We start from the raw sequence: 57,671 nt of genomic DNA, 5'->3' as shown, positions 1-57,671 counted from the left end.
AATGCCTTCCTGAGCACGCTGCTGACCCGCAGCGGGGTGCAGGTTGCGCAGTATGAGGGGCAGACGCCTGACGCAGACGATACGCTGATTACCGATGGCGAACTGCAGCAGGTCTGGCAGGGTCGTGCGGCGATAGTTTTCTGTCCGCGGCATATCGGTATTCCGCTGGAGCGTTCGCCGGGCGAGTGGGTGCACAGCATCGCGTCGCCGCATGAGCTCATTACGCTGCTGGGCAGGATCTACCGTATCAGGATGGATAACGCGAACAGCGGGCCGGTACTGTCAGCGGCGGATGAAGACGACGTGCGCAATGACGATATGATGATTCTGGTGGTCGACGATCATCCGATTAACCGTCGCCTGCTGGCGGATCAGCTGGCCTCACTTGGCTATCAGTGCAAAACGGCCGTTGACGGCGTTGATGCGCTGAATGTTCTGAGTAAGAACCATATCGATATTATTTTAAGCGACGTTAATATGCCGAATATGGACGGCTATCGTCTGACCCAGCGTATTCGCCAGCTTGGGCTGACGCTGCCGGTGGTTGGCGTTACGGCAAATGCGCTGGCCGAGGAGCGGCAGCGCTGCCTGGAGTCCGGTATGGATAGCTGCCTGTCGAAACCGATGACCCTGGATCTGCTGAAGCAAACCCTGGCGCTGTATGCCAGCCGGGTGCGAAACGCCCGCTGACCGCTTTATTGACGGCAATAAAAAACCCCGGGCAGCTTCGGCTGGCCGGGGTTTTTATTTGGGGAGGACTTACTCTTTGTCCGCAGGCGTCAGCGACACGGAGGAGAGGTAGTTCAGCAGAGCGATATCGTTTTCCACGCCCAGTTTCATCATCGCCGATTTCTTCTGGCTGCTGATGGTTTTAATGCTGCGGTTCAGTTTCTTGGCAATCTCGGTTACCAGGAAGCCTTCAGCAAACAGGCGCAGAACTTCACTCTCTTTCGGCGACAGGCGCTTATCACCGTAGCCACCGGCGCTGATTTTTTCCAGCAGGCGGGACACGCTTTCCGGGGTAAATTTCTTACCTTTCTGCAGCGCGGCCAGCGCTTTCGGCAGATCCGTTGGCGCACCCTGTTTCAGAACGATCCCTTCGATATCGAGATCCAGCACGGCGCTGAGGATCGCCGGGTTATTGTTCATGGTCAGAACAATGATCGAGATGCTCGGGAAATGGCGCTTGATGTATTTAATCAGGGTAATGCCGTCGCCGTACTTATCACCAGGCATAGAGAGGTCGGTGATCAGGACGTGAGCGTCCAGTTTCGGCAGGTTATTGATCAGGGCTGTGGAATCTTCAAATTCGCCAACAACATTAACCCATTCGATCTGTTCAAGTGATTTACGAATACCGAACAGTACAATCGGATGGTCATCGGCAATAATTACGTTCATATTGTTCATGTATTAGGCTACCTTGCTACAGCAGGCTCTTGACGTAAGCGTCAATGTCGCTGATATATTTTTCTGTTCCTGGAACGTCCTTCTCGCGAATGAGCTGTTCCAGCGTTTCACATAACTGTTTGCCGGGTACCAGGTTGAGCATGGCAAACACCCCTTTAAGGCGGTGTGCTGTCTGTGCCAGCGCGGCGAGATCGCGCGTTGCCGACTCAGTATACAACCTCATAACATCATCCGGAACCGTATCGACAAACAACGCGTAATAGCCGCTGGCATGGAGTTCGGCGTTTTCATCGCCTCCGGTCGGCGGCTCTACAACCTCTTCCTGAGCCAGCTGCTCCTCAATCAGTTGTAGCACGGCTTCCTGCATGGCATTGCTGAGATTAAAGTTGACGCGCAGCTGGCCAGGGCCAATTTTACGCACGCCAGCCTCATCATCGCTTAAAAGCAAGCCGGAGGCAGTAAGATTAGACGGATTATCCGTTAAAAACAGGTCATATTCTTGACTTGCCAGTCTTTCGTCGGGGCTGATGCAGCTTGCACCCCAGTTTTCCAGCTGGCGAACGACAATACTGCGTATCTCATTGGAGGTGATATCCACCATCGCCACCACGTCGTCAAGCAGACGCTCTTCCGAATCGCCCTGCTGGGCGCGTGCCGCCATTTTAACGTGCAGCGTATAGCGCGTCCCCAGCGATTCACGGGCTTTAATATTCAGATGGCCGCCCAGCTTACGCGCCAGCCGATCGCACAGCCAGAAGGTGAGCGGGTTGGCACTGCCGTAGTCGTCGGCCTGGGTGCTATTAAGGAACGGGAAGTGCAGGTTATCAATTTCGCTGGCCGTGACGCCTTCACCGGTATCAAGCACGCGGAAGGTCAGGCGATCCTCATCGGATTCATCACCGCCGACTTCAAGGGTGATCTTGCCGATATGCGTGGTGGTGACCGCATACTGAACGAGCAGCAGCAGAATACGGCGCAGCGCCTCGCGATCGCCATGACGCTCTTCATTCGCCGGCAGCGGATTATTAATCAGCAGCTGCAGCCCTTTACGCTTAATGATCGGCAGAACGTCAGGCACCACTTCATCAATCAGCTCCTGGATGGAAAATAGCGACGGGGCGCTTTTCCAGCTATCGTTCTCGAGGATATTCGCGAGCTGAATTTCGTCCACCAGCCGTGCCAGCACATCCGCATGCTGCGCCAGCTTTTTGCTCTGTTCCGTATCCAGCGTCGTCGCTTCTTCAACCAGCGCATTGACCGGCTGCCTGAGCGCATTGCCGATATTCTGCATAAAGGCGGTCCGACCCTGCTGGTTCTTTTCGTACAGCCGCTGCGCCTGCTTGAGCTTTTTCGTCACCAGCACTTCCCTGTCCTGGTCACGGATAATGAAAATTTGCGTGCGCGGGGCGACCTGGCTGCGGAACTGGCGGATTTCATACAGCTCATTGTTAATCGTCGCCTGGATCACGCCCTGGTGCTGTTCCGCCATGCTGGTGATGTTCTGTAAATTCAGATGTGGCAGCAGGTGGTCGGCAATTTTATTGCTGATGACCGTTCGGTTGGACTCCTGGTCATGTACCAGCAGACCCAGCGGCAGCAGGGCGACAATCTCCTCATTCAGTGCGCGGAGCACGCGCAGCTCATTGTTGGCGCCGACGTGAGAAGAGGGGGCATCATTCTGACGCCCGGGCTGGTGGCGGAAGGTCACATAGCCAAACACCGCCAGCGCCAGCAGGCCGATATTCAGCAGCAGCGGCAGTAAAATATTCTGCAGGGTATCGAGCATCAGCGTGCCAAAAGGCACCTGCCAGACAAGACGCGAGTTGGTGGTGTCGACGGAGGCGACGATCTCAATCCGCGAACTGTTGAAATTAATCGAGACGCTATCGGACGGATCTTTATCCGCGCTGCGCAGGCTGCTCTGCGTCGGATCGGCTTCCAGCCGGAAACTGTCCAGCGGCATACCCGGCGGGATCAGATCGTTAATCGGCAGATCGAATGCCACCACCGTGGCCAGATGCCCCGGCTGATTAAAGGTGGTGCGCAGGGTAAAGTAGTGGCCGTTTTGCCAGGCGAGACGGCGCAGAGGCGAGAAGCTCTCCCTTTCGTCCAGGGCGTTGGCCTGCTGCAGCATTTCTGCACGGCGAGAATCGACGAGGCCGCTGATGGTTGACTCTTTAAAGCCGGAGGATAAATCCTTCAGCGGCAGGGTAGAGATCAGGATCAGGCTGTTATCCTGGCCGTTCAGATAGTACATCGACCAGGGAATGGTTTCTGCGCCCCACAGGGTATCCAGATAGGTCGACATCCGCTGGGTCATCTCCAGGGTCGAGCCGTCGTGGGAACCAAAGATCAGCGCTTCCGTTTTACGCCGTGGTTTTTCCAGATAGTAGACATCCTGTTTAAGACGCGTTTCCTGTAGCCCTTCACCGGATGATGAGCTGCTGGTGGCCGCAATGGTGTCGTAAATCTGCCATGTCGCATAGCGCCAGGTATCGATGCGTTTATGCAGCGCATGCGTGGTATCGACGATCTGGTAGCTCTTATCTTTTAGCCATGCATTGACGGCACTCTGCACCATCACGCCCAGCGTGACCAGCAGGACGACAATCATCAGCAGGAAAAATCGCGTGATGCTCGCCGGCATCAGAGAAAACTTGTTTGGCATCATTGTGTCGGGATGACTCATCAGTGTATAGCCCACGGTACTGCACGCAGTATATACATAAAAGCCGCCTGGTTGCAGTCTGCCGTCAGTGAATGCGGGTGTCGGGGAGCGATGAAACCTGTTCGTCGGATGCGGTGGGCTAAGAACATGCTTCAGTGCGGTAAAAAAGACCGATCTCAGTCTGTTTGTATAAAGAATGACACAGGTCGCCAGGTGAATAGCACGAAATAACAAGAAATTACTTAACGACTATAAAGTAAAGAGAGTGTTTGATGTTATTTCAATTAGTTAATAGTTGTTATAATTTCATACTGAAAGCAGGGGGGACGTATTTTTACGTAAAAAAAGGTAAAAAAAAACCGGATGCAGAGCACCCGGTGGAAATGATTTGAAACGGACATTCATTGCTGAATGAAGGTAATAAATAAAGTTAATGATGATAGCGGGTCTATTTTAGTTGCGAGTGAAGATTTTGTTTTATCATTCAGTGCTGTGTTAATTTGTGGTTGTAAATTGCTGTTTTAGCTGTGTTTAATATTTATTTTGATTAATGGTGCGCTATTTTTTGATTATTCGTGCCGCTTAAAAGTTCCCCGTTATTTACAAAGTGAAACATCCTTGTGGATGAATGAAACATCTTCGAAATTTTCGTATCATAATCTTATTGGATTATTCTGTATTTTCCCGCACAATAAATCGGCCAACTGATTGAGGGTTAATCAGTAAAGCAGTGGCAATAAAAAAATGCATATAACGAGGGTTAATAACATGAAAGTTAAAGTACTGTCCCTACTGGTACCGGCTCTGCTGGTAGCAGGTGCAGCAAATGCAGCTGAAATTTACAACAAAGATGGCAACAAATTAGACCTGTACGGCAAAGTCGACGGTCTTCACTATTTCTCTAACAATGCTGGCGACGATGGTGACAAAACCTACATTCGTCTCGGCTTTAAAGGCGAAACCCAGGTTAACGACCAGCTGACCGGTTACGGCCAGTGGGAATACGAAGTTAAAGGCAACACGTCTGAAAGCGAAAACAATGCATCCACCCGTCTGGCCTTTGCGGGTCTGCGCGTGAGTGATGCGGGTTCTTTCGACTACGGTCGTAACTACGGCGTTATCTACGACGTAACTTCCTGGACCGACGTTCTGCCGGAGTTCGGCGGCGACACCTACGGCGCTGACAACTTTATGCAGTCCCGCGCTAACGGCGTTGCAACCTACCGTAACACCGACTTCTTCGGTCTGGTTGACGGTCTGAACTTTGCCCTGCAGTACCAGGGTAAAAACGGCAGCGTTAGCGGTGAAAACACCAGCGGTCGCAGCACTCTGCGCCAGAACGGTGACGGCTACGGCGCGTCAGTAACTTACGATCTGGGCGCAGGCTTTGGTATCGGTGCTGCGGCATCCAGCTCCAAACGTACCGCAGACCAGAACGGCGCTGTCGTGTTTGGTAACGGCGATCGCGCAGACGTTTACACCGGCGGCCTGAAATATGACGCTAATAACGTTTACCTGGCAGCAGAGTACTCCCAGACCTATAACGCGACCCGTTTCGGTGACTCTAAAGGTGATACCGCGATCTACGGTTACGCTGACAAAGCGCAGAACTTCGAAGTGGTTGCTCAGTACCAGTTCGACTTCGGCCTGCGTCCGTCCATCGCTTACCTGCAGTCTAAAGGTAAGAAAGTCAGCAACGCTACCGTTAACGCCGGCGACCAGGATCTGCTGAAATATATTGATGTGGGTGCGACTTACTACTTCAACAAAAACATGTCTACCTACGTTGATTACAAAATCAACCTGCTGGATGCGAACGACTTCACTCGCGCAGCCGGTATCACTACCGATGACGTTGTTGCCCTGGGCCTGGTTTACCAGTTCTAAGCGATACGTTGTGACGAAAGGGACCACGAGGTCCCTTTTTTTATGGCAGAATCTCCCCGCATCAGCTCCTCTTCTTTACTGGCCCGGAACGGGTAAAAGGAACCGCACCGATGGTATCCCTGTTTTTGCGTCTCTCACTGCTGACGCTCTTTTTGTCGATCGCCGGGTGTGATAAGGCCGATCCTTCCCCGAAATCCGCAGGCGCCACGGTGCTGGAAGGGAAAACGATGGGTACCTCCTGGCGGGTTAGCGTGGTGGGGCTGGACGAGAGCCGTCGCCTGCCGCTACAGCAGAAAATTCAGGCGCAGCTCAATGCCGACGACCAGCTGCTATCGACCTGGAAACCGGATTCGGCCCTGATGCGCTTTAACCAGGCCCGGACGACCGCACCCTGGCCGGTCAGCGAGGCGATGGCGGATATCGTGACTCAGGCGCTACGGATCGGCGACAAAACCGCCGGTGCGATGGACATCACCGTCGGGCCACTGGTCAATCTCTGGGGATTCGGCCCTGATAAACAGCCGGTCAAAACGCCTTCAGCTGCGCAGATTGAGGAGGCCCGCGCCCGCACTGGCCTGCAGCATCTGACGGTGATCAACACCGCTTCCCGCCAGTATCTGCAAAAAGATCTACCCGATCTGTTTGTCGATCTTTCGACGGTGGGCGAGGGCTATGCTGCCGATCATCTGGCGCGGCTGATGGAGCAGGAAGGGCTGTCGCGCTACCTGGTCTCGGTGGGGGGCGCGCTGGTCAGCCGGGGAATGAACGCCAGCGGCCAGCCCTGGCGCGTGGCGATCCAGAAGCCGACGGATCGCGAGAATGCCGTGGAGGCCATTGTCGATATCAACGGCCACGGGATCAGCACCTCCGGCAGCTACCGTAACTACTATGAACTTGACGGCAAGCGCATTTCCCACGTGATTGATCCGCAAAGCGGACGGCCGATTACCCATACGCTGGTGTCGGTCACGGTCATTGCCCCGACGGCGCTGGAAGCCGACGGCTGGGATACCGGCCTGATGGTGCTGGGACGGGAAAAAGCGCAGCAGGTCGCCCGTGAGCAGGGGCTGGCGGTATATATGATTAGCAAAGAGGGGGACGGTTTTAGCCACTGGATGTCGCCGCAGTTTGCCGGTTTCCTGCAGGGTGAGCCGAATTAAAGCGCAAGATTGCGGTTTTTTATCCAGGGCGCGGGCGGCAGAGTAGGGCTAGCCTTAAAGAAGGAGCCTGTAATGAACACTTCTGCACTTATTGATGACGATGCGCGCTGGCAGGCGGTCCTTGACCGCGATGCGCAAGCCGATGGTCAGTTTATCTTCGCCGTCGTGACGACCGGTATCTTTTGTCGTCCTTCCTGCCGCGCCCGACACGCGCTGCGCCAGAACGTCCGTTTTTATCCGGATACCGGGGCCGCGGCGGCGGCAGGGTTTCGTCCCTGTAAACGCTGTCAGCCTGATAAGGCCCATCCTCAACAGCAGCGCCTCGATAAAATCACCCGCGCCTGCCGCCTGCTTGAGCAGGAATCACCGGTTACCCTTGACCAGCTGGCGCAGGACGTGGCGATGAGCCCATACCATCTGCATCGTCTGTTTAAATCCGTTACCGGTATGACGCCAAAAGCCTGGCAGCAGGGCTGGCGGGCGCAGCGCCTGCGCGCCTCGCTGGCCCAGGGCGAGGCGGTCACAGAGGCGTTGCTGGCCGCCGGTTTTCCCGATGCCAGCAGTTACTACCGACAGGCCGATGCAACGCTGGGTATGACTGCCCGTCAGTACCGCCGCGGCGAGACGGCGGTGCGCTATACCCTGGACAAATGCGCGCTGGGCCGCTGTCTGGTGGCCGAAAGCGAGCGCGGAGTCTGTGCCGTGCTGCTGGGGGATAACGACGCGGCCCTGGAAGCTGAACTGGTACAGCAGTTCCCGCTGGCTGAGCGGGCAGGGGCGGATGATGCTTTTGCCGGGCGGGTCGCGCAGGTGATCCGCAGCCTGGACGATCGGCGGGTGCCTCTCTCGCTGCCGCTGGATATTCGCGGCACGGCGTTCCAGCAACGGGTCTGGCAGGCGCTACGGGCGATCCCCGTCGGCAGCACCGCCAGCTATGCCGAGGTGGCCGCAGCGATGGGGCAGCCGAATGCCGTTCGGGCGGTGGCGCGGGCCTGTGCCGCCAATACCCTTGCTATTATTATCCCCTGTCATCGGGTGATCCGCAGCGACGGCGCGCTGTCGGGCTATCGCTGGGGAGCTGAACGTAAAGCGCTGTTGTTACAGCGCGAAGCCACAACGAAGGAGAGTTAATGCTGGATCTCTTTGCCGATGCTGAACCCTGGCAGGAGCCGCTCGGACCGGGTGCCGTGGTGCTGAGACGCTTTGCGCTGGCGGCGTCACCGTCGCTGCTGGCGGATATTGCCGCCGTCGCTGAGCGTTCCCCGTTCCGTCAGATGGTCACGCCCGGCGGCTATACCATGTCGGTGGCGATGACCAACTGCGGCGAGGTGGGCTGGACAACCGATGCCAGAGGCTATCTCTATTCGCCTTACGATCCCCTCGGTGGTCGCCGCTGGCCCCCGATGCCGGTCGGCTTTCTGTCCCTGGCGCAGCGGGCCGCGCTGGAGGCAGGCTATTCCGGCTTTCAACCCGATGCCTGCCTGATTAACCGCTATTTGCCCGGAACAAAGCTCTCATTACATCAGGATAAAGACGAGGCCAGGCTGGATGCGCCGATTGTCTCCGTTTCCCTGGGATTGCCTGCCATATTTCAGTTTGGCGGTGCGCAACGTAACGATCCCCTGAAACGTCTGCTGCTGGAACACGGGGACGTGGTGGTATGGGGCGGCGAATCGCGCCTGTGGTATCACGGGATCCAACCTCTTAAGCCCGGACAGCATCCAGCGACCGGCAACTGTCGCTATAATTTGACCTTCCGGCGCGCGGGCGAATAGCGAATAAAAATAAGAATTATTCTTGCTGTCGGCCGTCAGCAGTTTACACTGCCCGCTCTTTTTCTACTCCGGACTGTGGTTATGGAACTTCTTCTTGTTGTCTGGCGCCAGTATCGCTGGCCTTTCATCGCCGTGATGGCGCTGAGCCTGGTGAGCGCCGCGCTGGGTATTGGCCTGATCGCCTTTATCAACCTGCGGCTGATTGAAACCGTGGATAACACCCTGATGGTTCTGCCGGAATTCCTGGGTTTGCTGCTCTTATTGATGGCGGTGACGCTGGGTTCACAGCTGGCGTTGACGACCCTGGGACACCATTTTGTCTACCGCCTGCGCGGCGAATTTATTAAGCGGATCCTCGATACGCCGATTGCGCGTATCGAAAAAGTCGGCACCGCGTCGCTGCTTGCCGGGTTAACCAGCGATGTGCGTAATATCACCATCGCTTTCGTGCGTCTGCCGGAGCTGGTGCAGGGCATTATTCTGAGTTTCGGCTGTGCCGCGTATCTGGCCTGGCTGTCGAGCAAAATGCTGCTGATAACGGCCCTGTGGCTGGTGATTACCATCTGGGGCGGTTTTATGCTGGTCTCCCGCGTTTACCGTCATATGGCCGTACTGCGCGAAACGGAAGATAAACTGTACAAAGACTACCAGACCGTGCTGGAAGGGCGTAAAGAGCTGACGCTGAACCGCGAACGCGCCGAGCATATCTTCAACAATCTCTATCTTCCTGATGCCCGCGAATATCGCCACAATATTATTCGCGCCGATACTTTCCATCTGAGTGCGGTGAACTGGTCGAATATTATGATGCTGGGCGCGATTGGCCTGGTGTTCTGGATGGCGAATAGCCTGGGCTGGGCGGATACCAACGTTGCGGCGACCTACTCCCTGACTCTGCTGTTCCTGCGTACGCCGCTGCTTTCTGCGGTCGGGGCATTGCCGACGCTGCTGACGGCGCAGGTGGCCTTTAATAAGCTGAATAAGTTTGCGCTGGCGCCGTTCCGGGCTGAATTCCCGAAACCGCAGTCCCACGCGGGCTGGCAGACGCTTGAGCTGCGCGACGTGGTATTCCATTACGAAGACAACACCTTCTCCGTCGGTCCGATCAATATGACCCTGAAACGGGGTGAGCTGGTGTTTCTGATCGGCGGTAACGGCAGCGGGAAATCGACGCTGGCGATGCTGCTGACCGGGCTGTATCAGCCGGTGTCCGGTGAGATCCTGCTGGACGGCAAGCCGCTGGCCGTGGATAAACCGGAAGATTACCGTAAGTTGTTCTCGGCGGTCTTTACCGATGTCTGGCTGTTTGACCAGTTGCTCGGGCCGGAAGGTAAAGTGGCCGATCCGGCGCTGGTCGATAAATGGCTGGCGCAGCTGCAGATGGCGCATAAAATCAAGCTGGACGGCGGTAAAATCCTCGATCTTAATCTCTCCAAAGGACAGAAAAAGCGCGTGGCCCTGCTGCTGGCGCTGGCGGAAGAGCGCGATATCATCATGCTGGACGAGTGGGCTGCCGATCAGGACCCGCATTTCCGCCGCGAGTTCTATCAGGTCCTGCTGCCGCTGATGCAGCAGATGGGAAAAACCATCTTTGCTATCAGCCATGACGATCACTACTTTATCCACGCCGATCGCCTGCTGGAGATGCGCAACGGCCAGCTTAGCGAGCTGACCGGCGAAGAACGTGCCGCCGCTTCCCGCGACGCGGTCGCCCGTACTGCCTGATATTGATGCTCCCCCGAACTTTCGGGGGAGCATATGCTGTTTTTTTCATCATCCCCGCCCACTGTTTATTATTATTTACACAACCCCGCGCTATCATTAACTCGCCGTCCGATTGTCGTGCGGGTTGAACACAAAGGAATTGCCTCAACATGTCCGTCTTGCCAAAAAACAGCGCCCGACTGCGCGATGAAGAGCGTGCGCGACTCATCTGGTTACTCTCCACCGATAAAGCCGTCACCTCGGCGCTGTTGGGCAAGCTGACCCTCGCTGAACAGTATGATGACGGCACCCTGGCAGACGATCTGGCTGAGATCGGCGCGCTGGTGGCGCACCTGCGGCCTGCGGATCTCGCGGATACCCTTGAGGCACTTCCGGCGGAAGAGCGTCATGCCCTGTGGCGAATGGTTGAGGACGACAAGCGGGGAAAGGTCCTGCTTGAGGCATCGGAAAACGTCTGGGAAGACCTGATTGACGGGATGAGCGACAAAGCGCTGCTTGATGCCCTGCAAACCCTGGATATCGATGAGCAGATTTACCTGGTTCAGCACCTGCCCCGCGATCTGACCGGTCGTCTGATGGCCAGCCTGCCGCCGGACGAGCGGGCGCGGGTTCGCCAGGTGATGCACTACGATAAAAATCGCGTCGGCGCGATCATGGAATTTGAGGTGATCACCGTCCGGCCTGATGTCACCCTGGGGACGGTCCAGCGCTACCTCCGGCGGCTCGGCAAAATGGCGGAGAACACCGATAAACTCTTTGTCACCGCCCGCGATAACACATTGCAGGGCGAACTGATGCTGAAAAGCATTCTGCTAAACCCGGCTTCACGGCGGGTCGATGAAGTGATGGACCACGATATTGTCACCTTCCATCCGCAGGAAGACGCCGAAAAAGCGGCGCGTACCTTTGAGCGTGATAACCTGGTCAGTGCGGCGGTGGTCGACCCTGCCGGCAAACTGATGGGGCGTCTGACCATCGATGAGATCGTCGACGTGGTCTATGAAGAGACCGACAACGACCTGCGGCGAATGGGTGGCCTGAGCAGCGAAGAGGATGTCTTCGCGCCGGTCAGCAAAACCGTGAAAAAACGCTGGGCCTGGCTGGCAATTAACCTCTGTACGGCCTTTATCGCCTCGCGGGTCATCGACGGATTTGAACACACGATCTCCCAACTGGTGGCGCTGGCCTCGCTGATGCCCATCGTGGCGGGCATCGGCGGCAACACGGGGAATCAGACCATCACGATGATCGTGCGTGCGCTGGCGTTACAGCATATTCAGCCGGGTAACTTCTCGTTTCTGATCCTGCGTGAAATGGGCACCGCGCTGATTAACGGCCTGGTGTGGGGCGGGATCATGGGCGGCATTACCTGGTGGCTGTACGACGATATGGCGCTCGGCGGCGTGATGACGCTGGCCATGATCCTCAACCTGCTGGTGGCGGCCCTGATGGGTGTGCTGATCCCGATGATTATGTCGAAGCTGGGGCGCGACCCGGCGGTCGGCTCCAGCGTGATGATCACCGCCATTACCGACACCGGGGGCTTCTTTATTTTTCTGGGTCTGGCGACGCTGTTTTTGCTGTAGCCGTCAGATGACGCTTCATCCGTCGCGGCAGTAACAGCAGGGCGATAACGCCCGCCGCGACGCCAATCGCCAGATTTTCCGTGCTCAGGGTAGCGGCGACGGTGACCAGCATCACCAGCGTCTCTGCGACGGGCATCCCTTTCAGCGTGGCGGGGGCTACGCTGTGCCAGCTAAAGGTTTTCACCGCCACAATCACCATAATGCCGGCCAGCACGGCCATCGGGATTTTGGCCATCACCTCGCTTAATGCGGTGACCAGCAGCAGTAAAATCAGCGCAGCGGCAAGAGTCGATATCCGACTGCGTCCTTTCCCCATCTCCACGTTCACGATGGTCTGACCGATCATCGCGCAGCCCGCAATGCCGCCGTAGAAACCGGCCATGATATTGGCGATACCCAGACCGGTACTCTCCCGGTGTTTGTTCGACGGGCTGGCGGTGAGGTCGTCTACCAGCCTGGCCGTCAACAGCGACTCCATCAGTCCGACAAAGGCGATACTTAAGGCGCAGGGCCAGATAATCGCCAGGGTATGCATATTCAACGGCACCTGCAGCTCGGTGAATCCGGGTAAACCACGGCTCATGGGGCCGGCATCGCCGACCGTAGGCAACAGCTGCCCGCTGTAAATACTGAACAGGGTCAGGACCACAATGGCGATCAGCGGGGCAGGGATGCTTTTAATAAAGCGCGGTACCCACAGCACAATCAGCAGCGTCAGCACAAAGAGTCCCCAAATCAGCGGGCTTTTTTGCCAGAAGTGGGGCACCTGGGCGAAGAAAATCAGGATCCCCAGGGCGTTCACAAAGCCGGTCATCACCGCCTGAGGAATAAAGCGCATCAGCCTGGCCATACCGAGGACGCCAAACAGAATCTGAATCATACCGGCCATGACCACGGCGGGGAGAATATAGCCGACGCCGTGCTGGCTGACCATCGGGCCTATCACCAGCGCCACCGAACCGGCGGCGGCGGTGACCATTGCCGGGCGGCCGCCGAGCACCGACATCGCCAGGCACAGCACCACCGAGGCAATCAGGCTGACCTTAGGGTCGACACCGGCAATGACTGAAAAGGAGATCACTTCCGGGATCAGGGCCAGGGCGGTAATAACGCCCGCCAGAGTTTCGCGCAGCAGCAGACGCGGTGAGCGAAGCACACCCGTTACGGTAGCGTCGGGCGCGGGAGTATAAGCGTGTTGAGGTGCAGACATAGAGTTCGCCGATTAGCGGGCGTCCGTGCGGTGGATGCAAAGCGCAGAATAGTACCTGCTCCCCATGATGGCTGCCAGTGCAAATCGGTTTTATGGTGTAAATTTATATACATGGAAATAACAAAACCCAAATTTTTATTTAAATTCTCAACAATATTTAACTTTTTATCCATAAATGGTAACGTTAGCCCCGCTAACTATTCTACCTGCACTCAAAAAAACGACATTAAATGTAAGGCTTTAACATTATGAAAAAAATGACGGCCATGCTTATCACTCTGGTGGTAGGTCTGAATGCTGTTGCTATGACAGCGCATGCGAATACCGGGGATGAGAAGGAAACCGACGTACTGCTGATTGGTGGCGGTATCATGAGCGCAACCCTGGGGACCTATCTCCAGGAGCTTGAGCCGGGCTGGTCGATGACCATGGTTGAACGCCTGGACGGCGTGGCGCAGGAAAGCTCGAACGGCTGGAACAACGCCGGGACCGGCCACTCCGCATTAATGGAACTGAACTATACCCCGCAGAAAGCCGATGGCTCTATCAGCATCGAGAAGGCCGTTGAAATCAACGAAGCCTTCCAGATCTCGCGCCAGTTCTGGTCGCATCAGGTCAACAACGGCGTAATGCAGAACCCGCATTCCTTTATCAATACCGTTCCGCATATGAGCTTTGTCTGGGGCGACAACGTCGACTTCCTGCGCGCCCGCTATGCGGCACTGCAGCAGAGCACCCTGTTCCGCGGTATGCGCTACTCTGAAGACCACGCGCAGATTAAAGAGTGGGCGCCGCTGGTGATGGAAGGGCGCGATCCGAAGCAGAAAGTGGCCGCAACCCGCACCGAAATCGGCACCGACGTGAACTACGGTGAGATCACTCGCCAGCTGGTGGCGTCCCTGCAGAAGAAAGAGAACTTTAACCTGCAGCTGAGCACGGAAGTTCGCGACTTCAAACGCAACCCGGATAACACCTGGAGCGTGACCGTTGCCGACCTGAAAAACAACGAGGTCGAGCACACCATTAAGGCGAAATTTGTCTTTATCGGTGCCGGTGGTGCGGCGCTGAAACTGCTGCAGAAAACCGACATCCCGGAAGCGAAAGAGTACGGTGGCTTCCCGGTTGGCGGCGAATTCCTGGTCTCTGAAAACCCGGAAGTGGTTAACCGCCATCTGGCTAAGGTCTACGGTCAGGCTTCCGTTGGCGCACCGCCGATGTCCGTACCGCATATCGACACCCGTATTCTTGACGGCAAGCGCGTGGTGCTGTTCGGGCCGTTCGCGACCTTCTCCACCAAGTTCCTCAAAAATGGTTCCCTGTGGGATCTGCTGAGTGCGACGACCACTTCGAACGTTATGCCGATGATGCACGTAGGCCTGGATAACTTTGACCTGGTGAAATACCTGATTGGTCAGGTAATGCAGAGCGATGATGACCGCTTCGCGGCGCTGCAGGAGTACTACCCGCAGGCGAAGAAAGAAGACTGGCGTCTGTGGCAGGCCGGTCAGCGTGTGCAGATTGTGAAGCGCGATGAGAAAGAAGGCGGCGTACTGCGTCTGGGTACCGAAGTGGTCAGCGCGAAAGACGGCTCCGTAGCCGCGCTGCTGGGCGCATCTCCGGGTGCCTCTACTGCGGCACCGATCATGCTGCACCTGATGGAGAAGGTCTTTAAAGATAAAGTCAGCACGCCGGAATGGCAGGCGAAACTGAAAACCATTATTCCGTCTTACGGCACTTCGCTGAACGGCAACGTGGCGGCGACCGAGCAGGAGCTGGAATATACCAGCCGCGTGCTGGGGCTGAAATATGAGAAGCCGAAGGCTGCCGATCCGGCACCGCAGGCGCAGGCCACTACCCCGCAAACCGAAAGCAAACCGGTTGCAGATATCGCGCTGTAAGCGTGGTGAGGTAAATCAGGCCCGATGCTGCAAAGCATCGGGCTTTTTTTTATTTAATTTCGGCGCGGTGCAGGGTCGCATCGGCCTGCCAGATACGGTATTTCACGTCGATATTATTCGGGGTATAGACCACAATCGGCAGGCGGCTGTTGTAGCGCAGCAGGGCATTGTCGCCGAGCCAGGCGGTGATAAACTTCCGCTCTTTTTTGCCGTCAGGGCAGGCCATCATCGTGGATGCCGTACCTGACGTCGGGGTAAAGACGTAGTAATCATAGCCCCAGCCTTCCAGCGTCTTGGTTTCCAGATTGCCGCCGAGCCGGTGCTGGTTACAGTCAACTTCCCGCACTTCACCAATCAGCAGTTCTACTTTAAATCCCTGCTCGTCCTGTTGGGCAGGCAGCTGGATTATCTGGCGTTTCATTCCGGCGCTGGCGGCGGGCCAGGGAGCCTCTGCTGAGGGCTGATGCGCGAGTGAGGTGGCCTGAGCCGGGGCGATAAGACCGGCGGCAGCCAGCAGCGATGCGGAAAAGATAACGGTATGCTTCATGATTAGTCCCTTAGCATGATGAAAGATGGCTAAAGGCTAGCACAGGATCGTCTCTTTTTCGCGCCGGGATTGAGGTCGTTGACTCCCGGTTTGGTATTGGCTGGAGGATTATACTGCTGAAATCGGCTATCGCAGGGGATAGCCGACCGGGACATTACAGATACAGCGAGGGCTGGCCCTCAGGGCGCGTTTTGAAACGACGGTGGACCCATAAATACTGTTCGGGCGCGCGCAGGATCTCTTTTTCGATCACTTTATTCATATACGCGGCGGCGGCCTGCTCGTCATCCGGGTAGCCTTCCAGCACCGGCGAGATAAACAGGTTATAGCCCGACTTATCCGCTTTTCTGACCAGGGTCACCGTCAGCATCACCGAGCGGGAAAGACGGGACAGAACGTAGGTTCCGTTAGTGGTGGCGGCTTCTTCCACCGCAAACATCGGGGCGAAGGTGCTGCCTTTGCGGCCATAATCCTGGTCCGGTGCAAACCAGACCGCTTCGCCTTTTTTCAGGGCGCTGACCATTCCGCGCAGATTGCGACGCTCGATCATCGCCTTGTTGGAGCGCATTCTGCTGCGGGTCTGCACCCACTCCATCAGGGGATTATTATGGCGGCGATAGGTTGCCATCATCGGCTGACAAAGGCCCATTACGCGGCCGCCCAGCTCCAGTGACATAAAATGCACCCCGATAGCCATCACGCCGCGATTGAGGGCTTTTGCCTCAGCGAAATGCTCAAAACCTTCGACGTCAAAAAATTTGCGGACGCGTTTATCCGGCCAGAACCAGGCAATGCCGGTTTCCAGCAGTGCCATACCCAGCGACTCGAAGTTTTCCGCAATCAGGCGTTCACGGGCTTCGTCACTCATATCCGGGAAGCATAGCTCCAGGTTTCGGCGGGCAATAGATTCCCGACGCTGAAGGAATCGGCGCGACAGTCGACCAGCGGTAGTACCAAGCTTGCGGATTGCGGGGTAGGGAAGTTGAACCAGCAGCCAGAGGAGACCCAGACCAAACCAGGTGACCCAATAGCGCGGATGCAGAAACGCCCGCAAGAATTTGTCCTGAACCATATATAAACCTGTCTGTAACCACGGAAGATGCATCGCCAGAGGAGGGAGGCTCAATGACGGTGTGCTCTGCACCTTCAGACACTACGCTGTGCTGATGATTCCAGCGATAATGGTAAAGATTATCAGGGAAATGTCATCATTTAGACTTCACGCTCGGGGTGCGTAAGTTATCACTAAACCTGATAGAAGAGGTAGCACAAACTGTGAAAAAAGTATGAATTTTCGATTTTTGATTCAGATACAGGTGGTCGTTTGCGCAGGGATTATTGCGGTAAGGAAAATCATGGATATGAGGTGCTGCGTTTCTGCAAAGGCGCGTCTACGGATTGCTGCTCGGTTTTTTTAAGCCCGGAAACCTCAGGTGAGCGCGTCTGAAAAAGTTCGGACATAAGTACCTGAGCATTTGCCAGCAGAACTTCACGCATCTGCGCGGGGCTTAAACGCGCTTTTGTCTGGTTTTTCATGGTCGCCTCGAGATGTCAGATAAGGTGCAATTATAACCCATCCGTGTTCATTTGAACATTTAGTGTTCTAAGTATTGCTGTCGCGTAGTGTATTTAGTAGCTCTGTTTGCATGCTTTGCAGCGTTTCTGTTGACGCATACATCACGCTTTTTTCACCGAATCCTCGCGTAAATCCGAAACGCGAATAGTGTCCGATCAACAGGGGATCGGGTTCAACAATCCATGCGCCTTTGCTCCCTTCCAGGAAGGTTAAAAGCATGGTGGCTGCGATGACGGTTAGGGCAGTAAGACGGCCTTTAAGTGGGTGCTTCCGCTGAGTATGGATCAGAGATTCCAGGAGAAGCAGGTGAAGTACTTTATGCGACACAGAGTAGACTGCTAATATTGCGCCATCAATGGTGTCACTCCCTGTGATTTTAAAGGCAATATGGAAGCTTTCATCACTGAGATAATGACCAAAGTAGCTACGCCAATTAAGAGATGATCTGTTATCTCGCACCAGCGCTTCAAATTCGTCTTCGCTTATAGGATTAACCGTCAGGTTTAAAGGCACCGAATCAATAAAGGTCTGAAGAAAATCCAGCGTTTCACGGCACATCCCGGGGAAATCGTCAGTTTCCATTTTATCCCTACTTAGATCCTGAAAGCATGGTGGGATAATGCGTCGGCTTGACAGGGCGGTAAAGTCTGAACGTCTCTATCTGGAAGACTGCTCGCAAAACCTCTTTTACTGAATCGCAGATATAAAAAAACCAGCCTTTTCAGGCTGGTTTTTCGAAGAATTTGGTCGGCACGAGAGGATTTGAACCTCCGACCCCCGACACCCCATGACGGTGCGCTACCAGGCTGCGCTACGTGCCGACGCAGGAGGCTAATACTACCGTTTTCCCCGCTGATTGCAAGCGGGGAAAGGTTGACTGATTTATAATTAATCAATCAGTTAGCGATAAAGCGCTTTTCATCCGTCAGGACCTGAAGCAGCAGGCTGAGCTGAGGTTTGGCATCGCGAATTTTTTCTCCGTTACGGTCCCAGCTCTCATAGCTGCCGTTGCCGTTCAGCACCAGCGTCATCTGCGGCGTGACCACCGTCAGGGTGCCTTTATTTGCCGAGGTGACCCAGTTCTGCGTGCGCTGCGGGGTAAACAGATCCTGGCCCTGAGAGTACTCATTGGCCGGGGTACTTACGTGCAGCAGGCGTTGCATCAGCGTCGTCATAATATCTTTATGGCCGGTCAGCTTATCGATCTGCTGGGCCGGTGCGCCAGGCCAGTGGATCACCAGTGGGACCTGCAGCTGCGGACGTGACCATTCAAACAGTTCTTTTTGCTTATCGAGCGGCACGCCGTGCCCGGCGGTAATAATCACCACCGTATTATCCAGTTTGCCTGCGTCGCGCAGCGCGCCGAGGATGCGGGCGATCTGCTCATCGACACTTTCAGCGGCGTTGGTGTAGCGACGGGTAAAGCCCTGCTGCTGGTCATCGAGGGTGGTGCCGTTAAGGGCAACCCAGGAGAACCAGCGGTTATCTTCCTGGGCATAGTTACCCAGCCAGTTAATCCAACGGTCGGCGGTCTGGCGGTCGCTCTGCGGACGCGGTGCGGTCAGCGAGAAATCAGACAGCAGGGCCTGGCGGTAGAGCGGGCTGTTAAAGCCATCCGAAGAGAACAGCCCCAGCTGGTAACCCTGCTGATTGAGCGCGGTAATAAGCGCGGCCGGAGTACGCGACGCCAGCACCCCATCCATATAGCCGGGAGAAATACCGTAGAACAGGCCGAACAGCCCGGTATCGCTGGTATTACCCGCGCTCATATGCTGGGTAAAGTTAATGTTTTGCTGAGCAAAAGCCGCAAGGGCAGGCATCTGCTGCTCGTAGCGTGAATAGTTCAGGCCGTCGACGGTGATCAGCAGGACGTTCTGGCCCTGGCCCATATCGCGGTAGCTCAAATCGTTGAGCGGATACTGGACGGAGACCGCTTCCGGGTCCCCCTGTTCCACCAGCCGACGCTGATAATCCTGAGCGTCCAGCAGACCGTGCTTCTCCAGGAACCGGCGAGCGGTCATCGGGTAGGAGAGCGGCAGGTTGGCGCGCTGCATGGTCACGGGGCGATAGAAGTTGGCATCGGCCCAGATATACATCACGTGCGACGCAATAAAGGAGACAAACAACAGCGCCACCACGGGGCGGGCATAGTGCCGACGGCGGGTGAGGCTGCGAAGCTTTTGCCAGCTCCAGGTGGCGAACAGCATCTGCAGCAGCAAGATCACCGGCACGCTGATAAACATCAGCTGCCAGTCGCGGGCCATTTCGCTCTGATCCGGGTTAATCACCAGTTCCCAGACGATGGGATTGAGGTGCAGGTGGAAGCGGGTGAACACTTCGCTGTCGATCAGCAGCAGCGTAATACCGGCGGTTGCCAGCAGGGCCGAAAGGAAACGCATCAGCCGCTGCGACATCACGATAAAGGTCAGCGGGAACAGGATCAGCAGGTAGGTGGAAAACACCAGGAAGCTGAAATGGCCAACAACGCTCAGGTACGAATAGATTCGCCCGGTAAGCGTTGTCGGCCAGTCGGCGATAAACAGGTAACGGCTACCGATAGCCGAGGCCAACAGAATGTTGAACAGGGCGAACCAGTGTCCCCAACTCACCATCTGGGAGACTTTTTCACGATAGCGCTGACGATTCACCATAGCCTGTTTATCGTTTTCCTTAATGCGCCGGGTCTTCGTCGACGGACGATTGCAGAGCCTGGGCAAAAGAGCGGGCGATAGCCTGACGCTGCGCCGGGGCAACGCTGGTGTTAATCAGGTTCGTCACCATATTACCCAGCACCATCAGCGACAGATCTGTCGGCGTTTTATGTTTTTCCAGCACGTTAGCCAGTTCACTCAGTAACTGCTCAACGTGTTCATCACTGTAACGAGAAATTTGCGGCATAAATCAAAATCAGAGTTTGTACATGAAAGGGCAACATATTACCGTAGCAGCAGGTTTTTTTCCGCATTTTTTCACCGGTTGCACAGTTGCGCCGTCGGTGGTTGAATACCGCCGATTCAAAAAGGAGAGTTTAACATGAGTCTGGATATCAACCAGATTGCTCTGCACCAGCTTATCAAGCGTGACGAGAACCTTGAGCTGATGCTGCGCGATTCATTACTGGAGCCGGGCGCTGCCGTTGTTGAGATGATGGCGGAGCTGCACCGGGTCTACAGCGCGAAAAACAAAGCCTATGGCCTGTTTAGCGAAGAGAGCGAACTGGCGCAGGCCCTGCGCGACCAGCGTCAGGGCAATGAAGACTTCCTGTCCTTCAGCCGTGCGGCGACCGGACGCCTGCGCGATGAGCTGGCAAAATATCCGTTTGCCGACGGCGGCATCGTACTGTTCTGCAACTACCGCTATCTGGCGGTGGAGTATCTGCTGGTGGCGGTACTCAATAACCTGAGCAGCATGCGCGTTAACGAACAGCTGGATATCAGCTCGACGCACTATCTGGACATCAACCATGCCGATATTGTGGCGCGGATTGATTTAACCGAGTGGGATACCAACCCGGAATCGACCCGCTACCTGACCTTCCTGAAAGGACGCGTTGGTCGCAAGGTCGCCGATTTCTTTATGGATTTCCTCGGTGCCAGCGAAGGCCTCAACGCCAAAGCGCAGAACCGCGGCCTGCTGCAGGCGGTGGATGACTTTACCGCCGAGGCCCAGCTGGATAAAAACGAACGCCAGAACGTGCGTCAGCAGGTCTACAGCTACTGCAACGAGCAGCTGCAGGCCGGAGAAGAGATTGAGCTGTCGTCGCTGTCGAAAGAGCTGGACGGCGTCAGTGAAGTCAGCTTCCAGGAGTTTACCTCCGGGCAGGGCTATGAGCTGGAAGAAAGCTTCCCGGCCGACCGCAGTACCCTGCGTCAGCTGACCAAATATGCCGGTAGCGGCGGTGGGTTGACCATCAACTTTGACGCCATGCTGCTGGGCGAGCGTATCTTCTGGGATCCGGCGACCGATACCCTGACCATCAAAGGCACGCCGCCGAACCTGCGCGATCAGCTCCAGCGTCGCCTTAACGGCGGGAAGTAAATCGTCACGCCAGCCTGCCGGTAACGGCAGGCTTTCCTGTTTTTGCCTCTTCGGATAGTCGAACCTGCTATGCGCCACGCTCAACTTTCCCGCCGTCCGGGCCTCGATTTTGCGCTGCTGCGCGAGGTCTGGCGTAAACACGCTCTGGCTTTTGTTCTGCTGCTGGGCCTTGGTACGCTCTTCCTGCTGGTCTCTCTGGTGCTGTTTTTCCGCGTCTGGCTGCCGGATGCGCATCACGGCATTCCGCTGCTGATTTTTCTGCTGGTGTTTGGTGCCTGCGGCCTGTTTATTATCGGCTTTGCCTGTGTCTCTAACCTCAGCAGTATGCGCCATTACTATGAGAAAGGGCTGCTGCGCCAGCACGGGCTGAATATCACGGCGATCGTCACGGAGAAAAAGCGCGAGGAGTGCGTGGCGGAACTGCGCGATGAGACGCGTCGCATCAACGTTGACGAGCTGCTGTTGACCGTTGGGTTTCGCTTTCAGTTTGCGGGAGAAGAGCGGGAAGGGGCGGATATTCTGACCAGCGAGGCGCTGTTTAACGCGCTGGAAGTGGGGCAAACCCTTCCGTTGCGCATTCTGCCCTGGCGACCGGAAAGCGGCAGTATTCGCCAGCGGGCGCTGAGTAATCAGCTTAAGCGTACGCAGAGCATCACCGAGGATGATAACAATTCACGAACCGGTGAGCCGCTAATCGACAGCGAACGGACATAAAAAAACCCCGCAGCGCGGGGTTTTTCTTCGACAGGTCAGCGATTACGCGCGAACGAAGTCGATGTGAGACAGTTTTGGCTTGAACGGGTGACGCTGAACAGCCTGAACTTTCACTTTTTCTTCTTTACCGTCGACAACCAGGGTCAGAACTTCGCTGTAGAATTCAGCATTAGTCTGAATGTTCCACAGTTTGTCTTGATCCAGTTCAACGGACACCGGAGCAGCTTCGCCACCATAAATGATAGCCGGGAATTTGTTAGCTGCACGCAGGCGGCGGCTCGCACCCTTACCCTGCTCTTTACGAACTTCTGCATTGATAGTAAACATGAATGTCTCTCTATTTAATAACACCTGTTACAGGCGACCCAGCAACAGGCAAATGATCTGCTTTGCGGATGCAAAAGCGGGCGGCATTATAGCCCCGAACCTGGGGTAAGGCAATTACTGCGTCAGAAACGGTCATAAATGAATCAGGAGGAAAGATGTTAGAGAAATTACGCACCCGCGACGGCAAAAAATTTATCGTAGCGGTGATTATGGTGTTCATTACCGTCGTGGCGGTGATCACCAAAGTCACTTTCCAGGGCGTTGAGGATCAGTACTCGCTGCCAATGGAAGAGTGGACCACCTCCATGTTTATTATCCAGGGGGCCTGGGTGTTTATTTACAGCACCGTCTTCACCGTGATTGGCTCCCTGCCGTTTGGCTTTTACTTCTTAGCGCCGAAAGACGGGCGTGGCTGAGTCATTGTGATCCGGATATAAAATATTTTCTTCCGCGTTCATCAGAGGAAAGTGCTGGTGGACGCGGTTGTTGATAGCTTGTTAATTCAATACCAACCCGTTACCTCCGTAATGCCGCTGTTTATGCTGCCAAAACCCCACCGTTACAGCTGAAAGTCTTCTCCGTTAACAATTAAAGATCAAATACGCCGCGCCGATAGTCATCTCACAAGGGATCTCTGCCGGAAACAAGAAGGACGATTGATGACGTGATTGAATGACACCAGAGGAGCCGTAATGGCCAGACAATATGTTCATAAAAAAATGAGCACCCGCGCACAGATGCTGTTAACGGGCGCCATCACCATCACGCTGGGTTTCGTTGTTACCATCGGCGTGCTTAGCTGGCAGTCCAGCAGCGTACAGAAATCCTTAGCCGAAAAATATTTACAGCAAATTGCCCAAAGCGAAGCCCTGAAAATTCAGAGCGAGCTGAGCTATGCCCGCGACGTAGCGCATAACCTCGGTCACAGCATGATTGCTCTCCCACAGGTCGGGATCACTGACCGTAACGTGGGGTATAAAATGCTGGAATCCGCGATGCGCGATAATCCGGATTACCTCTCCGTGTCGGTCACCTTTGAAGAAAACGCCTGGGACGGACGCGATGCAGAGTTCGATGGCCAGCCCAATCAGGCTCCTAAAGGCCGTTATGCCTTCTTTGTGGATAGCGATGCGTCCGGGAAATTCAACGTTCATCCGCTGATGTCATACCTGACGCCGGGCCAGGGTGATTACTACCTGGTACCGCAGAAAACCCGTAAAGACACCCTGATTGAACCCTACAGCTATGCCTATAACGGCGTGCCGACGCTGCTGACGTCCGTGGCGACGCCTATCGTCAGCGAGGGCAAGCTCTATGGGGTTGTCACCTCTGATATTTCGCTTGCCTCTTTGCAACAGAAAGTGAACCAGATTAAACCCTGGCAGGGCGGCGGCTATGCGGTGCTGCTCTCCACCGCCGGAAAGGTGATCTCTTATCCGGATAAAAATCTGACCAGCAAACCGTACCCGGGCGAAACCCATAACTTCACCTCCGACGTGGTTGAACAGGCGGATGCGGTACTGGGTGAAGACGCGCTGGTGACCTGGCAGCCGGTCAAAATTGGCAACAGCACCGACAGCTGGTATCTGGGCGTGGTGGCACCGGTCAGTCAGGTGATGGCCGCTGCTAATCGTCAGCTGACCATGGCAATTGTCCTGATGGCGATCAGTATTCTGCTGGTCAGTGCGCTGCTGGGCATCGTCTTCAGCCGTAAGGTGTTGCGACCGATTGGTGGGGAACCGCTGGAAGCGGCAACGATCGCGCTGGCGGTGTCAGACGGCAAGCTGGATAACACCATCAACGTCAAAGCGAACGATCGCCATAGCCTGTTCTTTGCCCTGCACACCATGCAGACGCAGCTGCGGCAGATTGTCGGTCAAATCAAAGAGGCCAGTGATTCGGTGCGTCAGGGCGCGGGGGAAATTGTCAGCGGTAACATTAACCTTGCCTCGCGTACCGAACAGCAGGCGGCGGCTCTGGAGCAGACGGCAGCCAGTATGGAGCAGTTTACCGCGACGGTGAAACACAACGCCGAAAATGCGCATAACGCCACCGCTCTGACGGAAAACGCCACGCAAATCGCCAGCCGCGGTGAAATGCTGGTGGGTCAGGTGGTACAGACCATGTCGCAGATCGATGACAGCGCGAAGAAAATCGGCGATATCACGGCGATTATCAATAGCATTGCCTTCCAGACCAATATCCTGGCGCTTAACGCGGCGGTTGAAGCCGCGCGTGCCGGTGAGCAGGGGCGTGGATTTGCGGTTGTGGCCTCGGAAGTCCGTAACCTGGCCCAGCGAAGCGCTGACGCGGTGAAAGAGATCGGTGCGCTGATCGCGGAATCCAGCCAGCGCGTAGAGAACGGTGTTCAACTGGTGAACGACGCGGGCAAAACCATGCAGGAGATGACCCAGGCGGTAAACTCTGTGCAGACCATTATCGGCGAGATTGTTAGCGCCTCTGATGAGCAGGCCAAAGGTATCAGTCAGGTGACCATCGCGGTAAACGAGATGGACGGTGTGACGCAGCAGAACGCCGCCCTGGTTCAGCAGATGGCCGCCGCCGCGACCTCACTGGAAGACCAGGCCCAGCAGCTGGCGCAAAGCGTCCAGCAGTTCAGCCTGGAAGAGGCGCGCGGATAACAGTGTGTTGTGGACGCCCGCTTTCCGGGGCGTCTTTTTTACTATCGCAGTTCATTGGCCCGACGGTAGCGTCCCTGATAGTCGAAGACTTTCTCACGGACCTGCCAGTACGGGCCTTTTTTTCGCGCCACTACAAAGTCAGGATGGCGCAGCAGTGCCTGCTGAGCCGGGATATCGGCGGCGGTGATCCAGCGCAGAGGCACGCCCGGCGTGCGGGTATGCGGGCGGATAAATAGCTGCTCAAAGGCGGTTCGCTGGGCCGGCGTCTGCAAACGGAAGCGCTCACTCACGTCGGTACCGTCCTCATCGTAATAGGTGATCTTCAGCCATTCGCCTTTCTCGTCCGCGCCGTGCTGCAGAACCATATCGCTACAGCGCAGCACCAGGGCATCTTTTAGCTTTAGCGCGGCCTTCAGCATATCGTCCGGGTCAACGAGCACCGCGTCGCACTCCCGACAGCGGCGGGCGGCAATATCATTCTCGGCGTTGCACTGGGGACAGTTTTTAAAGCGGAAGCGGAAATCACACTGCTCCCGATGCCCGTCATCATCCTCAAACCAGCCCTGGCAGCGGCGGCCAAAATGCTCGATCAGGGTGCCGTCTGCGGTGGTTTTTCCCCAGAAGGTATTGGCAAAGCCACAGCCTGGACAGAACACCTGCACCGGGACGTTATCACTCTGACCTTTCGGCGTGCCGACTTCCGGGGCATAGAGGTCATGCGGGTTACCGGCATAGTCGAGGATCAGACAGTCGGTCTTCCCAGGCGCCAGACGCAGGCCGCGACCGACAATCTGCTGATAGAGGCTGACGGATTCGGTCGGGCGCAGAATAGCAATTAAGTCCACGTGCGGCGCGTCAAAACCGGTAGTGAGTACTGACACGTTGACCAGATAGCGAAAACGCTGGGCCTTAAACGCTTCAATCAGTTCATCCCGGCGCGGGCCGGGCGTTTCGCCGGTGATCAGTTCGGCATCGTCGGCAGGCAGCAGGCCGACGACTTCCCGGGCATGTTCAACGGTGGCGGCAAAAATCATCACCCCTTTGCGGGCGGCGGCAAACTCTTCGATCTGGCTAATAATATGCGGGGTAATCCGCTCCTGCTTTTTCAGCTCCAGATTGAGGTCCGCTTCGCTGAACAGGCCGTTACTTTGCGCCTGAAGCCGACTGAAGTCGTACTGTACCACCGGCATATCGAGACGCTCCGGCGGCGTCAGGTAGCCGTGCTTGATCATGTAGCGCAGGGGCAGTTCGTAAATACAGTCCCGGAACAGGGCTTTAGTGTCGCCGCGGACCATGCCGTGATAGTGAAAGTGGTAAATCCAGCCTTTGCCGAGACGAAACGGCGTGGCGGTCAGCCCGAGCAGACGCAGCTGCGGGTTGTGCTGCTGCAGATGATTGAGGATCTGCTGATACTGGCTGTCGTCATCGTCGCTGATGCGGTGGCACTCATCGACAATCAGCAGAGAGAAAGCATCGTTAAACTGGTCCAGATTGCGGGCGACGGACTGAACGCTGCCAAACACCACTTTACCGTGGCTCTCTTTACGCTGCAGCCCGGCGGCATAGATATCGGCTTCCAGACCCAGCGCCAGGTATTTACCGTGGTTCTGCGCCACCAGCTCTTTTACGTGGGCCAGCACCAGCACGCGACCGCGCGCCAGCCTCGCCAGCTCGGCGATCACCAGACTTTTGCCCGCACCTGTGGGCAAGACAATCGCTGCTGGCGTGGTATGCTGGCGAAAGTGGGTGAGGGTGGCGTTGACCGCTTCCTGCTGATAGGGACGGAGGGTTATTTTTTCATTGCTCATCATCCAAATAGTATACCCGTCATACTTCAAATTGCCGATGCGTTGGCTGCGTTCAGTCGCCCGAATCACTTACTTGAGTAAGCTCATCGGGACTCATTCACTTGCCGCCTTCCTGCAATCTGAATTATTTAGGGTATAAGCCACGAATCTTTTCCCTTGAGCGCCGCAAAGCGCCCGTTATACTGAACAGTTCTGACGACTTCTTTTATTTTTCGGGCGTGTTGCCCGACTCCAGCACCATTAAGGCTAAAAAGACTTCATGCGACTTGATAAGTTTATCGCTCAGCAGCTCGGCATCAGCCGGGCCATCGCCGGGCGCGAAATCCGCGGCAGCCGTATCACCGTGGATGGCGAAATCGTAAGAAACGCCGCGTTTAAACTGCTGCCGGAACACGCGGTGGAGTTTGACGGCAACCCGCTGGCCCAGCAGAACGGCCCGCGCTACTTTATGCTGAACAAACCTCAGGGCTATGTCTGCTCTACTGAAGATCCGGATCACCCGACGGTGCTCTACTTCCTCGATGAGCCGGTCGCGCACAAGCTGCACGCTGCCGGACGTCTCGATATCGATACCACCGGTCTGGTGCTGATGACCGATGACGGTCAGTGGTCCCACCGCATTACCTCTCCGCGCCACCACTGCGAGAAAACCTATCGGGTGACTCTGGAAGCGCCGGTCAGTCCGGAAACGGCGGAGCAGTTTGCTAAAGGGATTCAGCTGCACAACGAGAAAGACCTGACCAAACCCGCAACGCTTGAGGTGATAGCCCCGACGGATGTGCGTCTGACCATTAGCGAAGGGCGCTACCACCAGGTGAAACGCATGTTTGCCGCCGTCGGCAACCACGTTGTCGGCCTGCATCGTGAACGAATCGGTGACATTGCGCTCGATTCCGACCTTGCACCCGGCGAATATCGCCCGCTGACCGACGAAGAAATTGCCAGTATTGGCATGCCATCCAGCTGATTTCAGGAGAACCGTGTGACCCGCAGGCAAAGCTCTTCAATGAGTATTGTTGTTATCCTTGGCCTGCTGGCCATGCTGATGCCCCTGTCGATCGATATGTATCTGCCCGCGCTGCCGGTGATCGCCGAACAGTTCGGCGTTCCCGCAGGCAGCGCCCAGATGACCCTGAGCACCTATATTCTCGGTTTTGCGGTCGGGCAGCTGCTCTACGGGCCGATGGCAGATAGCATCGGGCGCAAGCCGGTGGTGCTGGGCGGAACCCTGGTGTTTGCGGCTGCAGCCGTTGCCTGCGCCCTGTCACAGACTATCGACCAGCTGATCACGATGCGCTTTTTCCACGGCCTGGCGGCTGCGGCGGCAAGCGTGGTGATTAACGCGTTGATGCGCGATATTTATCCGAAGGAAGAGTTTTCCCGCATGATGTCTTTCGTCATGCTGGTGACGACCATTGCGCCGCTGGTGGCACCGATGGTCGGCGGGGCCGTGCTGGTCTGGTTTAGCTGGCACAGTATCTTCTGGATCCTGGCGCTGGCGGCCGTGATGGTGTCGGTGATGATCTTCTTCCTGATCGACGAGACGCTGCCGCCGGAAAAACGGCAGAAATTCCATATCCGCACGACCGCAGGCAACTTCGCCTCGCTGTTTCGCCATAAGCGCGTGCTGAGTTATATGCTGGCCAGCGGCTTCAGTTTCGCCGGGATGTTCTCGTTTTTAAGCGCAGGTCCCTTCGTCTATATCGAGCTGAACCACGTTTCGCCTCAGGATTTCGGCTACTACTTTGCGCTGAACATCGTGTTCCTGTTTATTATGACCATTATTAACAGCCGCTTTGTCCGCCGGGTCGGGGCGCTGAATATGTTCCGCACCGGGCTGTGGATCCAGCTGGTAATGGCGCTGTGGATGGTCGGCTCGGCCCTGGCTGGTCTGGGTTTCTGGTCGCTGGTGCTGGGCGTTGCGGCCTTTGTTGGCTGCATCTCGATGGTCGCCTCCAATGCGATGGCGGTCATTCTTGACGAGTTCCCTCATATGGCGGGCACCGCGTCTTCTCTGGCGGGGACGTTCCGCTTCGGGATCGGGGCGATTGTGGGGGCGCTGCTGTCGATGGCGACCTTTACCAGCGCCTGGCCAATGCTGCTCTCTATTGCCTTCTGCGCCATCGTTTCCATTCTGTTTTACCTCTACGCCAGCCGTCCGCGAAAGTCGGTGCGTTAATTCTTTCTGCAGGGGCTATTTTGGCCCCTTTTTTTGACGCATATCAGAGCCTTTCACCCTTCTCTGCCTAAAAATGTTTCACTTCTGTAAACGACAATGATGTAAAAAGTCACATTGTTGTATTCAAAAAGGTTGTGTTAGATCACAGAAACGAGTACATATAGCGCCATAAGACCGTTTTACTGCATCTACCGATCGGCATTCGACACGCCTTCACGCTTACTGGAAACCCGGTTTGCGTTTTCAACGTCCCGGACAGGACGAGTTGTCAATAATGTGTTAGCATGAATGTTAAGTATTTGTGATGGGTTGCTACTTCCGGGGAAATATCGTGAATACATTACAGCTCTCAATCGTCCACCGACTCCCGCAAAGCTATCGCTGGTCTGCGGGTTTTGCAGGCAAGCGTGTTGAACCGATTCCGCCAAGCGGATCGGAGTGTGAAAATTGCCTGGTGGCGCTGAAGTTGTTAAGTCCGGATGGCGATAGCGCATGGCCGGTGATGCAGAAACTGCGTCAGGCTCTGGATGACATTGAAGTCGACTGCTCTGTCGTGGAGTGCGAAGGCGAACCCTGCCTGTTTGTAAACCATCAGGATGAATTCGCCGCCACCTGCCGACTGAAAAACTTTGGCGTGGCTATCGCCGAGCCGTTCTCCAGCTATAACCCTTTCTGAGCGTCAGCTTAACGCTAAAAGCTGGCGCGTATACGCCTGCTCCGGCGCGGCGAAGACGCGCTGGCACTCTCCCTGTTCGACGACCTCTCCCTGACGCAGCACAATCACCTGATGACAGAGCGAACGCACCACCCTCAGATCGTGGCTGATAAAGATATAGGCCAGACGATGCTTTTGCTGTAACGACTTCAGCAGCGCGAGGATCTGCGCCTGTACCGTTTTGTCCAGCGACGAGGTCGGCTCATCCAGAATAATCAGCTGCGGCGTGAGGATCAGCGCCCGGGCGATGGCAATGCGCTGGCGCTGGCCGCCGGAAAACTCGGCGGGGTAGCGGTGACGGGTGTCGGCATCCAGCCCGACTTCGCCCATCACGCGGATCACGGTCTGCTCACGCTCGGCGGCGCTAAGCGATGGCTGATGCACCCGCAAACCCTCTTCGATAATTTGCTGAACGTTCAGCCTCGGATTCAGGGAAGAGTTCGGATCCTGGAAAACTACCTGAATACGGTGACGAATCGGCAGCAGCTGACGGCGACTTTTGCCCTGCAGCGACTGACCGTCAAATTCGATATTGCCCTGAGAGGTAATCAGCCGCAGTAGCGCCAGGCCGGTGGTACTTTTCCCCGAGCCGGACTCGCCCACCAGGCCAAGCGTTTCTCCCGGACGCAGGGAGAAACTTAAGCCTTTCACCACCGGGTTGTGATCGATAACCCGGCGCAGAATCCCTTTGCGGATCGGGAAGGCGACGCGAAGATCGCTGACGTTCAGCAGCGGCGGCAGGGTCGGATCGAGCGGAATAGGATCGCCGGTTGGCTCGCTGTCCAGCAGGCGACGCGTGTAAGGATGCGTCGGGGCGTTCATCAGCGCGTTAGCCCGGTTCTGCTCAACGCAGCGGCCGTTCTGCATTACCGCCACGTTATCAGCCAGTTTGCGCACGATGCTCAGATTATGGGTAATAAACAGCATACTCATATTCAGCTCTTCGCGCAGTTCGCGCAGCAGCTGTAAAATCTGCGCCTGTACCGAGACGTCGAGTGCGGTCGTCGGCTCGTCGGCGATCAGCAGCTCCGGTCGGGTTAGCAGGGCCATCGCAATCATCACGCGCTGGCGTTCGCCGCCGGAGAGCTGGTGCGGATAATCCGCCAGGCGGCCCGCGGCGTTGCGGATACCCACCCGGTCCAGGCAGTCGAGGATCTCGCCCCTGGCGGCTTCCCGGCGCATCCCACGATGCAGAGACAGCACCTCATAGAGCTGTTTTTCCAGGTTGTGCAAGGGGTTGAGCGAAACCATTGGCTCCTGGAAAATCATCGCGATACGGTTACCGCGAATACCGCGCAGGGTCTGTTCATCCGCGTTGAGCAGCGACTGACCGTGAAAACGAATATCGCCCGTAGGCCAGATAACCGGCGGAGAGGGCAGGAGACGCAGCACGGACAGGGCCGTAACGCTCTTTCCTGAACCGGATTCGCCGACCAGCGCCAGGGTTTCACCGGCGGCGATTTGCAGTGACAGATCGCTGACCACGGTCCGCGTTTCTCCCCGCTGGCGGAAGGCTATGGATAGCTGGTCAATCGCCAGTAACGGTTCGCGCATCTTATACCGCCTTGCTCGGGTCGAAGGCGTCGCGTACCGCTTCGCCAATGAAAATTAACAGGGACAGCAGCAGCGCCACCGACAAAAAGGCGGTGATCCCAAGCCATGGCGCCTGCAGATTATTTTTCCCCTGCAGCAGCAGTTCGCCGAGCGAGGGCGAACCCAGCGGCAGACCAAAGCCAAGAAAATCCAGCGAGGTCAGCGTGGTAATGGAACTGCACAGAATAAAGGGTAAAAAGGTCAGGGTGGCCACCATGGCGTTGGGCAGCATATGGCGGAAGATAATCCCGCGATCGCCGACGCCCAGCGCCTGGGCAGCGCGAATATAGTCGTAGTTACGGGTACGCAGGAACTCGGCGCGGACCACGCCCACCAGGGTCATCCAGCCAAACAGCACCGTAATGCCCAGCAGCCACCAGAAATCAGGCTGAACGACGCTTGAGAGCAGGATGATCAGGAACAGGGTCGGCATGCCGGACCACACTTCAATAAACCGCTGGCCCCAGAGGTCGATTTTACCGCCGTAGTAGCCCTGTATCGCACCGGCCATCACGCCCAGCACGCTGGAAAACAGCGTCAGCATCAGGCCAAACAGCACCGAGATCCGCGTTCCGTAGAGAATGCGTGCCAGCACGTCACCGCCGTTAGCGTCGGTACCCAGCCAGTTCTTAGTCGAAGGCGGCGCGGGGAAGGGCTGGTCGGTATTGTAGTTAATGGTATTGGCACCAAAACGTACCGGCGGCCAGATGGCCCAGCCGTTGCTTTCCAGCTGCTGCTGGAGCCACGGGTCCTGATAGTCGGCGGCGGTATTAAACGGGCCACCAAAATCGCTTTCGCTATAGTTTTTCAGCACCGGCACATAGTAGCTGCCCTCGAACTTCACCAGCAGCGGACGGTCGTTGGCAATCAGCTCTGCGCCAAGGCTGCAGATAAACAGCAGCAGAAACAGCCACAGGGACCAGTAGCCGCGGCGGTTGTGGCGAAAACGTGCCCAGCGGGCCTCTGCGGCGGGACTTAATTGACGCATCAGCGGCCCTCAAAATCGATACGGGGGTCGACCAGGGTATAGCTGATATCGCTGAGGATATTCAGTAGCAGGCCAACCAGGGTGAAAATATAGAGCGTCCCGAACATCACCGGGTAGTCGCGCGACACGGTGGCTTCATAGCCCAGCAGTCCCAGGCCGTTAAGGGAGAACATCACTTCAATCAGCAGGGAGCCGGTAAAGAACATGCTGATAAAGGTGGCCGGGAAACCGGCGATCACCAGCAGCATGGCGTTGCGGAAAACGTGTCCCCACAGAATACGGTTCTCGCTGACGCCTTTGGCGCGAGCGGTGACCACGTACTGTTTGCGGATCTCATCGAGGAATGAGTTTTTGGTCAGCATCGTCAGGGCCGCGAAGCCGCCGATCACCGTCGCCAGCACCGGCAGCGTAATATGCCAGAGGTAGTCGGTTATCTTCTGATACCAGGGCAGGGTATCAAACTGGGCCGACACCAGTCCGCGCAGAGGGAAAATATCGAAATAGCTGCCCCCGGCAAAAAAGACGATCAGCACGATGGCGAAGAGAAACGCCGGGATGGCATAGCCGATAATAATAAAGGCGCTGCTCCAGGTATCGAAGCGGCTGCCGTTATGCACCGCTTTGCGGATGCCCAGCGGAATCGACACCAGATAGATAATCAGGGTGCTCCACAGGCCGAGGGTGATGGAGACAGGAAGACTGTCTTTAATCAGCTGCAGGACCGAGGCGCTGCGGAACAGGCTGTCGCCGAAGTCAAAGCGGGCGTAGTCCCAGAGCATTTTCAGATAGCGCTCGTGCAGGGGCTTATCGAAACCGTAGCGCTGAGTTATCTCGGCAATCACCTCCGGGTCGAGTCCTCGCCCGCCGCGATAGTGACTTTCGTTGATATTGCTGACGCCGGTATGGGCGTAGCTGCTGGCGGTGCCACCGCCGCTGACGCCCGGCATCATGCTGGTATTGCCAAACTCAACGGCGGCGATGGCCTGGTCAACCGGGCCGCCGGGGGCAATTTGCACCACGAAAAAGTTAATGGTGATGATCGCCCAAAGTGTGGGGATCACCAGCAGTAAACGTCGAATCAGGTAGGTGCCCATGCTCTCTCCTTAGCGTCTTTCTGCGGGCAAACCTGCCGCTTTGTTGACGTCATACCACCAGGTATCAAACCCCATGGAGTAAAGCGGTCGCTGAGCCGGATGGGAAAACTTATCCCACCAGGCGACCCTGTCGTTGGCCATATACCACATCGGCAGCATGTAGTAGTTCCACGTCAGGACCCGATCCAGCGCCCGACCCAGGGGAATTAGCTTCTCTTTATCGCCCTGAGCGAGAATGATCTTGTCGATAAGCGCATCGATCACCGGGCTTTGTACGCCCGGCGCGTTATAGCTGGAATCGATATAGCCGGAACCCCAGGCGATCTGCAGGTCGCTGCTCGGCCAGGGCGAAGCGCGGGAGACGCGCGGCATCATGTCGTAATCCCGGCTGCGCAGGCGGCTGGTGGCCTGGGAGTTATCCACCTGACGGATATCCATCGTAATGCCGAGACGCGCCAGATTATGCTTAAACGGCATGACCCACTGATCGTTGCCGCCGGAGGGCAGCAGCAGCTCGAAGCGCAGAGGTTTGCCGGTTTTCACGTTCACTCGCTGCCGATCTTTGATGGTCCAGCCTGCCGCATCCAGCAGTGCCCCGGCCTTCAGCAGATTCTGCCGATCGTAGCCGTCGCCTTTGGTGACCGGCGGCTGGTAGATAGAGGTAAAGACCTCCGGGGGCAGATCTTTTTTCATCGGTGCCAGCAGGGTCAGCTCATCGGCCTTCGGATAGTCGCGGGCGGCGTATTCGGTATTGATAAAGTAGCTGTTCACCCGGCTGTAGGCGTCGTAGAACAGCGCCTTGTTCATCCATTCGAAGTCGAAGGCGTAAGTAATGGCTTCGCGGACCCGACGGTCGCTGAATATCGGACGCTGGATATTAAACGCCATCCAGCGCGTATCCTGGGTTGAGTCGTTGGCGAAGGATTCCTTCACGATATGGCCGTTAGTAAAGTTTTTACCGATATAGCGAGTCGCCCAGTTTTTAGCGCTGGTCTCGGTACGCAGGTCGAAAGCCCCGGCTTTAAAGGCCTCGAAGGCGACGTTATCGTCGAGATAGTAGTCGTAGCGGATCGTATCGAGATTCCAGCGCCCGCGATTAACCGGCAGATCTGCCGCCCAGTAATCTTTTACTCGCGTATAGGTAATATACTGACCCATTCGCCAGGCGCTGATTTTATAAGGTCCGCTGGAGAGCGGCGGGCGGGGCAGGGGTTCATTGAGCTTATGGTCGCGCCAGAAGGCTTCCGGCATCACCGGCAGCGAGAAGAGGCTGAGCATGTTCTCTTTACCCGGCGTGCCCAGCTCAATACGCACGGTCAGCGGGGAGACGGCCTTTGCCGTAGTACCCTTATAGTAGAGGCGGAACTGCGGCACGCCCTCGGTCATAAACTTGTTAAAGGTAAACACCACGTCGCTGGCTTTCATCCGGCTGCCGTCGTGGAAGCGGGCCTGCGGATTAATACTGATTTCCACCCACGAATAGTCATCGGCGTAGCGTGCCATCTCGGCGACCAGAGGATAGTAGCTGCCAGGCTCGTCGTCAGACGTGGTAAAGAGGGTATCGTACAGCGCGTCGGTACGGGCGCCCGGATTGCCGCGCATGGCAAAGCGGTTAAAATTATCAAAGGTCCCAATCGCGGACATGGTCATGGTGCCGCCCTTGGGCGCGGCGGGGTTCACGTAATCGAAATGCGTAAAGTTAATGGCGTATTTCGGCTCGCCGATCACCGCGAATGCGTAGCTTTCTTTGATGGTTTGCGCCTGTGAGGTGAAACTGAACAGCGCAATTAACAGTAACGGCAACCGCAAAAACATATCCGGAGGTTATCCTGTATCCCGGCAGACCCCGCACGGGCCAGCCTCTTGTCGTTGAATAATAAGTGACGCTCAGGAGGATGTGAAATATTTCGCCTTCGCGTCATGCTGCTCGACCAGCTGTTGCAGCGGCAGCGGGCGGCTCATCCAGTATCCCTGCAGGAACTGAACGCCCTGGCTGCGCAGCCAGTTGGCCTGTTCCTCGGTCTCAACCCCTTCGGCGACCATCACCATATTGAGCCGTTTTGCCAGCATCAGCACGGCGTCAAGCACCGGCGACGTCACGGTTTCGGTGCCGATAGCGCTGACAAAACCCCTGTCGATTTTCAGATAATCAAAGGTGTAGCGCTCAAGATAAATCAGCGAGCTGTGACCGGTGCCGAAGTCATCAATAGCGATTTCAAACCCCTCATCATGCAGCCATTCAAACAGACGGCTGGCTTCCTGGTAATGCAGCATCCCGCGCTCGGTAATCTCCAGCACCACCTGGAAATAGTTATCCGGCAGAGAGGCAGAAAACTGGCGCATATCCTGCTGGAAACTGTCCGCGTGAAGGTGGCTGGGGGCTATATTGACGCCGAGTTTGGCACCCGGCGGAAGCAGGGTTTGCAGAATGGGCGCATCGCGGGCAATCAGCCGGAACAGGTGGTGCGTTAAAGGCACGATCAGCTGCTGAGCTTCGGCGAAATTAATAAAGGCGTCCGGGGGGATTTCACCGGCAACCGGGTGCTTCCAGCGCATCAGTACTTCCACGCCCTGAATTTCCATTTTTTGCGCATCGACCACCGGCTGATACACCACATAAAACTGGTCCCGCTTGATGGCGGTCAGGATCTCTTTTCCCGGTCGCAGACGCACCGTCATAATATAGAAGCAGAGCAGGCCACCGATTAAACCGGCCATGGTGCCAATCAGCAGGGTCAGGTTGGTATTCTCTTCCGGCCACTTCTCGGCATAGAGATAGATATCCATCGGTAGCCCTTCAATACGGGCGCGGCGGCTCGGAGACTGCCCAAGCTCATCCGGGTTAATCAAACGCTCAGAGAAGGTGGAGAGTGCCACGTGATTAACGACCAGCGCCATGCCGGTAAAATCATTTTGCCGGGCGGAGTAGAGCAGCCAGGGCGTCAGGTTAACGTTAATGGTGGTAAAGATACCGCGTTCATCCAGCAGGGGACTGCGTATCCACAGAGCGATAGCCGGTTTATCGGGCATCATCGGCGTTCCGGGCAGGATCGCCATATCAAGATCTTTATTTACATCAATCTGGCTGACCAGTTCCGTCAGCGGGACATCCATTGACCCGGTTGCAGAGGAACAGAAGGCGTTACCCTCTTTGACCAGTAAAAAGGCGCGAACATTGAGGCTAAAGGCGGCGCGTGAGGTGAGCTCTGAGGCGACATCTTCGCAGGTATTCAGGGTGAGTGGCTGCAGCGAGTTAATCGAATTACGCAGCTCGTCGAAGTAGTCCACGAGGTAGCTGTGCAGGTCGCTGATAAGGATATCGAAGCGGGCTTCCCGCTTTTGCTGCAGCAGCATAAACTGCAGGCCGCCGGCTATCAGCGCAATGATCAGCCCCGCCAGAATACTGGCCAGCAGCACTTTACGACCGGTCGAGAAGTAGCGGGTGAACATAGAGACGGATCCCGTAGCCGTGATACCGGCTCAACAACTTGATTTCAAAGACTATAGCCTGCAAAAGCGCAGCCAGATATGAATTTACTCTGCTATTGCATTTGATGCATCAAAAAAAAAGCACTGCCGGAGCAGTGCTTTTCTTTCTGTTGTTAGCCAAGGGAAAACCAACAACCAGATAGCATATTAAGAACGACTCAGAACGCGGCGCGCTTCGTTATAGCGCTTCTTCCAGTACGGCTCGTCCATATTTGAAATAGTGACGCCGCTGCTGGTGGAAGCATGAACGAACTGGTTGTTGCCGATATAGATACCGACGTGGCGACCAGTTGAACCGGCGCGGAACAGGACCAGATCGCCCGTGCGCAGGCTAGTGCGCGATACGGACTTGCCCGTTTCCTGCTGTTCCCAGGTTGAACGCGGCAGTTCTAAACCAAACTGTTCGCGGAAGGTCCGCTGAACGAAACTGGAACAATCGACACCGCGTTTAGTGTCGCCACCGAGGCGGTAACGCACGCCTTTCCAGCTGGCATATTGTTCCATCAGGCGCGTTTTAACGTCGAGATTACGCACCATGGTTTCGAACTCATCCTGAGAGGCTTGCAGTGATGAAGTCTCTTCACCAACCACTGCACGCGTCTCGGGGTGTACATTATTCTTTGCGGTATTCGTTGTCGTACATGCTGAAAGCAGTACCGCTACTGCTAACGCGGGGAGTGCCCGCAAGATATATCTCACAATTGGTTGAGATGTGACCATTTTGTTTGTTTTCCCTTGAAGTCCTTAACGATAGATCGTTATAAAAAATGCCAAACGCGTCGAGACTAATTAGCTGCCGGACATAAGACAATTCTGCTGCGCTAAATCTGTGGTTTAACGCACAAAACAACCTGCCAGCCGCGTAAATAGAGCTCTTTTTGCAAAGCCTGACCGAGATTACCCGATCAATCCGGGCATTGCGAGGGCTTTTATGTGATTTCATATAAGAAAATATGATACAGAAAGTGAAAATCCGGAATAGCTCAAAATAGCAGCATTAAAGGCGCTAATTCAGCCAATTGATTCATTTGAAAGGCGAAAATTATTACCAAAAAATGACAGTTTGAATTAAGTGTGAAAAAAAGCAGATCGGGGATTGAAAAGAATCCCCGATAATAATGTTATTTAATTGTTGTTTTATTGTTTTTTCTGCGGGGAAGATGACGGTCGGCCAGGCGGATGCCGCGATCGCTAAGCGGCGTTAACAGGATCCACGGCATGCCAATTAATACCGCCGACAGCGATCCGACGGCAATATCGCTGAACCAGTGAGCCCCTGCCATTACGCGTGGGAAAGAGAAGACCACAAAAATAATCAGGGAAACACCGAAGGCTTTACGGCCAAAATATCGCCACATAAATGTGGTGAATATAAGCAGCATCATACCGTGATCGCCGGGGAAACTGTCGCGCGACGCGTCTTTGGTCGACAGATTCAGCAGCTGGCTGACCCGCAGGCTATCCGGGAAGAACAGGGTTGGGCTCGCGCGTTTGACCGGCATCAGGCCCTGGGCCAGCTGATTGACGATCACCGCCGCAGCCAGCATGACCAGACCGATAATCACAATGCGGCGACGCTCGGCCTGGTCGCCTGCGCGCCAGAAACTCAGCATCAGGCAGCCCATGGCCAGCAGGGAACAGGCATCGAAGGCCCGGTTATTGATGATCGCCAGCAGCCATGCATAGCTGCGGCTCTGCGCCAGCCCCTGGTTAAAGAAATGAAAAATCGCGCTGTCCAGCGGAAACCAGAAGCCGTGCTGAGCCGGCAGATACCAGGATAAAAAAAGAGCCAGTCCTGCGGCGTTAAGCAGCAGGATAAGAGGGAGACGGGTTTTCATCATATAACCAGGATTTATGAATTACGCCGTCACTTTACAATTACATCTATAAACGAAGCTTCAACAAGGCCGATTGCAGGGCGTTCCAGTCCGCGTCCGCGTCGGTGATCAGCTCAATACGGCTGTCCGGCGGAGCCACGCTCTGCGTCTCAATATGGAAGTCCTGACCCTGGCGGTTAACCCGCACCAGCCCTTCGGCAATACGCATCACGCCTTTAACCCTGTCGACCGGGGCCAGCCGCGCCCACTCCAGCAGACCGATGGTGTCGAAGACGGTCGCGTCATCGAAAATCCAGCCGCAGGCCTGATAGCCCTGGCCCTGATTCAGGCTGCGACGCCAGCGTTGATTGCCCGGCAGGCTGAGGGCGGCAAGCCCTTTGTTCGACGCGTGAGCGTGCTGATGGGCGGCGCTGGCGGGGAGCGGGGCCGTATTGCGGCGGGGTTGATCAAGCAGGGCAACATCGATCACGCCCTGGGTGGTCACAACCTGCGCGCGATCGCCGCCGTTGGCTTCCCACCAGGTTGTCAGCGCCTGCTCGCTCTCCGGGGTTGCCCTGTCGGCTTTGTTGGCGACGATAATATCGGCCGCCGCCAGCTGGTCGCGGAAGTTTTCATTGTTCACCGCTTTTTCATCCAGTAGCTGGCGGGGATCCAGCAGGCACAGGGTGGCACGCAGATCGATCCAGGGCTCATAAACCGCCGCGCCCAGCATATCGAGGATCTGTTTCGGATGGCCCAGCCCGGTCGGTTCAATCAGCAGCCTGTCCGGCTTGCCCTGGCGTAGAAGGGTGTTCAGCCCGACCTGCATCGGCAGGCCGTTGACGCAGCACATACAGCCGCCGGGGATCTCTTTCAGCAACGCGCCGCTGTCGGCCAGCAGGGCGCCATCGATACCGACCTCACCGAATTCATTCACCAGCACGGCCCACTTTTCCCCCTCCGGCTTACTGGCGAGAAGGTGTAAAACAGAGGTGGTTTTGCCGCTGCCGAGGAAACCGGTAATCAGGTTGGTTCTGGTCACGTTAACTCCAGGAAATGTAATGTTGTAACAGTTCCGGTTATCCTGGCGAAAAAAAGGGGAAAAGAGAAGTGTCATCGCGGACGGAATCACGCTTCCGTCCGCTAAAGCGCAGTGAATGTTAACGCGTAAGGGCTTGCGCCACCGCCTCGCGGGCACCGAGACGACACAGTCGATCCCAGGCCTGGCTGACGGCATCGACGAAGACGGACTGTCGGGATAAGTCGTTGCCGAAGATTTCGCTCAGCCCCAGCAGGGCCGTGACGCGCTCGGCTTCGCTGCTGGTTTCAACAATGGCGCGGATTTTATCGGCCAGCGGATCGCGGACGTCGATATTCTCACCCGCATCATCCACACCGCTGACGTAGCGCATCCAGCCGGCGACGCCCAGCGCCAGCAGCGGCCAACTGCTCTCCCGCTGCAGATGAACCCGGATGCCTTCCAGCATGCGCTGCGGCAGTTTCTGACTGCCGTCCATGGCGATTTGCCAGGTGCGATGCTTCAGCGCCGGATTGCTGAAGCGCGTAATCAGGCTGTCGGCATACTCCGTTAAATCGACTCCGATGATACGCAGGGTCGGGGCCTGTTCATCCAGCATTAAGCGACGTGCGGCGGTTTTGAAAACCTCGTCGGCCATACAGTCGCTAATATGCGCGTGACCGGCCAGATAGCCCAGCCAGGCAAGGAAGGAGTGGCTACCGTTGAGCATCCGCAGCTTCATTTGCTCCCAGGGCAGCACGTCGTCGACCATCTGCACGCCCGCAATTTCCCACTCTGGACGCCCGGCGACAAAATGGTCTTCAACCACCCACTGAATAAACGGCTCGCAGCTGATCGCGCAGGGATCGTCCACGCCCAGCACATCGCTAATTTCCGCCAGCGATTCCGGGGTGGCCGCCGGGACAATACGGTCGACCATGGTGCCGGGGAAGCTGACGTTTTCAGCAATCCACACCGCCAGCGAGTCCGAGCGCTTTTGCGCCATTCCCAGCACGGCGTTTTTCACCAATTTGCCGTTGTCGGGAATATTGTCACAGGGCAGTACGGTAAAGGCGGGCAGGCCGCGTTCGCGGCGGCGATGCAGGGCTTCAACCAGAATGCCCGGCGCGGAGTGAGGTTCTTCAGGATGCTGCAGATCGTGCACGATCCGCGGTTGGCTGAGATCCAGCTGGCCGGTGGCCGGGTCGATACAGTAGCCTTTTTCGGTAATGGTCAGGGAGACAATCGCCACCTGCGGCTCGCAGAATTTTTCTATAATTGCCGGGAGCGAGTCCAGTTTTGCATTCAGACACTCTTTTACGGCACCGACAATAATGGCCTGATTCCCGTCCGCGCCTTTCTCCAGCACGGTAAAAAGATGGTCCTGAGCGCGAAGCTGACTCATCAGCTGGTCGCCGCTAAACAGGCTGATTTCGCAGATCCCCCAGTCGCCGCCCTGGGCGTTGAGTACCCTGTCGGTCAGCAGGGCCTGATGGGCGCGATGAAAAGCGCCGAAGCCAAAATGGACGATCCGCGATTGCAGATTCTGGCGATCGTAACGGGGCTGCCGCACGCTGTCGGGAAGCGAAACTGTGGCAATGGTCTTCATTATTTAAACACCTGCTTAACCAGTAATTAACATCGGCAGTGTAAAGTTATATGACAGCAATTTGAATTGGTGTGCCTTAAATATAGCGGGAATGTGAGCTGGATCAATCAATGGTGGCGCAGGCACTTGCCTGTTTTTGGCTAGCATGTATGGTAGTCGTCATTATCTTGCACTTTATTGGTATAACAACTTAAAAGAGGTGAAGCGATGGAGCAAACCTGGCGTTGGTACGGGCCGAACGATCCGGTCTCTCTTGACGATGTCCGACAGGCGGGCGCGACCGGGGTGGTGACCGCCCTGCATCATATTCCTAATGGCCAGGTCTGGCCGGTGGAAGAGATTAAAAAGCGTCAGGCCGAGCTGGCTGAAAAAGGGCTGACCTGGTCAGTGGTTGAGAGCATCCCGGTTCACGAAGACATTAAAACCCACAGCGGGCAGTGTGATACCTGGATCGCCAACTACCAGCAGAGCATCCGCAACCTTGCGGTCTGCGGCATCGATACCGTGTGCTACAACTTTATGCCGATCCTCGACTGGACGCGTACCGACCTGGAATATCAGCTGCCGGACGGCTCAAAAGCGCTGCGTTTCGACCAGATCGCCTTCGCCGCGTTTGAGCTGCATATCCTCAAGCGCCCGGGTGCAGAAGCGGATTACAGTGCACAAGAGCAGCAGCAGGCGCAGGCCCGCTTTAACGCCATGTCTCAGGCGGACGTCGATAAGCTGACGGGCAATATTATTGCCGGTTTGCCGGGTGCCGAAGAGGGCTACACCCTCGATCAGTTCCGCGCTCGTCTGGCGGAGTATAACGGGATCGACAAAGCGCAGCTGCGGGACAATATGGCCCACTTCCTGCGCGCTATCGTACCGGTGGCGGAAGAGGCTGGCGTACGCCTGGCGGTACACCCGGACGATCCGCCGCGGCCGATCCTCGGCCTGCCGCGCATTGTCTCCACGATTGAAGATATGCAGTGGCTGAAAGAGGCTGTCGACAGCATCAACAACGGCTTCACCATGTGTACCGGCTCCTACGGCGTGCGCGCCGATAACGACCTGGTGCGGATGATTGAAACCTTCGGCGACCGTATTCACTTTACCCATCTGCGGGCCACGCTGCGCGAAGAGAACCCGAAAACCTTCCACGAAGCGGCTCACCTGGGCGGCGACGTGAATATGGTGGCGGTGGTTGAGGCGATTCTGAGCGAAGAGGTGCGTCGTAAGCGGGCAGGCGATCTGCGTCCCATCCCGTTCCGACCGGATCACGGCCACCAGATGCTGGACGATCTGCGTAAGAAAACCAACCCGGGTTATTCGGCGATTGGGCGTCTGAAAGGCATGGCGGAAGTGCGCGGGGTTGAACTGGCGCTGAAAATGACCAAATTCCCTGAACTGCTGTAAGCGGGCGGGGCATTGAAGAAGGGACAGTGAAAACTGTCCCTTTTTGCATTTATTAGTCGGCGCGGCCCATATAGCGGCGCTCTTCGATATGAATGCGAATTTTTTCACCCGGGCCGAGGTATTCCGGGATCTGCACCACCAGGCCGGTGGTCAGGGTCGCCGGTTTGTTACGGGCGCTGGCGGATGCACCTTTAATGCCCGGTGCGGTCTCAACGATTTCCAGATCGACGGTCTGCGGCAGCTCAAGCGCCAGCAGCTGGCCGTCCCAGGTCAGAACCTGCATATCCGGCATCCCGCCTTCCGGGATAAACAGCAGCTCATCTTCAATCTGGTCTTTGGTAAAGGTATACGGCGTGTAGTCTTCTTTATCCATAAAGACGTATTCGTTGCCGTCAATGTAGGAGAAGTCAACGTAGCGGCGGGTCAGCGTTACGGTATCGACGATATCGTCACCCTTAAAACGCTCTTCGACTTTCAGACCGGTACGGACGTCGGCAAAACGCATTTTATACAGCGTCGCAGCGCCGCGGGCGCTCGGTGACTGAATATCGATATCTTTCACAATCAGCAGCTTGCCGTTGTAATTCAGCACCATACCTTTTTTGATCTCGTTCGCTCTTGGCATTGCGATAATCCTGTTTAACCAAATTGACTAAAATATCGCGACAAACTACTCGCGAGGACCCTTGCTGGCAAGTGGAATTAGCGGGTTTTGCGTTCCTCCGATAAAAGAGGTAGTGTGCCGCACCCACCACCGCGAGCGCGCCCTTATGGAATGCCGTATTGATTGTGGCGCATGCTGTACCGCGCCGTCCATTTCCAGCCCGATCCCCGGCATGCCAGACGGCAAACCGGCCAATACGCCCTGCGTTCAGCTCGACGCACAGCAGCGCTGTAAAATCTTCGGCTCGCCTCTGCGTCCGAAGGTCTGCGCGGGCCTCAAACCCTCGGCAGAGATGTGCGGCAGTTCGCGACAAAAAGCGATGGATTTTCTGATCCACCTTGAGCAGCTAACCGCACCTTAAACGTCTTTGATCCGCAGCAGGCAGCCGCTTGCCAGCACGCTCATCACCAGCGCTATCCAGAATACCGAATGATAATCCCAGATCTCCGTGGCGATACCGGCAAGCGATCCGGCGATAATCCAGCCCACGCGGGTGGTATTGGTATAGAGCGTGGTCGCTGAACCGGCCTGGCCGGGCATCAAATCCTGAAAATAGATCATCCCAATCCCCGCCAGAATACCGATATAGATGGCGTTCAGCAGCTGTACTGCCAGCAGCAGGGCAGGGGTATGGACGTTCAGCATCAGCAGATAAAACAGCACCCCGGCGACCACCGCAATACGCATCAGGAAGCGCTTCCCAAAACGACGAGCGTAGTAACCGGCGATCAGCATTGTCGGGATCTCCAGCCCGGCGGCGGTACCCATCATCAGCCCCGCCAGCTTCTCCGGCAGATGCAGCTCATTAATAATAAACAGCGGCATATTAATAATGTAGAGACTGTTGGTGCCCCACATCAGGGTACAGATAACAAACAGCAGCAGCGCGTCGCGACGGTTGCGGCGCGGGGCCTCGACGCTGCCCGTTGCCGACTGCTGAATTTTCGGCATTGAAGGCAAGAACAGCCGGACCATCGCGGCGCAGACAATAAAGGCCACCGCGGCGCTGAGATACATGGTGGTAAAGCCAAAACCCATCGCCAGCGCGTAGGCCAGCGGGGGACCAATTACCCACGCCAGCGAGACCTGGGCGCGCAGTATCGAGCTAAACATCACCGCTTCCCGCCCGGTCCGGTCGGCGTGTTCACGCGCCAGGGCAAACATCTGCGGGTTCGCCGTTGAGCCAAAGCTGCTGAGGAAGACGCCGACAAACAGCAGGACAAAATAGTTACGGTTCCAGGCAAACAGCAGGCAGGCCAGTACGCCAAGCAGGCAGCAGAGCATAATCAGGCTTTTGCGGTCACCTTTACGATCGGAGCGACCGGCCAGAAACTGGCTGACCAGAATGCCGATAATGGCGCTGCCGGTAAAAAAGAAGCCGACCATGGCCGGACGCGCGTGAACCTCGTTGGTCAGAAAGAGGCTCAGAGTCGGGGTTTGTAGCGCACCGGCGATCCCCGTCAGAAAGGCGACAATTAAAAAGGCGGCGGAGGTCGTATCAAACGAGGGCCTGGCGGCGGCAGAGGGCGTATGCATGTTTCTGTATCAGCAATAGTGGAGGACGCCGGAGTTTACGCCGCATGCTAAAAAATAAACAGCCAGCAGAATCAAAAATAGCGTGAATAACTAAAATGCTAATACGGGCTGAAAGAGAGCGAGGGCTGACGTTGCTGAAATTTTGCTTACGTCACGGCGCGCCCGTTCAGCATTTTGACCCCTCAGAAGGAGAAAATGTGCAGTACCTCAAAATTTCAATATGCGAATGATGACTTTTCTTGCAGGATAGCAGGCAAATGCTGAAACTCCTTGAAACGTTTCAGCGTTGTTTCTTAACTCAGTCCGGATCGGGGGGACGCATTTCCACCCCAAATGGCTGAAACGATTCAATAAAGCAGGAGAGAGGAACCATGTTCCAGTTATCTGTTCAGGATATCCATCCCGGCCAGCAGGCGGGGAATAAAGAAGAGGCCATTCGGCAGATTGCCGCCGCGCTGGTGCAGGCGGGCAACGTATCCGGTGGTTATGTTGAGGGCATGCTGGCTCGCGAGCAGCAGACATCGACTTTCCTTGGCAACGGTATTGCCATTCCGCACGGCACCACCGATACCCGTGACCAGGTGCTGAAAACCGGCGTCCAGGTTTACCAGTTCCCGCAGGGCGTGGAGTGGGGTGAGGGTCAGGTTGCGTGGGTGGCGATTGGTATTGCCGCCAGCTCCGATGAGCACCTTGGCCTGCTGCGTCAGCTGACCCATGTGCTGAGCGACGACAGCGTGGCTGAACAGCTGAAAGCGGCGACGACCGCGGAAGAGCTGCGCGCCCTGCTGATGGGTGAAAAACAGAGCAGCAGCCTGAAACTGGACAACGATACGCTGACCCTGGACGTGGTGACCGGCGATCTGGTGACCCTGCAGGCGCTGAACGCCGGTCGTCTGAAAGAAGCGGGCGCGGTGGATGCGACCTTTGTTGCACGCACCGTCAGCGAACAGCCGATGAACCTCGGCCAGGGCATCTGGCTGAACGACAGCGCCGAAGGCAACCTGCGCAGCGCCGTCGCCGTGAGCCGTGCCGCACAGGCGTTTGAGGTGAACGGCGAGCGCGCCGCGCTGCTGGTGACCGTCGCCCAGACCGACGCCCAGCCGGTAGCGGTGCTGAAGCGCCTGAGCGACCTGCTGCTGAACAATAAGGCTGACCGTCTGCTGAACGCCGACGCCGCCACGCTGCTGGCGCTGCTGACCAGCGACGATGCGCTGGCTGACGATCTGCTGACCGCCGAGTTTGTGATCCGTAACGAGCACGGCCTGCACGCCCGTCCGGGCACCATGCTGGTCAATACCATTAAGCAGTTCACCAGCGAAATCACCGTGACTAACCTCGACGGTACCGGCAAACCGGCCAACGGCCGCAGCCTGATGAAGGTTGTCGCGCTGGGCGTGAAGAAAGGCCATCGTCTGCGCTTTACCGCTCAGGGTGATGATGCTGAACAGGCGCTGATTGCCATTGGCGAAGCCATCTCTTCCGGTCTTGGGGAGGGTGCAGCATGAGCCGTCGCGTCGCAACCATTACGCTGAACCCGGCCTATGACCTGGTCGGTTTTACCCCGGAAGTTGAACGTGGCGAAGTAAACCTGGTGCGCACCACCGGTCTGCACGCGGCGGGGAAAGGGATTAACGTGGCTAAGGTTCTGAAGGATCTTGGCATCGACGTGACCGTGGGCGGTTTCCTCGGTAAAGACAACCAGGATGGCTTTCAGCAGCTGTTCAGCGAACTGGGCATTGCGAACCGTTTTCAGGTGGTGCAGGGCCGTACCCGCATCAACGTTAAGCTGACGGAAAAAGACGGTGAAGTCACCGACTTTAACTTCTCCGGCTTCGAAGTGACCCCGGCCGACTGGGAACGTTTTGTTAACGACTCCCTGAGCTGGCTGGGACAGTTCGATATGGTCTGCGTCAGCGGCAGTCTGCCGTCCGGCGTCAGCCCTGAGGCTTTCACCGACTGGATGACGCGCCTGCGCAGCCAGTGCCCGTGCATTATTTTCGACAGCAGCCGCGAAGCGCTGGTTGCCGGTCTGAAAGCGGCGCCGTGGCTGGTGAAACCAAACCGTCGTGAACTGGAAATCTGGGCGGGCCGTAAATTGCCTGCTATGAAGGACGTGATTGAAGCGGCGCATGCGCTGCGTGAACAGGGAATTGCTCATGTGGTGATCTCGCTGGGTGCCGAAGGCGCACTGTGGGTAAACGCTTCCGGTGAATGGATCGCCAAACCGCCATCAGTGGAGGTCGTCAGCACCGTCGGTGCCGGGGATTCCATGGTGGGTGGACTGATTTACGGCCTGCTGATGCGTGAATCCAGTGAACATACCTTACGCCTGGCTACCGCCGTTGCTGCGCTTGCGGTCAGTCAGAGTAACGTTGGCATTACCGACCGTACCCAGTTAGCCGCGATGATGGCGCGCGTTGACTTACAACCCTTTAATTAACGGCAGGAGAGACATAATGAAAACGCTGCTGATTATTGATGCTGGACTCGGGCAGGCCCGCGCCTGGATGGCGAAGACCCTACTCGGTGCAGCTGCGCAAAAAGCGCAGCTCGAATTGACTGAAAACCCGAACGAAGCCGAACTGGCTATCGTCCTGGGCTCTGCTGTACCTGCTGATAGCGCGCTGAATGGCAAACAGGTTTTCCTGGGCGACATCAACCGTGCGGTGGCCCACCCGGAACTGTTTCTGAGTGAAGCTAAAAACAATGCCAGCGCTTACGTGGCTTCGGCTGCTGCGGCACCGGCAGCAAGCGGTGGCGTGAAACGCGTCGTGGCGATTACCGCCTGTCCGACCGGCGTGGCGCACACCTTTATGGCGGCGGAAGCGATCGAAACCGAAGCGAAAAAACGCGGCTGGTGGGTGAAAGTGGAAACCCGTGGCTCCGTGGGTGCGGGCAATGCCATCACCCCGGAAGAGGTGGCAGAAGCCGATCTGGTGATCGTGGCGGCGGATATCGAAGTGGACTTGGCGAAGTTTGCCGGTAAGCCGATGTACCGCACCACCACCGGTCTGGCGCTGAAGAAAACGGCTCAGGAGCTCGACAAGGCGCAGGCGGAAGCCAAACCTTATCAGCCTTCGGGTCAGGCGGCCTCCACCGCCAGCGATAAGAAAGAGAGTGCCGGTGCCTACCGTCACCTGCTGACCGGCGTATCCTACATGCTGCCGATGGTCGTGGCCGGTGGTCTGTGTATTGCGCTCTCGTTTGCTTTCGGTATCGAAGCCTTTAAAACGCCGGATACCCTTGCCGCTGCGCTGATGCAGATCGGGGGCGGTTCTGCCTTCGCCCTGATGGTGCCGGTCCTGGCCGGTTATATTGCCTTCTCCATTGCTGACCGTCCTGGCCTCACGCCGGGTCTGATCGGCGGTATGCTCGCCGTGAGCACCGGTTCCGGCTTTATTGGCGGGATCATCGCTGGTTTCCTTGCGGGCTACGTGGCGAAAGCGATTAGCCAGAAAGTGAAGCTGCCGACGAGTATGGAAGCGCTGAAGCCGATTCTGATCATTCCGCTCTTCTCCAGCCTGATTGTGGGTCTGGCGATGATCTACCTGATCGGTAAACCGGTTGCCGGCATCCTGGAAGGCCTGACCCACTGGCTGCAGACCATGGGCACCGCTAACGCGGTCCTGCTGGGTGCAATCCTCGGCGGTATGATGTGTACCGATATGGGTGGTCCGGTAAACAAAGCGGCTTACGCATTCGGCGTTGGCCTGCTGAGTACCCAGACCTACGCACCAATGGCTGCCATTATGGCTGCCGGTATGGTGCCGCCGCTGGCCATGGGCCTGGCGACGCTGGTGGTACGCAACAAATTTGATAAAGGTCAGCAGGAAGGGGGCAAAGCCGCTCTGGTTCTGGGTCTGTGCTTTATCTCTGAAGGGGCGATTCCGTTTGCTGCCCGCGATCCGATGCGCGTTCTGCCGTGCTGTATCGTTGGTGGCGCGGTGACCGGGGCGATCTCCATGATGATTGGCGCGAAGCTGATGGCACCGCACGGTGGTCTGTTCGTGCTGCTGATCCCTGGCGCAATCACGCCGGTGCTCGGTTACCTGCTGGCGATTGTCGCCGGTACGCTGGTGGCCGGTCTCTCCTACGCCGTGCTGAAACGTCCTGAAGCGGCTGCGGTTGCTAAAGCGGCGTAATTCGCGACACAAATAAAAAGGGCCGATAGCGAAACGCTATCGGCCCTTTTTTTCACTCGACGTCAGACGACGGCAGAAGCCGTTTGCTGCGCGTTGAGCCAGGCAATCTCTTCCGCCCAGATATCCGGGTTAACGGTTTCCAGGATCAGCGGAATACCGTCGAAGCGGCTGTCCTGCATAATCCAGCGAAACGCGTCGTGGCCGATATTGCCTTCTCCCAGGCTATGGTGACGGTCAACCCGGCTGCCAAAGGCACTTTTCGCATCGTTCAGGTGCATACCGCGCAGATACTTAAAGCCGACGATCCGCTCAAATTCCGCGAAGGTCTTTGCACACTCTTCCGCACTGCGCAGGTCGTACCCGGCGGCGAAAGCATGGCAGGTATCGATACAGACGCCAACGCGGGATTTATCTTCCACGCCGTCGATAATCGCCGCCAGATGCTCGAACTTAAAGCCGAGGTTGCTGCCCTGACCGGCGGTATTCTCAATGACCGCCGTCACCCCTTTGGTCTGGTCCAGGGCGATATTAATCGACTCGGCGATCCGCGCCAGGCAGGCGTCTTCATCGATCTGCTGCAGATGGCTACCGGGATGGAAATTCAGCAGCGTCAGCCCCAGCTGTTCGCAGCGCTGCAGCTCATCGATAAAGGCCTCGCGGGACTTCTCCAGCGCCTCTTCCACCGGGTGGCCGAGGTTAATCAGATAGCTGTCGTGGGGCAGGATCTGTCCGGGTTTAAAGTTGTACTTCTCACAGGCGGCTTTAAACTCGTCGATGGTGTCATTCGTCAGCGGGGCTGCACGCCACTGACGCTGATTTTTGGTAAACAGGGCAAAGGCCGTTGCGCCGATTTCAGCGGCGCGGATGGCGGCGTTGGCAACACCGCCGGAGGCGCTAACGTGCGCTCCGGTATATTTCATTTTCAAACTCCTGGTTAAACCCGCCAGGGGGAACAGCCTGTCATCATAGCGGGTCTTACCGGGGAGTATGTAGTGGTTTATGCCATCACCGCCTGAACCAGCAGATTAATCGCACCGCCGCCGACGATCAGCCAGACAAAGAGCATCAGCGCCATCAGCAGGGGCTTAACCCCGGCTTTTTTCAGGGCGCTGACGTGGGTGGTCAGTCCCAGCGCCGCCATCGCCATCGCCAGCAGCAGCGTATCCAGGGTCACCAGCAGGTGGACCAGCCCTGCTGGCAGCAGGGAAAACGAGTTGAAGATCGCCACCAGAATAAACAGTACCGCGAACCACGGAATGGTGATTTTGCCGCCCTGTGTCGTGGTGCTGGTGGCCTTGATCCTGGCGCTAAGGAAAATCAGGAAGGGAGCCAGCATCATGACCCGCAGCATTTTGGCAATCACCGCCGCGCTTTCGGTTTCCGGACCGACCGCGTGTCCTGCGGCGACCACCTGGGCGACTTCGTGCATCGTCGATCCCATATAGATGCCGTAGGCCTCCGGGCTGAACCAGCGCGACAGCAGCGGCCAGAGGGCAGGGTAGAGGAAAATCGCCAGGGTGCCAAAAATCACCACCGTGGCAACGGCGACCGTCACCTTATCGGCGCGGGCTTTGATCACCGGCTCACTGGCCAGTACCGCCGCCGCGCCACAGATACTGCTCCCGGCGCCAATTAGCCAGCAGGTTTCTCTGTCCAGCCCGAAGAGTTTTTTTCCGACAAAACAGGCCAGCGCAAAGGTGCTGATAAGCGTTAAGGCATCGATAACCAGCCCGCTGACGCCGACTTCAGCAATTTGCGAAAACGTCAGGCGAAAGCCGTAAAGGATAATGCCGAGGCGCAGCAGATGCTGCTTTGCAAAGATCACCCCGCCGCTGCAGTGCTCGTCTATTCGCGGATACAGCGTATTGCCCAACACCATTCCCAGCAGAATGGCCAGCGTCAGGGCGCTGAACCCGGCGGCGGAAATGGCGGGGTTGTTTCCGGCCCACAGGGCAATACCGGCGACCAGCAGGCTCAGGATAAGACCCGGCGCGTAGTGGCGTAATACGTTATGTTGTGGGTGTAGTGTTAATGCTGTCATCACCTTCTCCTTTCTCTGGATAAAAGGTTACGGCGGGCTGGCTTAAAAATAAAATTGATTATATATTTATAATCAATCTGAATAAGTGGTTAATGCCACGCGCTGCGGACCTCCCTATGCATATCACCCTGCGACAACTTGAAGTCTTTGCTGAAGTGCTGAAAAGCGGCTCCACCACCCAGGCATCCCAGCGGCTGGCGCTCTCCCAGTCGGCGGTCAGCGCGGCGCTGACGGACCTGGAAGGGCAGCTCGGCGTGCAGCTGTTTGACCGGGTCGGTAAACGGCTGGTGGTCAACGAACACGGGCGGCTGCTCTATCCGCGGGCGCTGGGCGTACTTGAGCAGGCGACGGAAATCGAGCAGCTTTTCCGCGAAGAGAACGGCGCGATCCGGGTCTACGCCAGTAGCACCATCGGCAACTACATTATGCCGGAGGTGATTGCCCGCTATCGCCGCGACTTCCCGGATCTGCCGCTGGAGCTGAGCGTGGGTAACAGCCAGGATGTGATCAATGCGGTGGCCGATTTCCGCGTGGATATCGGTCTGATTGAAGGCCCGTGCCACAGCGCGGATATTGTTGCCGAGCCCTGGCTTGAGGATGAGCTGGTGGTCTTTGCCGCACCCGACAGCCCGCTGCTGAAAAGTGAAGTGACGTTACATAGCCTGGCCGCCGCGCCCTGGATCCTGCGAGAGCGCGGCTCCGGCACGCGTGAGCTGGTGGACTATCTACTGCTCTCTCATCTGCCGCAGTTCCATCTGGGCATGGAGCTGGGTAATTCCGAGGCGATCAAACATGCGGTGCGTCACGGGCTGGGGATCAGCTGTCTGTCCCGGCGGGTGATTGCCGAGCAGCTGGACACCGGCAGCCTGGTGGAAGTGACCATTCCGCTGCCGCGTTTAACCCGTACTTTATGGCGTATCCACCACCGCCAGAAGCATATCTCCCAGGCTCTGAGCCGGTTTTTCGACTACTGCGGCCGCTAAGACTTTCGCCTGTCCGGCAGGCGAAAGATACTGCTTTGCTAATAATCCGTCGCCGATCATGAAGGTGTCTTATAACCCGTGGAATGTGCCAGAAGCTTGCCTTATGGTCTGCTACAATCGCGCCTCATTTTTTGGATGGACAGCATTTTCACATGGTTTCCGAAACTAAAACCACACAAGCGCCCGCGCTCCGTCGCGAACTTAAGGCGCGTCACCTGACGATGATTGCGATCGGCGGTTCCATCGGTACAGGCTTATTTGTTGCATCAGGGGCGACAATCTCTCAGGCGGGCCCGGGCGGCGCGCTTTTATCCTATATGATCATCGGTCTGATGGTTTACTTCCTGATGACCAGCCTCGGCGAGCTGGCGGCCTATATGCCGGTGTCCGGCTCCTTTGCCACCTATGGCCAGAATTATGTTGAAGAGGGCTTCGGCTTCGCGCTGGGCTGGAACTACTGGTACAACTGGGCGGTGACTATCGCCGTTGACCTTGTGGCTGCACAGCTGGTGATGAGCTGGTGGTTCCCGGATACGCCGGGCTGGATCTGGAGCGCCCTGTTCCTTGCCGCCATCGTGCTGCTGAACTGGATCTCCGTAAAAGGCTTCGGTGAAGCAGAATACTGGTTCTCATTAATTAAAGTCGCCACGGTAATTATCTTTATCGTGGTCGGCGTGCTGATGATTATCGGCATCTTTAAAGGCGCACAGCCGGTGGGCTGGAGCAACTGGACGACGGGCGATGCGCCGTTTGCCGGTGGCTTTGCGGCGATGATTGGCGTGGCGATGATCGTCGGTTTCTCCTTCCAGGGCACCGAACTGATTGGTATCGCAGCCGGTGAATCCGAAGATCCGGCGAAGAATATCCCGCGCGCGGTGCGTCAGGTATTCTGGCGTATCCTGCTGTTCTATGTGTTCGCGATCCTGATTATCAGCCTGATCATTCCCTACACCGACCCGAGCCTGCTGCGCAACGACGTGAAAGATATCAGCGTCAGTCCGTTTACCCTGGTCTTCCAGCACGCCGGTCTGCTGTCTGCGGCGGCGGTCATGAATGCGGTGATCCTGACGGCGGTACTGTCGGCGGGTAACTCCGGGATGTATGCGTCTACCCGTATGCTCTACACCCTGGCCTGCGACGGTAAAGCCCCGCGTATCTTCGCCCGTCTGTCTAAGGGCGGCGTGCCGCGTAACGCGCTGTATGCGACCACGGTTGTTGCCGGTCTCTGCTTCCTGACCTCTATGTTCGGTAACCAGACTGTCTACCTGTGGCTGCTGAACACCTCCGGTATGACCGGCTTTATCGCCTGGCTCGGTATTGCTATCAGCCACTACCGCTTCCGTCGCGGTTTTGTGTTGCAGGGACACGATCTGAACGCGCTGCCTTACCGTTCAGGGTTCTTCCCGCTGGGACCGATCTTCGCCTTTGTGCTGTGCCTGATGATCACCCTGGGCCAGAACTACGAAGCCTTCCTGGCCGATACCATTGACTGGGGCGGCGTAATGGCGACCTATATCGGTATCCCGCTATTCCTGATTATCTGGTTCGGCTACAAGCTGAGCAAAGGCAGCCGCTTCGTGCGCTACAGCGAAATGCAGTTCCCGGGTCATTCTAAAAAGTAAGTTCCTGCCCGAATACGATGACAGGCCCCCGTACCTTCCGGTGCGGGGGCTTTTTTATCTCTTCGCGTTACGCCATTCCTTCTTGTCATACCTGATAACAATTGAATTGATAATTGTTATTGTTTGCATTATCGTTACGCACGAAATCAAAAGGATGATGGACCCGGCAAGCGGCCCGCACGCCTACGTCACGACATCTGCCAACGATAATTCTCGTCAGCCAACGTCGCCGACGAAATAAATACCCGTGTGAGCAATACCGGTTTGATTTTTTTGTTATTTTTTCTAGCTCATGGAGATAAGGAATGTTTACGTTAAACCCTCTGATGCGGGGCGGCCTTTTTGCGTCCGCATTGACGCTGGCGGTGCCGGTTATCGCCGCCGATAACGGCGAGACTATGGTTGTCACCGCCTCTGCCACCGAACAAAACCTCAAAGATGCCCCCGCCAGTATTAGCGTGATTACCCAGGAAGAGCTGCAGCGCAAGCCGGTGCAGAACCTGAAGGACGTGCTGCGCGATGTACCGGGCGTACAGCTGACCAGCGAAGGGGATAACCGTAAAGGTGTCAGCCTACGCGGTCTCGACAGCTCTTATACGCTGATCCTGATCGACGGCAAGCGCGTCAGCTCCCGCGCAGCGGTCTTCCGTCATAACGATTTCGATCTTAACTGGATCCCGGTTGAAGCCATCGAGCGTATCGAAGTGGTGCGCGGGCCGATGTCCTCCCTCTACGGCTCCGACGCGCTGGGAGGCGTGGTGAACATCATCACCCGCAAAGTGGGCAAAGAGTGGACCGGCTCGCTGAGTCTGGACACCACCATTCAGGAACACCGGGATCGCGGTGATACCAACAGCGGCCAGTTCTTTACCAGCGGCCCGCTGGTTGACGGCGTGCTGGGCATGAAAGCCTACGGCAGCGTCAGTAAACGCGATAAAGACAGCCAGCAGTCTTCCACAACAAGCACCACGGGACAGACGCCGCGTATTGAAGGATTCACCAGCCGGGACGGCAACGTTGAGCTGGCATGGACCCCGACAGAGGATCATGATTTCAGCCTCGGTTACGGCTTCGATCGTCAGGACCGTAGCTCCGATTCGCTGGATCGTAACCGCCTTGAACGCCATAACTACTCCCTTAGCCATAATGGCCGCTGGGGTACGGGTAATAGCGAACTGCGCTTCTACGGCGAGAAAGTGGATAACCGCAATCCCGGCAGCAGCAATATCACCTCACGTAATAATGCGGTGGACGGTAAATATGTCCTGCCGCTGGGCGAGATTAATCAGCTGGTGACGATTGGCGGCGAATGGCGTCGCGAAGAGCTGACGGACCCGGTTAACCTGACCGGCGGCGACAGCAGCAAAACCTCGGCCAATCAGTATGCGCTGTTCCTTGAAGATGAATGGCGTATCTTCGAGCCGCTGGCCCTGACCGCCGGGATCCGTATGGATGACCACGAAACTTACGGCGATCACTGGAGCCCGCGTGCGTATCTGGTCTATAGCGCGACCGATACCGTAACCCTGAAAGGGGGCTGGGCAACCGCCTTTAAAGCGCCGTCTTTGCTTCAGCTAAATCCGGACTGGGCCACCAACTCCTGTCGCGGCAGCTGCCGCCTGGTGGGGACTGAAGACCTGAAGCCGGAAACCAGTGAAAGCTTTGAGCTGGGCGTCTACTATGCGGGTGAAGAGGGCATTCTAGACGGCGTGCAGGCCAGTGCCACCGTCTTCCAGAACAATATCGAGGATATGATTGGCAACAACCGTACCGCCTCGCTGACCGATGCGCCGAACTATGCCAACTTCGTCGGTTTCTGGACCAACCCTTCCAACGGACGCAATATTCCGGTCTTCAGCTACTACAACGTTAATAAAGCCCGTATCCAGGGGCTGGAGACGGAGCTGAAAATTCCGTTTAACGAACAGTGGAAAGTCAGCCTCAACTATACCTACACCGATGCGCGGGATCTGAGCAACGGGGGCAACGCGCCGCTGTCGGATCGTCCGTTCCACACGGCGAACGGTACCCTGGACTGGCAGCCGCTGGACGACTGGTCCTTCTATCTCACCGGTAACTACACCGGGCAGAAACGTGCGACCACCAGCGCCTCTGCGACGCCCGGCGGCTATATGATCTGGAACCTCGGCGGAGCCTGGCAGGCGACGAAGAACGTGAAAGTTCGCGCCGGCGTACTGAACCTGGGTGACAAAGATCTGAGCCGGGACACCTACAGCTATAACGAAGACGGCCGTCGCTACTTTATGGCGCTGGATTACCGCTTCTGATAGCCGATACCGGCCACGTAAGTGGCCGGTATGTTTATCTGGTTTTGTAGCAAAAATGCTGTTTAGATGTATCTTTGCCGTTTCGTTGTTCACTTGAACGTAGCGTGAATGTTACAATTTCCCTGCCGTCAGGCAGCGGACCGCCGTCAATAACGGCTGCCATCCGGTAGTCGTCTCTGTCGCACCGATGCGTGCCCGTCGCACCTTGCTTTACAAAAAAACAATTTTCAGCGCATTGACCGCCGTCGATAGCGCCTGCCTTGCAGGTGGCTGGACGGACGGGCGCTTTGTATTTTCCGGAGGGGTTCTTCTATGGCTGAAACAACGTCCCGCCCGACAAAAGGGTTGGGGATCTGGTGTGTGCTGCTTGGGCTGGTGCTGTTAGCCGTCGGCCTGTTCTTTGCGATTGGCGGCGGTAAGCTGCTTTCGCTGGGCGGCAGCGCTTACTTTCTGATTGCCGGTATTGTCATGCTTCTGTCGGCAATCCAGTTCTTCCGCAAAAAGTCGTCTGCGGTGGTGCTGTTCCTGCTGGTGTTTGTCGGCACCCTGATCTGGGCGCTGGCCGACGTGGGCACCGAATTCTGGCCGCTGGTCTCTCGCCTGATGGTGCCGACCGGACTGGCGCTGCTGGTGCTGATCACCTGGCCCGCGCTGCGCAAGCGTGAAGGCAAAACGGCGCTGGCCGCACCGTCTTACGGCTTTGCTGCCGTGCTGGCCGTCGGGATGGTGGTGACGCTGGTACAGATGTTCCAGCCGCATCCGAGCGTGGCCTTTAAAGGCGAAACGCTGCCGCTGGTGCCGGTAAAAGCAGGCGAAGAGCAAAAAAACTGGGATAACTACGGTAATACGCCGGAAGGCAGCCGCTTTGTCGCGCTGTCGCAGATCACCCGCGATAACGTGAAGGATCTGCAGGTCGCCTGGACTTTCCATACCGGTGATACGCCGGAAAGCCCGACCGGCAACGGTGCTGAAGATCAGCAAACCCCGCTGCAGGTAGGCAATACCCTCTATCTCTGTACGCCGCATAACAACGTGATTGCGGTGGAAGCCGACAGCGGGAAAGAGATCTGGAAACGCGAGATCAATGCCCAGGCGGAAGTCTGGAACCGCTGCCGCGGACTGGCGTACTTTGATGCCACGAAGCCGCTGACCCAGCCGACGCAGCCAGGCTCTACGCCGGTGCTGCCTGCGCTGCAGGTGGGCGAGAGCTGCCAGCGTCGTATCCTGATGAACACCATCGATGCGCGCCTGATTGCCATCGATGCCGATAACGGCCAGTTCTGCGAAGGCTTCGGCGATCACGGCGTGGTCGATCTGAAAGCGGGACTGGGCGATTCACCCGACCCGCAGTATCAGCTGACTTCTGCCCCGACGCTTGCCGGGACCACCATTGTGGTGGGCGGTCGCGTGGCGGATAACGTCCAGACCGATATGCCAGGCGGCGTGCTGCGCGGTTTTGACGTGATTACCGGCGCAATGCGCTGGGCCTTCGATCCGGGTAATGCCGATCCTAACGCGGTCCTG

The 57,671-nt window shown here is 56.7% G+C and carries 47 protein-coding genes and 1 tRNA gene (2 of these 48 running past the window's edge); 24 read left to right on the top strand and 24 right to left on the bottom strand.

All coding sequences use genetic code 11. The annotated features are described in order from the left end of the window. Positions 1-690 carry the 3' end of a two-component system sensor histidine kinase RcsC gene (gene rcsC, locus EDF81_RS06770; protein WP_123347319.1) on the top strand. The gene continues 2,154 nt to the left of window position 1, outside the view, so only the last 690 of its 2,844 coding nucleotides appear in the window; the start codon falls outside the window, past its left edge; it ends in the stop codon at positions 688-690. Between the two features lie 69 nt (positions 691-759). On the opposite strand, the gene rcsB is transcribed toward rcsC, so the two are convergent. Both rcsB and rcsD read right to left on the bottom strand, forming a co-directional pair. Next, complete coding sequence (rcsB, locus tag EDF81_RS06765; protein ID WP_123347318.1) at positions 760-1,410, bottom strand: response regulator transcription factor RcsB; 651 nt, start codon at positions 1,408-1,410, stop codon at positions 760-762. A 16-nt stretch (positions 1,411-1,426) separates the two neighbouring features. Beyond that, a complete protein-coding gene (gene rcsD / locus EDF81_RS06760; protein WP_123347697.1) occupies positions 1,427-4,099 on the bottom strand; it encodes a phosphotransferase RcsD in 2,673 nt (890 codons plus the stop codon). Between the two features lie 747 nt (positions 4,100-4,846). On the opposite strand from rcsD, the gene EDF81_RS06755 reads away from it, so the two are divergent. From EDF81_RS06755 to mgtE, 6 genes are all read left to right on the top strand, one after another. After that, complete coding sequence (locus EDF81_RS06755) at positions 4,847-5,965, top strand: porin OmpC (RefSeq protein ID WP_123347317.1); 1,119 nt, start codon at positions 4,847-4,849, stop codon at positions 5,963-5,965. 110 nt (positions 5,966-6,075) lie between these two features. Next, positions 6,076-7,125: an FAD:protein FMN transferase ApbE gene (gene apbE, locus EDF81_RS06750; protein ID WP_123347316.1), complete on the top strand. Its 1,050-nt coding sequence runs from the start codon at positions 6,076-6,078 to the stop codon at positions 7,123-7,125. A gap of 72 nt (positions 7,126-7,197) precedes the next feature. Continuing rightward, positions 7,198-8,256 carry a bifunctional DNA-binding transcriptional regulator/O6-methylguanine-DNA methyltransferase Ada gene (gene ada / locus EDF81_RS06745; RefSeq protein WP_123347315.1) on the top strand — a complete coding sequence of 353 codons (1,059 nt, stop codon included), beginning with the start codon at positions 7,198-7,200 and terminating at the stop codon, positions 8,254-8,256. Continuing rightward, complete coding sequence (gene alkB, locus EDF81_RS06740) at positions 8,256-8,900, top strand: DNA oxidative demethylase AlkB (RefSeq protein ID WP_123347314.1); 645 nt, start codon at positions 8,256-8,258, stop codon at positions 8,898-8,900. Before ada ends, alkB begins: the two co-directional genes overlap by 1 nt. A gap of 81 nt (positions 8,901-8,981) precedes the next feature. Continuing rightward, the gene (locus EDF81_RS06735) at positions 8,982-10,625 is read left to right on the top strand and encodes a multidrug ABC transporter permease/ATP-binding protein (protein WP_123347313.1); all 1,644 of its coding nucleotides are present in this window, start codon (positions 8,982-8,984) and stop codon (positions 10,623-10,625) included. 149 nt (positions 10,626-10,774) lie between these two features. Then, entirely contained in the window at positions 10,775-12,211 is a 1,437-nt protein-coding gene (mgtE, locus tag EDF81_RS06730; protein ID WP_123347312.1) for a magnesium transporter, read from the top strand. Here the strand turns inward: mgtE and EDF81_RS06725 are convergent. Continuing rightward, a complete protein-coding gene (locus tag EDF81_RS06725; RefSeq protein ID WP_123347311.1) occupies positions 12,174-13,421 on the bottom strand; it encodes a SulP family inorganic anion transporter in 1,248 nt (415 codons plus the stop codon). The genes mgtE and EDF81_RS06725 overlap by 38 nt on opposite strands. 248 nt (positions 13,422-13,669) lie before the next feature. Here EDF81_RS06725 and mqo point away from each other — a divergent pair, with 248 nt between their 5' ends. Further along, complete coding sequence (gene mqo, locus EDF81_RS06720; RefSeq protein WP_123347310.1) at positions 13,670-15,319, top strand: malate dehydrogenase (quinone); 1,650 nt, start codon at positions 13,670-13,672, stop codon at positions 15,317-15,319. Positions 15,320-15,368: 49 nt separating this feature from the next. On the opposite strand, the gene eco is transcribed toward mqo, so the two are convergent. The 6 genes from eco to EDF81_RS06685 all read right to left on the bottom strand — a co-directional run bounded on the left by eco (position 15,369) and on the right by EDF81_RS06685 (position 20,340). After that, positions 15,369-15,866 (bottom strand): serine protease inhibitor ecotin, encoded by a 498-nt coding sequence (gene eco, locus EDF81_RS06715; RefSeq protein WP_123347309.1) that lies wholly within the window; start codon positions 15,864-15,866, stop codon positions 15,369-15,371. 154 nt (positions 15,867-16,020) lie between these two features. Beyond that, complete coding sequence (lpxP, locus tag EDF81_RS06710; protein WP_123347308.1) at positions 16,021-16,938, bottom strand: kdo(2)-lipid IV(A) palmitoleoyltransferase; 918 nt, start codon at positions 16,936-16,938, stop codon at positions 16,021-16,023. A 531-nt stretch (positions 16,939-17,469) separates the two neighbouring features. Beyond that, positions 17,470-18,024: a hypothetical protein gene (locus tag EDF81_RS06700; RefSeq protein ID WP_123347306.1), complete on the bottom strand. Its 555-nt coding sequence runs from the start codon at positions 18,022-18,024 to the stop codon at positions 17,470-17,472. A gap of 162 nt (positions 18,025-18,186) precedes the next feature. Continuing rightward, positions 18,187-18,263 (bottom strand) — tRNA-Pro (locus EDF81_RS06695). Between the two features lie 75 nt (positions 18,264-18,338). Next, a complete protein-coding gene (gene yejM, locus EDF81_RS06690; protein WP_123347305.1) occupies positions 18,339-20,093 on the bottom strand; it encodes an LPS biosynthesis-modulating metalloenzyme YejM in 1,755 nt (584 codons plus the stop codon). Between the two features lie 19 nt (positions 20,094-20,112). Next, positions 20,113-20,340, bottom strand: a complete 228-nt coding sequence (locus EDF81_RS06685) for a YejL family protein (protein ID WP_123347304.1) — start codon at positions 20,338-20,340, stop codon at positions 20,113-20,115. A gap of 135 nt (positions 20,341-20,475) precedes the next feature. On the opposite strand from EDF81_RS06685, the gene yejK reads away from it, so the two are divergent. Both yejK and EDF81_RS06675 read left to right on the top strand, forming a co-directional pair. Then, on the top strand, positions 20,476-21,480 hold the full coding sequence (gene yejK / locus EDF81_RS06680) for a nucleoid-associated protein YejK (protein WP_123347303.1): 1,005 nt from the start codon (positions 20,476-20,478) through the stop codon (positions 21,478-21,480). Positions 21,481-21,549: 69 nt separating this feature from the next. Continuing rightward, on the top strand, positions 21,550-22,194 hold the full coding sequence (locus EDF81_RS06675) for a hypothetical protein (protein WP_123347302.1): 645 nt from the start codon (positions 21,550-21,552) through the stop codon (positions 22,192-22,194). A gap of 42 nt (positions 22,195-22,236) precedes the next feature. Here the strand turns inward: EDF81_RS06675 and rplY are convergent, their stop codons facing one another. Beyond that, positions 22,237-22,521: a 50S ribosomal protein L25 gene (gene rplY / locus EDF81_RS06670; RefSeq protein ID WP_123347301.1), complete on the bottom strand. Its 285-nt coding sequence runs from the start codon at positions 22,519-22,521 to the stop codon at positions 22,237-22,239. Positions 22,522-22,676: 155 nt separating this feature from the next. Here rplY and EDF81_RS06665 point away from each other — a divergent pair, with 155 nt between their 5' ends. Together EDF81_RS06665 and EDF81_RS06660 are read left to right on the top strand one after the other, a co-directional pair. Continuing rightward, positions 22,677-22,937, top strand: coding sequence for a DUF2534 family protein (locus EDF81_RS06665; RefSeq protein WP_123347300.1), 261 nt, complete (start codon positions 22,677-22,679; stop codon positions 22,935-22,937). A 276-nt stretch (positions 22,938-23,213) separates the two neighbouring features. Continuing rightward, complete coding sequence (locus EDF81_RS06660) at positions 23,214-25,163, top strand: methyl-accepting chemotaxis protein (RefSeq protein WP_123347299.1); 1,950 nt, start codon at positions 23,214-23,216, stop codon at positions 25,161-25,163. A 41-nt stretch (positions 25,164-25,204) separates the two neighbouring features. On the opposite strand, the gene EDF81_RS06655 is transcribed toward EDF81_RS06660, so the two are convergent. Further along, a complete protein-coding gene (locus EDF81_RS06655) occupies positions 25,205-26,971 on the bottom strand; it encodes a DEAD/DEAH box helicase (RefSeq protein ID WP_123347696.1) in 1,767 nt (588 codons plus the stop codon). A gap of 259 nt (positions 26,972-27,230) precedes the next feature. On the opposite strand from EDF81_RS06655, the gene rsuA reads away from it, so the two are divergent. The 3 genes from rsuA to EDF81_RS06640 all read left to right on the top strand — a co-directional run bounded on the left by rsuA (position 27,231) and on the right by EDF81_RS06640 (position 29,826). Then, positions 27,231-27,938 carry a 16S rRNA pseudouridine(516) synthase RsuA gene (gene rsuA, locus EDF81_RS06650; protein WP_123347298.1) on the top strand — a complete coding sequence of 236 codons (708 nt, stop codon included), beginning with the start codon at positions 27,231-27,233 and terminating at the stop codon, positions 27,936-27,938. 15 nt (positions 27,939-27,953) lie between these two features. Beyond that, complete coding sequence (locus EDF81_RS06645; protein WP_123347297.1) at positions 27,954-29,150, top strand: Bcr/CflA family multidrug efflux MFS transporter; 1,197 nt, start codon at positions 27,954-27,956, stop codon at positions 29,148-29,150. A gap of 331 nt (positions 29,151-29,481) precedes the next feature. Continuing rightward, positions 29,482-29,826, top strand: coding sequence for a YejG family protein (locus EDF81_RS06640; protein WP_123347296.1), 345 nt, complete (start codon positions 29,482-29,484; stop codon positions 29,824-29,826). A 3-nt stretch (positions 29,827-29,829) separates the two neighbouring features. Here the strand turns inward: EDF81_RS06640 and yejF are convergent, their stop codons facing one another. From yejF to EDF81_RS06595, 9 genes are all read right to left on the bottom strand, one after another. After that, the gene (yejF, locus tag EDF81_RS06635; protein WP_123347295.1) at positions 29,830-31,419 is read right to left on the bottom strand and encodes a microcin C ABC transporter ATP-binding protein YejF; all 1,590 of its coding nucleotides are present in this window, start codon (positions 31,417-31,419) and stop codon (positions 29,830-29,832) included. Position 31,420: 1 nt separating this feature from the next. Next, entirely contained in the window at positions 31,421-32,446 is a 1,026-nt protein-coding gene (locus EDF81_RS06630) for a microcin C ABC transporter permease (protein ID WP_123347294.1), read from the bottom strand. After that, the gene (locus EDF81_RS06625; protein ID WP_123347293.1) at positions 32,446-33,540 is read right to left on the bottom strand and encodes a microcin C ABC transporter permease YejB; all 1,095 of its coding nucleotides are present in this window, start codon (positions 33,538-33,540) and stop codon (positions 32,446-32,448) included. Before EDF81_RS06625 ends, EDF81_RS06630 begins: the two co-directional genes overlap by 1 nt. A gap of 9 nt (positions 33,541-33,549) precedes the next feature. Further along, on the bottom strand, positions 33,550-35,355 hold the full coding sequence (locus tag EDF81_RS06620) for an extracellular solute-binding protein (RefSeq protein ID WP_123347292.1): 1,806 nt from the start codon (positions 35,353-35,355) through the stop codon (positions 33,550-33,552). 72 nt (positions 35,356-35,427) lie between these two features. Beyond that, a complete protein-coding gene (locus EDF81_RS06615; RefSeq protein ID WP_123347291.1) occupies positions 35,428-36,990 on the bottom strand; it encodes a cyclic di-GMP phosphodiesterase in 1,563 nt (520 codons plus the stop codon). A 186-nt stretch (positions 36,991-37,176) separates the two neighbouring features. Beyond that, a complete protein-coding gene (gene mepS, locus EDF81_RS06610) occupies positions 37,177-37,749 on the bottom strand; it encodes a bifunctional murein DD-endopeptidase/murein LD-carboxypeptidase (protein WP_123347290.1) in 573 nt (190 codons plus the stop codon). Between the two features lie 401 nt (positions 37,750-38,150). Beyond that, entirely contained in the window at positions 38,151-38,870 is a 720-nt protein-coding gene (locus EDF81_RS06605) for a phosphatase PAP2 family protein (RefSeq protein WP_123347289.1), read from the bottom strand. A gap of 43 nt (positions 38,871-38,913) precedes the next feature. Beyond that, positions 38,914-39,888 (bottom strand): GTP-binding protein, encoded by a 975-nt coding sequence (locus tag EDF81_RS06600; protein ID WP_123347288.1) that lies wholly within the window; start codon positions 39,886-39,888, stop codon positions 38,914-38,916. Positions 39,889-40,006: 118 nt separating this feature from the next. Then, a complete protein-coding gene (locus tag EDF81_RS06595) occupies positions 40,007-41,473 on the bottom strand; it encodes a mannitol dehydrogenase family protein (protein ID WP_123347287.1) in 1,467 nt (488 codons plus the stop codon). A 207-nt stretch (positions 41,474-41,680) separates the two neighbouring features. On the opposite strand from EDF81_RS06595, the gene uxuA reads away from it, so the two are divergent. Then, positions 41,681-42,871 (top strand): mannonate dehydratase, encoded by a 1,191-nt coding sequence (gene uxuA, locus EDF81_RS06590; protein ID WP_123347286.1) that lies wholly within the window; start codon positions 41,681-41,683, stop codon positions 42,869-42,871. A gap of 52 nt (positions 42,872-42,923) precedes the next feature. Here uxuA and yeiP read toward each other — a convergent pair whose 3' ends face one another. After that, positions 42,924-43,496, bottom strand: coding sequence for an elongation factor P-like protein YeiP (gene yeiP / locus EDF81_RS06585; RefSeq protein ID WP_123347285.1), 573 nt, complete (start codon positions 43,494-43,496; stop codon positions 42,924-42,926). A 145-nt stretch (positions 43,497-43,641) separates the two neighbouring features. On the opposite strand from yeiP, the gene EDF81_RS06580 reads away from it, so the two are divergent. Continuing rightward, on the top strand, positions 43,642-43,896 hold the full coding sequence (locus tag EDF81_RS06580; protein ID WP_123347284.1) for a YkgJ family cysteine cluster protein: 255 nt from the start codon (positions 43,642-43,644) through the stop codon (positions 43,894-43,896). Here the strand turns inward: EDF81_RS06580 and setB are convergent. Further along, positions 43,893-45,071 (bottom strand): sugar efflux transporter SetB, encoded by a 1,179-nt coding sequence (gene setB, locus EDF81_RS06575; RefSeq protein ID WP_123347283.1) that lies wholly within the window; start codon positions 45,069-45,071, stop codon positions 43,893-43,895. The genes EDF81_RS06580 and setB overlap by 4 nt on opposite strands. Before the next feature lie 371 nt (positions 45,072-45,442). On the opposite strand from setB, the gene fruB reads away from it, so the two are divergent. From fruB to fruA, 3 genes are read left to right on the top strand one after another with little or no spacing between them, the layout of a single operon-like run. Next, a complete protein-coding gene (fruB, locus tag EDF81_RS06570) occupies positions 45,443-46,576 on the top strand; it encodes a fused PTS fructose transporter subunit IIA/HPr protein (protein ID WP_123347282.1) in 1,134 nt (377 codons plus the stop codon). Then, positions 46,573-47,511: a 1-phosphofructokinase gene (fruK, locus tag EDF81_RS06565; protein ID WP_123347281.1), complete on the top strand. Its 939-nt coding sequence runs from the start codon at positions 46,573-46,575 to the stop codon at positions 47,509-47,511. Before fruB ends, fruK begins: the two co-directional genes overlap by 4 nt. A 16-nt stretch (positions 47,512-47,527) precedes the next feature. Continuing rightward, complete coding sequence (fruA, locus tag EDF81_RS06560; protein WP_123347280.1) at positions 47,528-49,213, top strand: PTS fructose transporter subunit IIBC; 1,686 nt, start codon at positions 47,528-47,530, stop codon at positions 49,211-49,213. 62 nt (positions 49,214-49,275) lie between these two features. On the opposite strand, the gene nfo is transcribed toward fruA, so the two are convergent. Then, positions 49,276-50,133, bottom strand: a complete 858-nt coding sequence (gene nfo, locus EDF81_RS06555) for a deoxyribonuclease IV (protein WP_123347279.1) — start codon at positions 50,131-50,133, stop codon at positions 49,276-49,278. 77 nt (positions 50,134-50,210) lie between these two features. Next, a complete protein-coding gene (locus tag EDF81_RS06550; protein WP_123347278.1) occupies positions 50,211-51,254 on the bottom strand; it encodes a YeiH family putative sulfate export transporter in 1,044 nt (347 codons plus the stop codon). Between the two features lie 116 nt (positions 51,255-51,370). Here EDF81_RS06550 and yieE point away from each other — a divergent pair, with 116 nt between their 5' ends. The 4 genes from yieE to EDF81_RS06525 all read left to right on the top strand — a co-directional run. Next, positions 51,371-52,237, top strand: coding sequence for a DNA-binding transcriptional regulator YeiE (gene yieE / locus EDF81_RS06545; protein WP_123347277.1), 867 nt, complete (start codon positions 51,371-51,373; stop codon positions 52,235-52,237). Between the two features lie 152 nt (positions 52,238-52,389). After that, a complete protein-coding gene (locus EDF81_RS06540; RefSeq protein WP_123347276.1) occupies positions 52,390-53,859 on the top strand; it encodes an amino acid permease in 1,470 nt (489 codons plus the stop codon). Positions 53,860-54,164: 305 nt separating this feature from the next. Continuing rightward, positions 54,165-56,147: a catecholate siderophore receptor CirA gene (gene cirA / locus EDF81_RS06530; RefSeq protein ID WP_123347275.1), complete on the top strand. Its 1,983-nt coding sequence runs from the start codon at positions 54,165-54,167 to the stop codon at positions 56,145-56,147. Positions 56,148-56,459: 312 nt separating this feature from the next. After that, positions 56,460-57,671, top strand: partial view of a glucose/quinate/shikimate family membrane-bound PQQ-dependent dehydrogenase gene (locus EDF81_RS06525; protein ID WP_123347274.1) — the start only. 1,224 nt of this gene lie beyond the right edge of the window; the window shows 1,212 of its 2,436 coding nt (coding positions 1-1,212); its start codon is at positions 56,460-56,462; the stop codon falls past the right edge of the window.

Origin of the sequence: Enterobacter sp. BIGb0383, from assembly GCF_003751845.1 — a bacterium.
In the GTDB taxonomy this organism is placed as follows: Bacteria; Pseudomonadota; Gammaproteobacteria; order Enterobacterales; family Enterobacteriaceae; genus BIGb0383.
Note: the sequence above shows the minus strand (reverse complement) of the source record. Positions and strands in the feature narration are given on the sequence as shown.

Excerpts from the sequence above, each read along its gene's own strand:
- fruK (WP_123347281.1), top strand. The coding sequence starts at position 46,573 with ATGAGCCGTCGCGTCGCAACCATTACGCTGAACCCGGCCTATGACCTG.
- mqo (WP_123347310.1), top strand. The coding sequence starts at position 13,670 with ATGAAAAAAATGACGGCCATGCTTATCACTCTGGTGGTAGGTCTGAAT.
- EDF81_RS06625 (WP_123347293.1), bottom strand. The coding sequence starts at position 33,540 with ATGGGCACCTACCTGATTCGACGTTTACTGCTGGTGATCCCCACACTT.
- EDF81_RS06700 (WP_123347306.1), bottom strand. The coding sequence starts at position 18,024 with ATGGAAACTGACGATTTCCCCGGGATGTGCCGTGAAACGCTGGATTTT.
- EDF81_RS06755 (WP_123347317.1), top strand. The coding sequence starts at position 4,847 with ATGAAAGTTAAAGTACTGTCCCTACTGGTACCGGCTCTGCTGGTAGCA.
- EDF81_RS06580 (WP_123347284.1), top strand. The coding sequence starts at position 43,642 with ATGGAATGCCGTATTGATTGTGGCGCATGCTGTACCGCGCCGTCCATT.
- rsuA (WP_123347298.1), top strand. The coding sequence starts at position 27,231 with ATGCGACTTGATAAGTTTATCGCTCAGCAGCTCGGCATCAGCCGGGCC.
- uxuA (WP_123347286.1), top strand. The coding sequence starts at position 41,681 with ATGGAGCAAACCTGGCGTTGGTACGGGCCGAACGATCCGGTCTCTCTT.
- eco (WP_123347309.1), bottom strand. The coding sequence starts at position 15,866 with ATGAAGCATACCGTTATCTTTTCCGCATCGCTGCTGGCTGCCGCCGGT.
- yejM (WP_123347305.1), bottom strand. The coding sequence starts at position 20,093 with ATGGTGAATCGTCAGCGCTATCGTGAAAAAGTCTCCCAGATGGTGAGT.
- EDF81_RS06540 (WP_123347276.1), top strand. The coding sequence starts at position 52,390 with ATGGTTTCCGAAACTAAAACCACACAAGCGCCCGCGCTCCGTCGCGAA.
- rcsD (WP_123347697.1), bottom strand. The coding sequence starts at position 4,099 with ATGAGTCATCCCGACACAATGATGCCAAACAAGTTTTCTCTGATGCCG.
- yeiP (WP_123347285.1), bottom strand. The coding sequence starts at position 43,496 with ATGCCAAGAGCGAACGAGATCAAAAAAGGTATGGTGCTGAATTACAAC.
- lpxP (WP_123347308.1), bottom strand. The coding sequence starts at position 16,938 with ATGGTTCAGGACAAATTCTTGCGGGCGTTTCTGCATCCGCGCTATTGG.
- EDF81_RS06735 (WP_123347313.1), top strand. The coding sequence starts at position 8,982 with ATGGAACTTCTTCTTGTTGTCTGGCGCCAGTATCGCTGGCCTTTCATC.
- EDF81_RS06605 (WP_123347289.1), bottom strand. The coding sequence starts at position 38,870 with ATGATGAAAACCCGTCTCCCTCTTATCCTGCTGCTTAACGCCGCAGGA.
- fruA (WP_123347280.1), top strand. The coding sequence starts at position 47,528 with ATGAAAACGCTGCTGATTATTGATGCTGGACTCGGGCAGGCCCGCGCC.
- EDF81_RS06595 (WP_123347287.1), bottom strand. The coding sequence starts at position 41,473 with ATGAAGACCATTGCCACAGTTTCGCTTCCCGACAGCGTGCGGCAGCCC.
- EDF81_RS06660 (WP_123347299.1), top strand. The coding sequence starts at position 23,214 with ATGGCCAGACAATATGTTCATAAAAAAATGAGCACCCGCGCACAGATG.
- EDF81_RS06615 (WP_123347291.1), bottom strand. The coding sequence starts at position 36,990 with ATGTTCACCCGCTACTTCTCGACCGGTCGTAAAGTGCTGCTGGCCAGT.
- apbE (WP_123347316.1), top strand. The coding sequence starts at position 6,076 with ATGGTATCCCTGTTTTTGCGTCTCTCACTGCTGACGCTCTTTTTGTCG.
- rcsB (WP_123347318.1), bottom strand. The coding sequence starts at position 1,410 with ATGAACAATATGAACGTAATTATTGCCGATGACCATCCGATTGTACTG.
- ada (WP_123347315.1), top strand. The coding sequence starts at position 7,198 with ATGAACACTTCTGCACTTATTGATGACGATGCGCGCTGGCAGGCGGTC.
- EDF81_RS06655 (WP_123347696.1), bottom strand. The coding sequence starts at position 26,971 with ATGAGCAATGAAAAAATAACCCTCCGTCCCTATCAGCAGGAAGCGGTC.
- mepS (WP_123347290.1), bottom strand. The coding sequence starts at position 37,749 with ATGGTCACATCTCAACCAATTGTGAGATATATCTTGCGGGCACTCCCC.
- yejK (WP_123347303.1), top strand. The coding sequence starts at position 20,476 with ATGAGTCTGGATATCAACCAGATTGCTCTGCACCAGCTTATCAAGCGT.
- mgtE (WP_123347312.1), top strand. The coding sequence starts at position 10,775 with ATGTCCGTCTTGCCAAAAAACAGCGCCCGACTGCGCGATGAAGAGCGT.
- nfo (WP_123347279.1), bottom strand. The coding sequence starts at position 50,133 with ATGAAATATACCGGAGCGCACGTTAGCGCCTCCGGCGGTGTTGCCAAC.
- fruB (WP_123347282.1), top strand. The coding sequence starts at position 45,443 with ATGTTCCAGTTATCTGTTCAGGATATCCATCCCGGCCAGCAGGCGGGG.
- EDF81_RS06550 (WP_123347278.1), bottom strand. The coding sequence starts at position 51,254 with ATGACAGCATTAACACTACACCCACAACATAACGTATTACGCCACTAC.
- EDF81_RS06685 (WP_123347304.1), bottom strand. The coding sequence starts at position 20,340 with ATGCCGCAAATTTCTCGTTACAGTGATGAACACGTTGAGCAGTTACTG.
- yejF (WP_123347295.1), bottom strand. The coding sequence starts at position 31,419 with ATGCGCGAACCGTTACTGGCGATTGACCAGCTATCCATAGCCTTCCGC.
- EDF81_RS06630 (WP_123347294.1), bottom strand. The coding sequence starts at position 32,446 with ATGCGTCAATTAAGTCCCGCCGCAGAGGCCCGCTGGGCACGTTTTCGC.
- EDF81_RS06620 (WP_123347292.1), bottom strand. The coding sequence starts at position 35,355 with ATGTTTTTGCGGTTGCCGTTACTGTTAATTGCGCTGTTCAGTTTCACC.
- setB (WP_123347283.1), bottom strand. The coding sequence starts at position 45,071 with ATGCATACGCCCTCTGCCGCCGCCAGGCCCTCGTTTGATACGACCTCC.
- EDF81_RS06665 (WP_123347300.1), top strand. The coding sequence starts at position 22,677 with ATGTTAGAGAAATTACGCACCCGCGACGGCAAAAAATTTATCGTAGCG.
- rplY (WP_123347301.1), bottom strand. The coding sequence starts at position 22,521 with ATGTTTACTATCAATGCAGAAGTTCGTAAAGAGCAGGGTAAGGGTGCG.
- yieE (WP_123347277.1), top strand. The coding sequence starts at position 51,371 with ATGCATATCACCCTGCGACAACTTGAAGTCTTTGCTGAAGTGCTGAAA.
- cirA (WP_123347275.1), top strand. The coding sequence starts at position 54,165 with ATGTTTACGTTAAACCCTCTGATGCGGGGCGGCCTTTTTGCGTCCGCA.
- EDF81_RS06675 (WP_123347302.1), top strand. The coding sequence starts at position 21,550 with ATGCGCCACGCTCAACTTTCCCGCCGTCCGGGCCTCGATTTTGCGCTG.
- EDF81_RS06725 (WP_123347311.1), bottom strand. The coding sequence starts at position 13,421 with ATGTCTGCACCTCAACACGCTTATACTCCCGCGCCCGACGCTACCGTA.
- alkB (WP_123347314.1), top strand. The coding sequence starts at position 8,256 with ATGCTGGATCTCTTTGCCGATGCTGAACCCTGGCAGGAGCCGCTCGGA.